Annotated in this window: 42 protein-coding genes and 1 tRNA gene (1 of these 43 running past the window's edge); 19 read left to right on the forward strand and 24 right to left on the reverse strand. The window is 43.6% G+C overall.

The window, feature by feature from the left end; all coding sequences use genetic code 11:
* Positions 1–33: 33 nt before the first annotated feature.
* On the reverse strand, positions 34–615 hold the full coding sequence (locus I3252_RS00005) for a siderophore-interacting protein (protein WP_238033761.1): 582 nt from the start codon (positions 613–615) through the stop codon (positions 34–36).
* A gap of 105 nt (positions 616–720) precedes the next feature.
* Positions 721–2910: a TonB-dependent siderophore receptor gene (locus tag I3252_RS00010; RefSeq protein ID WP_238033765.1), complete on the reverse strand. Its 2190-nt coding sequence runs from the start codon at positions 2908–2910 to the stop codon at positions 721–723.
* 353 nt (positions 2911–3263) lie between these two features.
* Here I3252_RS00010 and I3252_RS00015 point away from each other — a divergent pair, with 353 nt between their 5' ends.
* Positions 3264–4772 carry a PepSY domain-containing protein gene (locus I3252_RS00015; protein ID WP_238033767.1) on the forward strand — a complete coding sequence of 503 codons (1509 nt, stop codon included), beginning with the start codon at positions 3264–3266 and terminating at the stop codon, positions 4770–4772.
* 115 nt (positions 4773–4887) lie between these two features.
* Here I3252_RS00015 and I3252_RS00020 read toward each other — a convergent pair whose 3' ends face one another.
* The 5 genes from I3252_RS00020 to I3252_RS00040 form a co-directional block, all read right to left on the reverse strand.
* Complete coding sequence (locus I3252_RS00020) at positions 4888–6606, reverse strand: multidrug ABC transporter permease/ATP-binding protein (protein WP_238033777.1); 1719 nt, start codon at positions 6604–6606, stop codon at positions 4888–4890.
* A gap of 112 nt (positions 6607–6718) precedes the next feature.
* The gene (locus I3252_RS00025) at positions 6719–9007 is read right to left on the reverse strand and encodes a TonB-dependent receptor (protein ID WP_238033786.1); all 2289 of its coding nucleotides are present in this window, start codon (positions 9005–9007) and stop codon (positions 6719–6721) included.
* Between the two features lie 306 nt (positions 9008–9313).
* A complete protein-coding gene (locus I3252_RS00030; protein ID WP_238033788.1) occupies positions 9314–10453 on the reverse strand; it encodes a siderophore-interacting protein in 1140 nt (379 codons plus the stop codon).
* Positions 10454–10794: 341 nt separating this feature from the next.
* Positions 10795–12060: an HmuY family protein gene (locus tag I3252_RS00035; RefSeq protein WP_238033791.1), complete on the reverse strand. Its 1266-nt coding sequence runs from the start codon at positions 12058–12060 to the stop codon at positions 10795–10797.
* A gap of 77 nt (positions 12061–12137) precedes the next feature.
* A complete protein-coding gene (locus tag I3252_RS00040) occupies positions 12138–14318 on the reverse strand; it encodes a TonB-dependent receptor (protein WP_238033801.1) in 2181 nt (726 codons plus the stop codon).
* 477 nt (positions 14319–14795) lie between these two features.
* Between I3252_RS00040 and I3252_RS00045 the strand changes: the two genes are divergently transcribed.
* From I3252_RS00045 to I3252_RS00080, 8 genes are all read left to right on the forward strand, one after another.
* Positions 14796–15929, forward strand: a complete 1134-nt coding sequence (locus tag I3252_RS00045; protein ID WP_238033803.1) for a ChuX/HutX family heme-like substrate-binding protein — start codon at positions 14796–14798, stop codon at positions 15927–15929.
* Positions 15930–16079: 150 nt separating this feature from the next.
* The gene (locus tag I3252_RS00050) at positions 16080–16937 is read left to right on the forward strand and encodes an ABC transporter substrate-binding protein (protein WP_238033811.1); all 858 of its coding nucleotides are present in this window, start codon (positions 16080–16082) and stop codon (positions 16935–16937) included.
* 47 nt (positions 16938–16984) lie between these two features.
* Positions 16985–17971, forward strand: a complete 987-nt coding sequence (locus I3252_RS00055) for an iron ABC transporter permease (protein ID WP_238033813.1) — start codon at positions 16985–16987, stop codon at positions 17969–17971.
* Positions 17972–17986: 15 nt separating this feature from the next.
* The gene (locus tag I3252_RS00060) at positions 17987–18829 is read left to right on the forward strand and encodes an ABC transporter ATP-binding protein (RefSeq protein WP_179799700.1); all 843 of its coding nucleotides are present in this window, start codon (positions 17987–17989) and stop codon (positions 18827–18829) included.
* 333 nt (positions 18830–19162) lie between these two features.
* Positions 19163–20404, forward strand: coding sequence for an efflux RND transporter periplasmic adaptor subunit (locus I3252_RS00065; RefSeq protein ID WP_238033815.1), 1242 nt, complete (start codon positions 19163–19165; stop codon positions 20402–20404).
* Positions 20401–21675: an FtsX-like permease family protein gene (locus I3252_RS00070; protein ID WP_238033822.1), complete on the forward strand. Its 1275-nt coding sequence runs from the start codon at positions 20401–20403 to the stop codon at positions 21673–21675. Before I3252_RS00065 ends, I3252_RS00070 begins: the two co-directional genes overlap by 4 nt.
* A 40-nt stretch (positions 21676–21715) precedes the next feature.
* Positions 21716–22423, forward strand: a complete 708-nt coding sequence (locus tag I3252_RS00075) for an ABC transporter ATP-binding protein (protein ID WP_238033824.1) — start codon at positions 21716–21718, stop codon at positions 22421–22423.
* 465 nt (positions 22424–22888) lie between these two features.
* The gene (locus I3252_RS00080; protein WP_045446305.1) at positions 22889–24571 is read left to right on the forward strand and encodes an NAD-dependent malic enzyme; all 1683 of its coding nucleotides are present in this window, start codon (positions 22889–22891) and stop codon (positions 24569–24571) included.
* Positions 24572–24813: 242 nt separating this feature from the next.
* Here I3252_RS00080 and I3252_RS00085 read toward each other — a convergent pair.
* The 7 genes from I3252_RS00085 to I3252_RS00115 all read right to left on the reverse strand — a co-directional run bounded on the left by I3252_RS00085 (position 24814) and on the right by I3252_RS00115 (position 33386).
* A tRNA-Ile gene (locus I3252_RS00085) sits at positions 24814–24890 on the reverse strand.
* A 95-nt stretch (positions 24891–24985) separates the two neighbouring features.
* The gene (locus I3252_RS00090; protein ID WP_227694131.1) at positions 24986–25150 is read right to left on the reverse strand and encodes an SDR family oxidoreductase; all 165 of its coding nucleotides are present in this window, start codon (positions 25148–25150) and stop codon (positions 24986–24988) included.
* Between the two features lie 14 nt (positions 25151–25164).
* The gene (locus I3252_RS00095; protein ID WP_201554007.1) at positions 25165–26352 is read right to left on the reverse strand and encodes a tRNA nucleotidyltransferase; all 1188 of its coding nucleotides are present in this window, start codon (positions 26350–26352) and stop codon (positions 25165–25167) included.
* 206 nt (positions 26353–26558) lie between these two features.
* The gene (locus I3252_RS00100) at positions 26559–28880 is read right to left on the reverse strand and encodes an NADP-dependent malic enzyme (protein ID WP_060491229.1); all 2322 of its coding nucleotides are present in this window, start codon (positions 28878–28880) and stop codon (positions 26559–26561) included.
* A 359-nt stretch (positions 28881–29239) separates the two neighbouring features.
* Positions 29240–30706, reverse strand: a complete 1467-nt coding sequence (locus tag I3252_RS00105; protein ID WP_238033825.1) for a protein adenylyltransferase SelO family protein — start codon at positions 30704–30706, stop codon at positions 29240–29242.
* Positions 30707–31029: 323 nt separating this feature from the next.
* Positions 31030–32208 (reverse strand): fatty acid desaturase, encoded by a 1179-nt coding sequence (locus tag I3252_RS00110; RefSeq protein ID WP_201555084.1) that lies wholly within the window; start codon positions 32206–32208, stop codon positions 31030–31032.
* 449 nt (positions 32209–32657) lie between these two features.
* Positions 32658–33386, reverse strand: coding sequence for a glycerophosphodiester phosphodiesterase (locus I3252_RS00115; protein WP_201554003.1), 729 nt, complete (start codon positions 33384–33386; stop codon positions 32658–32660).
* Positions 33387–33824: 438 nt separating this feature from the next.
* Between I3252_RS00115 and I3252_RS00120 the strand changes: the two genes are divergently transcribed.
* Positions 33825–34760 (forward strand): hypothetical protein, encoded by a 936-nt coding sequence (locus I3252_RS00120; protein WP_238033827.1) that lies wholly within the window; start codon positions 33825–33827, stop codon positions 34758–34760.
* A 169-nt stretch (positions 34761–34929) separates the two neighbouring features.
* Here the strand turns inward: I3252_RS00120 and I3252_RS00125 are convergent, their stop codons facing one another.
* Complete coding sequence (locus I3252_RS00125; RefSeq protein ID WP_238033829.1) at positions 34930–35526, reverse strand: cob(I)yrinic acid a,c-diamide adenosyltransferase; 597 nt, start codon at positions 35524–35526, stop codon at positions 34930–34932.
* Between the two features lie 217 nt (positions 35527–35743).
* Between I3252_RS00125 and cysS the strand changes: the two genes are divergently transcribed.
* The 5 genes from cysS to pdxH all read left to right on the forward strand — a co-directional run bounded on the left by cysS (position 35744) and on the right by pdxH (position 43603).
* Positions 35744–37204, forward strand: coding sequence for a cysteine--tRNA ligase (gene cysS / locus I3252_RS00130; protein WP_238033830.1), 1461 nt, complete (start codon positions 35744–35746; stop codon positions 37202–37204).
* A 239-nt stretch (positions 37205–37443) separates the two neighbouring features.
* Positions 37444–39456: a mechanosensitive ion channel family protein gene (locus I3252_RS00135; protein ID WP_238033831.1), complete on the forward strand. Its 2013-nt coding sequence runs from the start codon at positions 37444–37446 to the stop codon at positions 39454–39456.
* A 402-nt stretch (positions 39457–39858) separates the two neighbouring features.
* Positions 39859–41331 carry an IMP dehydrogenase gene (guaB, locus tag I3252_RS00140; protein ID WP_045454296.1) on the forward strand — a complete coding sequence of 491 codons (1473 nt, stop codon included), beginning with the start codon at positions 39859–39861 and terminating at the stop codon, positions 41329–41331.
* A 213-nt stretch (positions 41332–41544) separates the two neighbouring features.
* Positions 41545–42915 (forward strand): phosphoglucosamine mutase, encoded by a 1371-nt coding sequence (gene glmM / locus I3252_RS00145; RefSeq protein ID WP_201553999.1) that lies wholly within the window; start codon positions 41545–41547, stop codon positions 42913–42915.
* Positions 42916–42958: 43 nt separating this feature from the next.
* Positions 42959–43603, forward strand: coding sequence for a pyridoxamine 5'-phosphate oxidase (pdxH, locus tag I3252_RS00150; protein WP_238033977.1), 645 nt, complete (start codon positions 42959–42961; stop codon positions 43601–43603).
* Positions 43604–43700: 97 nt separating this feature from the next.
* Here the strand turns inward: pdxH and I3252_RS00155 are convergent, their stop codons facing one another.
* From I3252_RS00155 to I3252_RS00190, 8 genes are all read right to left on the reverse strand, one after another.
* On the reverse strand, positions 43701–44135 hold the full coding sequence (locus I3252_RS00155; protein ID WP_238033832.1) for a hypothetical protein: 435 nt from the start codon (positions 44133–44135) through the stop codon (positions 43701–43703).
* Between the two features lie 91 nt (positions 44136–44226).
* Positions 44227–45522 carry an HlyD family secretion protein gene (locus tag I3252_RS00160; protein WP_238033833.1) on the reverse strand — a complete coding sequence of 432 codons (1296 nt, stop codon included), beginning with the start codon at positions 45520–45522 and terminating at the stop codon, positions 44227–44229.
* Between the two features lie 107 nt (positions 45523–45629).
* Entirely contained in the window at positions 45630–47246 is a 1617-nt protein-coding gene (locus tag I3252_RS00165; protein WP_238033834.1) for an MFS transporter, read from the reverse strand.
* A 518-nt stretch (positions 47247–47764) separates the two neighbouring features.
* The gene (locus tag I3252_RS00170) at positions 47765–48394 is read right to left on the reverse strand and encodes a glutathione S-transferase (RefSeq protein ID WP_238033835.1); all 630 of its coding nucleotides are present in this window, start codon (positions 48392–48394) and stop codon (positions 47765–47767) included.
* A 47-nt stretch (positions 48395–48441) separates the two neighbouring features.
* Positions 48442–49119 (reverse strand): type 1 glutamine amidotransferase domain-containing protein, encoded by a 678-nt coding sequence (locus tag I3252_RS00175; RefSeq protein WP_045446333.1) that lies wholly within the window; start codon positions 49117–49119, stop codon positions 48442–48444.
* Between the two features lie 219 nt (positions 49120–49338).
* On the reverse strand, positions 49339–50388 hold the full coding sequence (locus I3252_RS00180; protein ID WP_238033836.1) for an NADP-dependent oxidoreductase: 1050 nt from the start codon (positions 50386–50388) through the stop codon (positions 49339–49341).
* 156 nt (positions 50389–50544) lie between these two features.
* Entirely contained in the window at positions 50545–51765 is a 1221-nt protein-coding gene (locus I3252_RS00185; RefSeq protein ID WP_238033837.1) for an iron-containing alcohol dehydrogenase, read from the reverse strand.
* A 208-nt stretch (positions 51766–51973) separates the two neighbouring features.
* On the reverse strand, positions 51974–52576 hold the full coding sequence (locus I3252_RS00190; protein ID WP_238033838.1) for a TetR/AcrR family transcriptional regulator: 603 nt from the start codon (positions 52574–52576) through the stop codon (positions 51974–51976).
* Between the two features lie 419 nt (positions 52577–52995).
* Between I3252_RS00190 and I3252_RS00195 the strand changes: the two genes are divergently transcribed.
* Entirely contained in the window at positions 52996–54486 is a 1491-nt protein-coding gene (locus I3252_RS00195) for an aldehyde dehydrogenase family protein (protein WP_238033839.1), read from the forward strand.
* Positions 54487–54580: 94 nt separating this feature from the next.
* On the opposite strand, the gene I3252_RS00200 is transcribed toward I3252_RS00195, so the two are convergent.
* Complete coding sequence (locus I3252_RS00200; RefSeq protein WP_045446342.1) at positions 54581–54811, reverse strand: hypothetical protein; 231 nt, start codon at positions 54809–54811, stop codon at positions 54581–54583.
* A 200-nt stretch (positions 54812–55011) separates the two neighbouring features.
* Between I3252_RS00200 and I3252_RS00205 the strand changes: the two genes are divergently transcribed.
* The 3 genes from I3252_RS00205 to I3252_RS00215 form a co-directional block, all read left to right on the forward strand.
* Positions 55012–56181, forward strand: a complete 1170-nt coding sequence (locus I3252_RS00205; protein ID WP_238033840.1) for a deoxyribodipyrimidine photo-lyase — start codon at positions 55012–55014, stop codon at positions 56179–56181.
* Positions 56123–56407, forward strand: a complete 285-nt coding sequence (locus I3252_RS00210; RefSeq protein ID WP_238033841.1) for an FAD-binding domain-containing protein — start codon at positions 56123–56125, stop codon at positions 56405–56407. The genes I3252_RS00205 and I3252_RS00210 overlap by 59 nt, the downstream gene beginning before the upstream one ends.
* 199 nt (positions 56408–56606) lie before the next feature.
* Positions 56607–57671: the 5' portion of an NnrS family protein gene (locus I3252_RS00215; RefSeq protein WP_238033842.1), read on the forward strand. 177 nt of this gene lie beyond the right edge of the window; 1065 of the gene's 1242 nt are visible here — the first part of the coding sequence; it begins with the start codon at positions 56607–56609; its stop codon lies off the right edge, out of view.

The raw sequence follows: 57671 nt of genomic DNA on the forward strand, positions 1-57671 counted from the left end.
CGCTATTTTAATAAAAACCTCTTATCAGTTGTCCTAAATTAGTTGACCACTACATAGCCACGTAAGCGTTTTAATGCGATCAAGTAATGGGCTGCTTTGTTCATTTGGATGTGCGTTTATCACCCAATGAATGTCAACGTTGTCTGGCTTCTTGAGTAGTTGCTTATCTGCTTCAGTGGTAATCTCAAGGACTGCATAGCCGTGTGCGTCAGCAGGTAGCTGGGCAAGATTGACGGTAATTGCCGGCAGCGCTGTCATATCACCGATCAATAAAAACCAATCAGCCTCATTGTTAATCAGCTTCTTTGGTCCAGGGCCGCCTACCAATATTTGCTCGCCCACTTGGGCGTTACGTGCCCATGCTGAAGCAGGGCCTTCTGTCTCGTGCAACGCAAAATCGACATCTATTTCGTCATCACGTTGAAGGCTGACGGTATAGGTGCGCATCAATGGTCGAGTGTCATCGCCTTGAGGGAATATCAGCTTAATGTACGCGCTTTCTTGATCTGCCGGAAAATCAGTCAGTCCAGCACCGCCAAGCGTGACACGGCACATATGTGGGGTGAGGTATTTACTGCCAATTACATCTAGCATTCTTGGGGTAGGTTTTGCCATATTAATACTTTCCTTCATTTAACTATTCGATAGTTTAGGTCATCATTTGAGATGAGACCACTCTATAAGATTGATATTCTCTAGTAATGGTAAGTTCTACATTGCCTAAAAATTGGCTTTTAGGCTGACGGACATTTGGCGCTCAGGTCCCATCCAGCAATTGTTAATATCATAACAAGCGCCGACATAGGTCTTATCAAAGAGATTGTTGATACTCGCGCCGACAGTGAGCATCGGATTGATTTGATAATTACCGCCAATATCTACCAAAGTCACGCTTGGTAATTCGTCTGAGTTTTGCTTATCAAGTTGCATACCGCCTTCATAGCGCACGCCAGCGTTGAGACTGAGCTTGTCAGTAGCGTAATAATCTGCCCACAATGTTGCCTTGTGCTTAGCCGTTTGCGCAGGGGTATTGCCAACCAAATCAGGGTTGAATTCATCTTCTGTAATTTCAGCATCGGTATAGCTATAACTGGCGGCAATATCTACCCAGTCGTTAAGCATGTGGCTGCCTGAGACTTCAAAGCCTTTGGAGGTAATTTCACCCGTTTGTGTTTGACTTCTATAGTTAATTTCGTCAGCCACCACGACGTTTTTTTGAGTGATATCAAATACTGCTAATGTTCCTTGCGTGGCGCGATTGGCAGAGAGATATTTGACACCAGCCTCTAGCTGATCGGCAGTCGTTGGCTTAAATGGCGCATTGGTAATAAAGTTACTACCGACCACTGGCTGAAACGACTGAGAATAACTAGCATAAGGAGATAGCCCATTATCAAAGTCATAGATAGCTGCGAGACGACCACTGGTTTTCGAGGCATCATTGTCAATGGTTCTATCACTATAGATGGCACCTTCAGAAGCCTTGGTTTGCTTAGTGATACTATCAAAGTTATCATGACGTAAGCCTGCTACTACTATCAAATCTTGCCATTTCATTTCATCTTGTATATAAAAACCAAGCTGGCTTTGTTCAATGTTTTCATTTTGACGATAAGCCTCTAAAGGCAACGTATCGGCATTTATTTGTGAGTAATCTGGATTGGATAAGTCAAGATTTGGCGTGCCATTTGCGCCAGCATCATAATAAGTGGCGGTACTGTCTGTCTCTTGATACTCAATACCAAATAATAAATTGTGCGAGGTACTGGTAGTATCTAACTGATAAGCAAGCTGGTTGTCCGTGGTCCAGTTGTTCATACTTTCATCGGTGGTGTAGGCCACGCGATTTAGTATCTTATCACTACCGCTTACAAACCCGCTGTTGTACATATTACGCTGCTGCGCGTCGGCGTCGGTATAGCGCAGAATGTGTTTAAAGGTGAGCGTATCATTGATGTTCCAGTTCACCGTGACACTTGGCATGAGTACTTCTTTGCTAAAGCGATTCCACTCATCGCCGGCATAGGCATCACTGCCCAGTTTGCCATAGCTGGCATAGTAGACAGTGCCAACGGCAGGCAATGGGGTGGAAGGCACCATCTCTGGATCATCCTGATAAAACAGATTGGCAAGAACGGACACATCTTCTGTCGGTTGCCATTGCAGTGACGGATTGATCAGTGTGCGTTCTTCTTCTGTGGTCTGCATCTGCCCATCTTTTTGTCGTTTTAACGCCACCAGTCGATAATTGAGCGTGTCTGAGATAGGTCCTGTCGTATCGACCGCCACTTCTTTTAGGTTTTGATTGCCGAGTCGCAACTGTACCTCAGTTGCTTGAGTGCTTTTTGGGGTTTTGGCGACTTGATTGACCATGCCACCTGGAGATGCATAGCCATAGAGTGAGGATGCGGGCCCTTTGACTATTTCGACTGCTTCTGTTGCGTAGATATCGACTTGCGGCATCAGATTCCAAGCCCCATCGTAGGGTAGTCTTAATCCATCGTAAAAATTGGAGTAAGTTTTAAAACCGCGAATATTGTATTCATCAAAGATGGACACCGTACCGCGACTCTCAGTACTTACCCCTGGCTCATAACGTAATGCTGCATTGACACTGTCTGCTTGACGTTTTTGTAACAGCGCTTGATCGATTCTCGTATAGCTCATGGGCGCATCATTAGGATCTAACGCTGTTTTGGTGCCCGTACTACGATAGTTGTCGGCATAGACAGTAATGGTATCCAAGGTGGTTGATGGTGTCACGGTCTCATTATTAACACTATTTTCGATGTTATTCGGCATCGTCTCAGCATAAGCTGCGTGGCTCAAACCCATTGCCAATCCCAATTGCACCGCGAGAGTTAAACGTTTTTGACGAATGGATGTAGACGTTGAGATAAGACGCATCATATTTCCTTGTAAGTTATCAAATGCCGGAAGCGAAAGAAAAGGAATAATAACATTAATGATTATCATTATCATTAAAAATTTACAAACAAAGCGTTCTTAGTAAGATGTCGAGTGAAGCAGCCTCATTTTTAGCCCATCAAGATGACTATGATGCAAACATGAAGATTGAGGAAACGCTCTAATATGACGATAATTTTTGACTATAAGCAATGGTGTTTACAGGGCTTTTCTCGTATGATGCAGCCGTCTATTTGGAATCAACTTTTAGATCAACCGGCAGACAGGATTTATTACTACTATTAATAGGTCTAGGTCGTTCATTGAGCAACCAAAGATTGTTAAAGGTCATATTTATGAACAGACATACAAGTCAATCAACCAATACTCAACGCTATTTTACGGTATGGCGTTGGCATTTTTATGCGGGAATGTTTATAGCACCTTTCCTAATTATCCTAGCTTGCAGCGCACTTGGCATGCTGTTGATGTCTGACATCGCAGGTCGTGATGATGACCGCCTCACCATTACCTCCCCAGATTCAGCGATGACAGCACCTATTTCTACGCAAGCTAAAAACGCGTTGAACACTTTACCTAACAGCACACTGGTGAAATATATCGCGCCTCGTGATACGGACACCGTTGCCTTGTTTCAAGTTAAGTCAGACAGTCATGAGAATATGGTGGCGGTGAATCCTTATACGGCTGATATCGTCAAAAGCACACCGACTAATAGTGGTCTGTACTATACCTTTAATGATATTCATGCCGATTTACTATTGGGCAAAGTCGGTGATTATATCCAAGAAACCACTGCCTCATTGACGATTTTAATGATTCTAACGGGTTGGTATTTGTGGTGGCAAAAACGCAAATCACTCAAAGCCATGCTTATACCCAATGATGCTGTAAATAATAAGAAAAAACGCTCATTCATACGTACCATTCATGCGACATTGGGCAGTTGGATATCTGTGTTGCTAATGTTTTTCTGTATTTCAGGAATGGCATGGGCAGGCATCTGGGGCGAGCGTATGGTACAGGCATGGAGTCAGTTTCCTGCGGGCAAATGGGGCGTTGCGCCAATGCCGCTTTCTATTGATCACAGTCAACATCATGTTGGTATGGATATGAATAACGCTGAAGCCACGCCGCACGTTCATGGAGCAACACCAGCCACAGCACCCACGCATGGTGATGCACTAAATACGGGTAGTACCAAAGATGTGCCTTGGGTGCTTGAATTGACACCAATGCCAGCATCTGGCGCTGTTGGCGGCAAGGATGGTATCGCGTCCAATATACCGATTATGATCGATACTGTAGATCGATTTGCCCGTGAGATTGGTGTTGTCGGACGTTACCAATTAAATCTGCCACAGGGTAGTACGGGCGTCTGGACGATTAGCCAAGACTCAATGAGCTATGATATGAAAAATCCAATGGCTGATCGTACGGTACATATCGATCGTTATTCGGGCAATATTTTGGCAGATATCCGCTTTGATGATTACAATGCTTTTGGTAAATTTATGGCGGCAGGCATTGCGATTCATATGGGGACGCTTGGATGGTGGAGCGTATTGGTCAATGTCCTCTTTTGCTTAGCGGTTATTGCTATTTGTGTGAGCGGTTACATCATGTGGTGGCAACGCCGTCCCCGTCATACCAGTGAAAAGCTTGGACTGAATCCACCAGCGCGTGGTCTCAGTTTTTCTATATGGTGGCCGTTTGCCATTCCTTTGTTAGCAGTGGCAATCATATTCCCGACCGCCATCATAGCGATTGTCGCTATCGGATTACTGGACTTTTTAGTCATTTCACGGGTTGGGTTTTTACAGAAATTATTATTTAGAAATTAAATAAAATAAGAGAGCCATTCAAAAAGTCATTTTTATCTAAATAAAATCGGGGCAACTTTCTAAAAGATGCCTCGATTTTTTATTGTTCGCCATTAACCTTTTACTAAGCCAGTATTTACGCCAACATAGCAATGGCATCGGCACTGGCACGTTGCCGCTCTTCAGCATTTAACTCAATCAATCGGCCTTCTTTCATCAGTAATAATCGATCTGCATGTTCAAAGTAACCGTCATCATGACTGATGATAAACAGTGTTTTACCCAAGGCTTTGAGTTCAGGTATCAGTGTTTGATAAAACACGCGGCGAAAGGCAGGATCTTGGTCAGCCGCCCATTCATCGAGTAGCAGTATGTCTTTTTGTTCAGCCACGGCAATGAGCATGGCCAAGCGCTTGCGTTGTCCTTGTGATAGCTTGTCTGTCGATAATTGGTTGTCAGTCACGCTGACTTTATCTTGCAAATTGAGCTTGTGTAGCCATGTATTTACGAGCGCTTCATCGGGTTGCTGTCCCTCTCTACCAATCAGCTGTTTAAAAAGATGCTGATCGCTAAAAATGGCAGAAAAAAGCTGTCGGTAATCGGCGTTGTTTTCTGAGTCAACGAGCTGGCTGTCTATTTTTACAGCACCGATGCTAGGGGTGAAAATGCCTGTAATAATCTTTGCAAGCGTAGACTTGCCGCTACCATTTGCCCCGATTAAAAACACCACATCGCCACGTTTCAAAATCAGATTAACCGATTTTAGGATATCGGTAGAATTTTCATTTTCATTTTCTTTGACCATTACCTCGTTTGCATCGGTATCAATACTTGCATAACGATAGCTAATATCATTGAATGATATGGACTGCCAGTTGTTGACCACAATATCCGTTATAAAGGTTGATTGGCACTCCGCCAATTCTAACGATTGTATTTTGTCCAAGGCAACTTGCGCTGTTTGCATGGTTGGATAAGCACCAACCGCATGGAGCAGAGGTGACTGCATAAATAGAATGGTTAAAGAAAAAGTGGTCGCTACGCCCATGGGTATATCAAGATAGTTGGATACGGCAAACACCACACCAATCGCTGCAAACATCATGATGTTCGACCAGTTCACTGCCGATAAATGATACGTATCCGCTTTAATAATTCGCTCTTGATAAGACTGGGCATGATTTAAAAAATCATGTTTGTAGAGTTTTTCGGCGCGGTGATGGTTCAACGCGAGCTCTTTACGGCCCTCTATTATAGATTGATAATCTGCATATAACTCATCATTGATCTCTCTGATGGCGGTGAGATGGTGATAGACATGTTTGACCAGAATAGTACTTATCCAAATGGTCATCACAATCCAAACCATGATAATCAGTAATAGTGGCAATGACAGCCAGCCCAAATAAAGAGCGACCCCAGTAGATAAAATCACCCCTTGTACCAATTCTGGCATGCGGACAAAGGCAACGGTAATTGATTGAATGTCTGAGGACAGGCTGGCGAGTAATCGTGCGCTACCCAAATGGTCTATTTGTGGGACGTTGGTATCGATGATTTGTTTGACCAGCTTGGTTCTGAGCTCATAGACAAACTTGTGACCGAGACGGGTTAAGGCATATTGTGATAAAAAAGTAGTGACCAATAGCAGGACAACCAAGGCTGAGAATTGACCCAAACTTGCCCACGATAAGGTATTAAAAACAGGCTGACTGATGAAGGTGTGATTGATGAAAGCGATGATGCCCACACTGACAGCCGCATTAACCAAATTAAGAAAGATAACTTTAAGAAAGGGCAGGCGATAGTGTGCCCAAATCATATGGTATAAAGAAACGGTGGTGCGAGAGGACATAATGGCTCAATAATAAAATGGTTTTTTGCGTATTTTTGATAGTATAAAAGGGAGTAGGTTGTGCCTAATCCCTTTTATCTAAGTCTTATAAACATGGTTTAATGGGCAGGTCTTAAAAGTCGAAAGCCGCTGACACTTTTAGGGCAGTAGGCTCACTGGCATTTAAATACCCAGCACCCGCATAACCACCCACTGATTGCCAATAGTCCTCTCCTGTCACGTTAGTAACCACGCCTTTTAGCGTCACGTCTTGTCCAGCAAGCATGGTTTTGTAGCGAGCACCTAGATCTAGCGTGGTATAACCGTCGACTTTTAAGCTATTGGCGGCATCGGCATAACGTGCGCCTGTGTGAATGATATCACCGGTCACCGTCAATCCTTCAACTGCTGCTAAATCATATTCTAGGTTGACGTTGCTTTGTAGCGTGGGCAGTCCGATGACTCGGTTGCCGTCGAACGTCGCATCGCCCGTGTCTTTTTGCTCAGCATTTAAGTAAGTAACACCAGCATTGAAGCGCATGTTTTCGCTTGTGCTACCAAATACAGTCAATTCCACCCCTTGATGTCGATTTTCTCCAGCAGCGGTAAACGTATTGGCGTCATTGAAATAAGCACGCGGCTCATTAGTGCGGAATATTGCCAAACTACTGCCAATCAAACCATTGTCATACTTAACGCCAACTTCAGTTTGCTCACTCACATAAGGGTCTAAATTTTGACCACCATTGGTGACAGCACCACCATTATTAGTCAGAGGTGCCCTTGCACCTGGCGCTAGGCTTTCGATATAGTTACCATAAACAGACCAGTCCATGCTCGGTTGATAGACAATACCAATACTTGGTGTCCACTCGCTTTTATCGTAATCAGCAGTTTGTACTTGAGTATTAGGATTATAGCTGGTGGTTTTTAGATTCTGATGACGCACACCTAAAGTAGTTTTTAACTTGTCATCGAACAATGATATGGTGTCGGCTAGCGCAAAGCTCTGGAATTGCTTCTCATTGGTCAATTTTGGATTGTCTAAGTTGCCACCAAAGGTTGTTGTGCTTGTAAAAGGTACCTCAGCGTAGTCGGTGGGATGGTACAAATTGGTCACGGGTTGATTACCAAAATCATAGGCGAAGGCCCCTTTTTCTTCTTGGTCATAGAGATCCGCTGCTAGTACCCAATTATGAGCCACTTCACCTGTTTGCCATTTACCACGCAGACCGAGCTCAGCACTTTGTACCAAATCTTTTCTAGAGTTATCAAAGCGATAAAACGTACCTGCACCATCAACATTGTTGACGGTTAGATTGGCCAGTGAGTTTTCTTCCTCACCACTTCGCACACCGTAAGCACCATAAGCGGTAATATTATCAGTAAAATCATATTCTCCTCGAATGGTACCAAAGACATCTTCTTCATCTGAATACGTCCAAGGCTGCGCCCAATTCTTTGAGCCGTCTGGTGCTTTTGGTACTCTAGAAACACCAGCAAGTGTGACACTAGGACGGGTCTCTTTGAGTTTGTTGTCTTGCCAGCCCAAATCAGCTGATAGTCGATACTGATCGCCTCTATAATCTAATCCTAACGCTGCCAGACTCAGTGTTGAAGATTCATCATCAATCGCGCTGTCGCCATCTTGATAAGCGGCATTAAAGCGAACGCCAAACGCATCATCAGTACCAAAGCGATCACTGACGTCTACGGCAACTTTGCCTTGATCGCCCTGACCATAACCGAGTGTCACCTTACGTAGCGGGTCATTGCCAGCTCGTTTGGGCAGCAGGTTAATCGTACCACCGGCGTTACCACCACTGGGTGCTGCGCCATTGAGCATGGCGGATGCCCCGCGCTGAACCTCAACACGCTCGAACAATTCCGTTGCGATATACTGCCTTGGCAGTATGCCGTATAGACCGTTATACATGGTGTCATCAGAGGTTGTGACAAAGCCACGCATAAAGTACGCTTCTTGAAAGTTGCCAAAGCCTCTAGCGACACGAACAGTTGGGTCTTTTTTGAGCAGGTCGCCCACACTTTGGGCTTGTTGATTGCCGATATACTCATTGGTATATGAGGTAGTGGAGAACGGCGTGTCCATGATGTCTTGATTGCCCAAGATTCCGACACGGCTTCCTGTCGCTACTTGACCACCTTCATAGGCATCTGGCAGTCCATCGGCTGACGCGTCGGCGCTACTGGTCACGACAATCTCATCGAGTACCACGCTTGGGGTATCGGATTGAGCGTCAGCACTTAAATCTGTTTGTGCCCACGCGGCTTGGCTTGCACCCAGTAGTATTACCGATGTGGACAGACAAGATGAGCACAGTGATTTTAATGACAAGGGATGGCGAGACATATTCAATAGAGTAGGGCGAAATAAAGCAGAGTATAAGCGAGACAGTTGCATGAATATTTCCAGCACATAGATTAAATGCTTATTATAATGATAATCATTTTCATTACAATATATTACTGGATTAAATCTCAATATATTTTTATCGTGTTAAGTGTACGTTTTTGTTAGGCAAAGTAGTAAGTCGTCTAAAGTTGATTAGTTACGCTATGACAGCAGCAAAGATTGCTAATCGCTCAATTTAGCAGTCAGCACAAGTGGTTGGTAAGTGTCTAAATGCTTTCTGCTTATAACTAAATGTTTGCTACTTATTAAATGCTTGCTGTTTGTAAAAAATGCCACTTATGAAAAACATAATGCTTATTGCGCACGCCAATAGACTTTAATGACCATATCCTGACGTGATAACCCAAGGGTTGCCTTTAGTTGCTGTCGTAATGATTTGATATCCGCTGCTTCCAGCGCGCCCCATACCTTGTCAATATTGACAGGCAGTCGCGCAAATTGTGTATTTAATAATGCCATTATTTGCTCAGTAATATCAGTTGTTGGGGTATTAACCAGCTGGCACACATTATCTTGCAAAAAATGCGCATTATGGCGTAGTGGATTACTGAGCGTTAGGGTGTGTAGATAACTGATATCCTCTGGATCATTAGTGATGGCAATGACGAGGGGCGGCAATGGATTCTGCCAGTTTTCCAATAGATTGGCCACCGTAGGCAAGGAGGTTTCATCACAGATGAGTAAGCACTGACCAGTGCTGAGATGTTCTATTTTCTCTGGATATTCACGTACTGTTTTGATTTGACTGTCACAGTTAAGTGCGCGCGCCCAATTGCCTCCTGCCGTGTCGCCGTGAATGTAGACATCTATCCACGCTTGGACGGACGAGCTGCTCGAATCTCGCCATGCTTTTCGCAAGGTATAGTAGCGCTGTAAAGGTTTGTCACTATCTCTTGAATGGTCTTTTGACTGGTGCTTCATAGCAGATAGACCGTCCGAATTCAGCTCAAACAAATACGCGTAGCCCGGATGAGAGAGTGGCGTACTATCGGGTGCGGTTACCAGCAGTCGATACATATTGGGGCTGGCATAATAGCCATTAATGACCGTAAAACGCTGTTCTTGAAGCTTGATCGTGCGCTTGCCAAGCTTATTGGCAGAGGTTTGCAATAGCGTTATATATTGCTCCTGTAGCGTCATAGAGTCACTAATAGGAACTGTAAAATCGATAAAATATTGACGGCTGAGCTTGCTGCTGTTTGTCAAGGTATCGTTGTCATGATGGGCGGTTGTGACATCCATTAATATCCCATCAGTATACAGCTCTGTTATCGAGGCGATCTCGTGCTCACTCACTGCCGTGGTAGTAAAGGCATTGATAAACATCGCGAGTTCATCTTGATGCTCTTCATTGACATGACTCATAAACTGGGCTTTGTCAGCCATGTCGAGCGGTGTTTTATCGAAATCGTACTGAGTAAGTGGTTGAGCCATAAAATGTCGTCCAAGCCAAAATTCAAATAATTATTCAGCAAAATTTTTTTTAAAAATGATTGGCTGCTGGTTAAGGGCAAGATGGAAATGTAATAATTCTAAAACATTCAAATGTTAATGATTATTAATGTCATCTATATTTTTATTACGATAATATACCATAGGTTAATTTATTTACAATCATAAAAGGACTGGTGTTATCGAATGATTAATAGCTTTCTTGTAATGATTGGCAGTGGTGACTCTTAAACTGTGTATAAACGTGATCGCCCAACCTATTTTTGCAAGGTTTAATAGCTTACAAAAATGAGTTGGGCGAGCTAAAGTCGAACAGTAGAGTGTTAAGGAGCAGGTTGAATGTCTATTTTAAATTCCCATGAGGTCGCGGTCGTCGCTGAGCTATCAGGGTAATTGATTTTATCCAAACGCACTCGGGCATAGCTATTGCCTTCAGCGGATCTAATGAGCGCGCCTTGAGCGCTGTCAACCGCTTTGGCATTTAGTTGATGGGTCATGCCATTGTAGGTATACCAGCCAAAGTCTAGGTTCGGGAAATTACCCGTATAAGCAGGATTGAGATCCGAGCCTTTACTATCAATGACCCAGCTTCTGGCACTCATCGGTTTATCGTACACAGCGGTGTTGGTAAGGTCGGTTAAAGTCGCCGCACTACCATCGGTTATAAACTTGCTGACAATGGGCTCACCTTTATCATCATAATACCCTATTGGTGTTTTTGATAAGAAGCCACCAACTTTGCTTTTATTAGTGCCAATCGCAGAATCGCCACCATTTAAAATGACGCTATTACGCTTAAAGCCAATCTGCCAAGAGCTGTTTTTATCGGCGCTACTTTGTCCTGTGGTTAGATCAAAATAGACCCAGTTATCATTGTTTGAGGCATCGATGGTTTTCGTCTGTACCTTGTTCGGTAGCGCCGTATCAATCCAGCGCAGAGTAGGGTAGCCCGAGGTTCCAGCATTATTATAGTAGTTGGTAATCTGCATGGCATAAATAGGCTGCTGTACGCTGCTGTCTGTCATGGCACTGCTATTATCTGTGGTGACAAGGTAGACACGATTGTTCGGGTAGAGTTGATGGTTGTCTTTTAAATTGTATTCAAACCAAGGCTCTGCATCAAAAATACCGCCACTACGGTCTTCATTGTAGTGCATGGTAATATCACGACTGGTATCAGGATCTTGAGTTGCATTGCTATAACGGCTCAAATCTGACCAATCGATTAAACCAAAAACGCCGCCTTTACCTGCGCCAGAATCACCGCTATTTGACCAAAGCTTGACCGAACGCGCTTGATTATCAAACTTGATATCCCACTTATCCTCAGCACACGAGCTTTCAGCTTTGGCATCAAAGTCATAACAGGTCGCAGTATTAGGCGCTAGATTGGTGACTTGCCAAGTGGCCGTTTCGCTAAAGCTGGCACTGCTCACAGGCGGGGTAGTGCCGCCATTTCCGGTATTACCACTACTCGAGCCATCACTGCCGCCACCGCAGCCAGTCATGCTGAGTACTAAAATACTGCTACTAAACAGTAATGTTAATTTGGTCGGCTTGGTGTGAATTGCTGGGGAAATGGGGGTCATATCAGCTTCCTTGATGGTTGTGGTTTCAGATAGAGGGTACAAATACACTTGCTTTAGAATGATTGTGAATCAAAGGCTTACCAATGGTAGCTGGCGCCAAGTAACCACTCGCGATTATCAATGGGACGGTAGTCACTGGTATCGGTAACATCACGCTGCACATCAAAGATATTATTAATCGCTGCATACAAGCTCAAGTTTGCAGTGGCGTCATAATTGAGTTTGCTATCGAGCGTCCACCAAGACGGTGAATACGCCTGCTCGCTGGTACTAATCAGCTGTTTGGATTCATAATTGAGGCGCGGGATTAGCTGTAATTTGTCATTAAGCTGATAATCTAGTGCTAGCATCGCTTTGTGATTGGGTTTATAAGTCAGCTCGGTATCCGTCACATTGTTATGCGTCTTGAGGTAAGCGTAGCTGGCTTGTAGTTTGGCGCGCTCGTCCACTTGCCAGTCAAGGCCAATATCGCCGCCATAAGTTTTGGCGCTATCAACGTTCATATATTTATAAATGGCGATGTTACCGTCGAAGGTAGCGTTGTCTTCATCGGTTTGGATCAGGTCATCTATCTCGTTATAAAAACCATTGACCGTCAAATTCACGGTGTCGCTCAGTTGACCTTGATAGCCGATCTGGTAACTGGTTGAGGTTTCAGGCTGCAAGTCAGGATTGCCCATGACTTTATAACCTAAATTGCTATGGTCAAAGACGTAGTAGCGTTCTTTTAGATTGGGCACGCGATAACCACCGCCAATACTGCTACGAAAGACATGGTCACGACCGCTGGCATCCAAATGGTTGTATTTGAGTGATACTTTTGGCGCCGTATGACCACCAAAGTCTTCATCGTTTTGATAGCGAATACCGCTCAATACTTCCCAGTTATCGCCGATCAGCCAATCATCTTGTAGATACAGCTCACCGACATCACGGCTGACGTCATCGCTGATAAGCTCGCTGACTTGGTTTTTCGTTTGGCTTAACTTGTCTTGCTGAACCTGACCGCCGACTTGGATAAGATGAAGGTGCTTATCGGATAGCAATAGCTCAGGTAAGTCGAGCTGGGCTTGCGCCAACGTCGTACTAATCTCTGTATCACGGGCACTAGTGATGGCTTGCTGTGTTTTAGTATTGGATTCGCTTTGATATTCCTCATGCAGCGCTTGAGCGGACAATCGATAAGTCCTGCTGCGATCATCGACATGCGGCGCGATATCAGCGCGCGCCCCGATACTAAAGCGCTGCTTGGTGATTTGCTCATCTCTTTGCTGGGCCAAATAGCGCGGCGCGACATAGTAATTAAAGCGACTAATATCGTCTTCTTTATAGTGACTGGCTTCTAGCCAATATTGAGAATTTTTGACCAGTCGGTTATCGTTGCGGTCATTGTTATTACCTGATGTGTCGTTACCGTCAGGGCGGTAGCTGAGGCGGGCACTGACTTGTGATTGCTCGCTGGCATCTTTTAATCTGGGCCATGCTTCATGGTCTAAGCTTAAGCCATCATTGTCCAGATACGAGCCTGATAGACGAGCGTGAAAGCGCTGGTTTTTATCCAATGCCCCTTCCACGCTGGCTTCTACATAGCGCTTATTGGCATCTAGCTTTTTACCAGATGGATTTTGCTGCCCATTGCTGGCAATCTCGGTGGTGATATGTCCTGTTGCCGCGCCAATGGGTTTGGTGATGATATTAATGACGCCGCCCATCGCCGCGCTACCAAACTGCGCTGACGCCGCTCCTTGCACCACCTCTATCTGTTCAATATCCATATTCATATATTGATTCAAATTTACTGTCGAGCCAGTGCTGGCTGTGATCGGTAAACCATCAATCAACACCAATACTTGATCACCTGTGAAGCCTTGCATGCTGACTTCGTAACCTGTCTTGCCGTGGACTTCACGTAAGTAGACATTGGGCAACAAGGCCAGCGCGTCTTTTAAAGTATGAGCATGGTTGTCATCGAGCTGCTGGCGACTGAGTACTTGCAGGGCAACTGGCGAATCACTTAAAGCGCGCTCAGAGCGAGTCGCCGTTACCACGATAGGGTCTAAACGTGTGCTCGGCATGGCTGCATCGTCGGGCATATCACCATTCGTCTCTGCGAAAATTGGCGCTGCTTGGACTGAAACTGACGTGAATGCAAACAATGCTAATGCCACACTTATGGCTAGTGGGCTACGACGCAGCGGTGAGGGATGGGTGTTTAGTCCCGTATGAGTCAACGATAAATCAAACGCTAAAATTGACATAAATAAAACAGCCATCGTAAAAAGAGAAAGTAAGAAAGTCGCGTTGCTTAAAGACCTTTTGCTACAAAAAGAGTGATCTAAAGCGACCGTTTCATAGTATTAATTATTAAAGGTTTGGTTACTTGATTCACTAGATTAAGTAACAAAGCCCAGACATAGTATTTCAAAAGATAATAATTATCAAGATGTAAATGATAATTATTATTATTTACAAAGTGAAAAAATGTTGCCATAATGATCTCGCCCGAAGCCTAGAGACAAAATTATAAATGATGAATTGGAAGCGGTAATTGATAAAAATCTGTTTGATAAATACACCCTTGCTGCATCATTGCAAGTCCTGTAGTACAGCAGGCATTGGTCTTATCAAACATCAATCATCATCGTCGCTGCTATTTTCTAAAGATATTCATATCCCAATACTATATAGCCAAGATCATTGGCTTTTTTACTGCTATTCATTTTATGGAGACCATCATGAGTCAACCGTTATCGTTAACCCAAAAAAATACTGAGCTGTGGCAACAGTACCAAGCATTAAAAGCAAAAACGCCGATGCTATTTCCCACAGAAGGCGCGGCTGCATTAGGTATCAGCGAGTTTGAACTGATGTTAGCCTCGCCTTATAGCCAGTATATTGGTGATCAGTGCAAAACTGTATTAAAGCAATTTGAGAACTTTGGTGAAATGGAAAGTATTGTTAGAAACGAGCTAGCCGTGCATGAAAAAACAGCGCCATATCACAATCTTAAGCTTGGCGAAAAGATGGGATTGGCACTCAATGTGGGTGGTCTGGATTTGCGATTCTTTATGTGGCAATGGCAGCATATGCTGGCGGTAACGGATACCAGCCGCGCGGATAAGCCCTCTTATAGTATTCAGTTCTATAACGCCCAAGGTGCTGCTATCGACAAAGTGTATCTACGAGAGTTGAGTGATGAGAATATCAGCCGTTGGCAAGCGATGATTCAGGAGCAGCTGCAAACGGTAAATAAGGAGACGCTGACATTAGAAGCACAAGAGCCGCTAAATGACTGGCGTTACAAGGCATTAAGTGAAGAGGAGCGCGCGCAGTTACAACAAGGCTGGCAGTCAATGACAGACGTGCATCAATTTCACTCATTATTAAAAAGTCTCGGTATCGATCGTGCTAGCAGCTACCGTCAAGCACCAGAGCAGATGACGCAGCAGCTTGATATTAGCGCTGTCGAAGCGGTATTTGCGCAAGCGCGTGATGCCAAATGCCCAATCATGATATTTGTTGGTAATAGCGGACTCGTGCAGATTCAGACAGGCACCGTACAGACTCTCAAGCGCATAGGGGATTGGTTTAATATTTTAGACAAAGACCATAATGACTTTACGTTGCATTTAAAAGACACAGCATTGGCGCAAGTATGGAGCGTTAAGCGTCCAACCAAAGACGGTATCGTGACTTGTATCGAAGGTTTTGATGATCACGGCGTCAGTATCTTTAGTGTGTTTGGTCAGCGTATTGAAGGCACGCCTGAGCTTGAAGCATGGCAGCAAATTGTCTCGACGGTCATCGAAGCGCATCCATATGCAGAAGCCTTAGCACCAGTGGTTATGGCTGAAGAAGAGAGCGTGTAAACCCGTCATAAAAAATCAGCAAATTTTGCGATATTGACACTCACATAACGGATAAGTCATAGCTGTTGTGTGAGTTATTTGGGATGCTTAGTACACGTTAATGGTTCTGTTAATAGTGTCATTTTTTACGTTAGCAAATTAGGAATGCTTATGTCTTCTGCATTATCAAAATCACTAATAACTCATGCAGTGATAAATAAAAAATTGATGAGTCGTGCTATCAGCACTGCGGCCATTATTGGCGCATTTGCCGTGCCCTCACTTTCTGCCCAAGCTTATGATCGTATTGTCGCGATGAGCCCCGATGTTGCAGACGTCGTGGTGGCACTAGGAGCGACCGATAAATTGGTTGGTAAAGATGCGACCAATCATAATCCAGCGTTAAAGAATGTACCAGCCGTGGGTATGCATCGTAATATCACTGCCGAGTCAGTGTTGGCGGTCAAGCCAGATTTGGTCCTCGGTAGTTATATGGTGCAGCCTGCGAGTATTTATCAGCGCTTAAACGGCTTAAAAGTTAAAGCCGTTAATGTCGCGCCTAAAGAAGAGGTAAGCACCTTTGCCAACAGTATTAAATCTATCGGCAGTTACGTTGATAAAAAAGCTGAAGGGTCGCAGCTTGCGAAGCGTTGGAATACAGGGATGAGTCCAATGGCAAAAACTGGTAAGCGCTATTTATTAAGTTACGATGGTCGTATCGTTGCAGGCAAAGGCACGGTAGGGAATGAGTTGATTCGCCGAGCTGGTGGAATTAATGCCGCAAACGTATCGGGTTTAAAGCCTATGTCACGTGAAGGCTGGCTGGCCGCCAAGCCCGATGTGATTATTATTGCCGATCATAATCAGGCAGTGGTTGGCGGGGTCAGTAAATTTAGTAAACGTCCAGAGATTGCAGCAAGTGCCGCAGGCAAGAAGGGCGGCGTACATTTTTGGCCAGCAGATGATTTTCTGCGCTATGGCTTGCATTCGCCTGACGTCTTAAAAAAGCTGAACGCTGTAGCAAAATAGCCTAAGCAAAAATACTTTATCTCATATTCAAAAAAACGACATCTGACATGGCAAATACGATTTCTGCTTCTATTCCTACACAAACTGGAAAACATAGACCTAGCATCTACTATATTGCTGCCGCTGTCATATCTGTGCTACTAATTTGGTTGGCGCTTGGTATTGGCTTTGGCGAATGGTCAAGTCCCAATCATCTTGATGACACCATCTGGCAGCTGCGTTATCCGCGTGTGGTGACGGCATTACTGGTTGGGATGGCGTTGTCGGTTAGTGGTGCAGCATTACAAGCTTTATTTGAGAATCCTTTAGCTGACCCAAGCCTAATCGGTACGTCAGGTGGCGCGGCGCTTGGTGTTGTTTTGGTTTTGGCATTGGGGTTTGGGGGCATTGGGATACCGCTTGCTGCGTTTACTGGAAGCGTATTGGTATGCTTGTTTATTCTCGCTTGTCATCGGTTTTTGGGCGGTGGGCAGATGGGCTTGCTGATATTGGGATTTGTCATTAGTGCTTTTTGTGCCGCTGTCGTCAGCCTGATTTTATTCATGTCTGATGACATGGTGCTGCGCTCCGCTACCAATTGGCTGTCAGGTAGTATGGCGGAAGCGGGCTTTGTACCGCTGAGATATTCGATTATTTCTATGGTTTTAGGCTTAGCGATTTTATTACCGTTAGGTCGTCAGTTGGATGGACTGATGCTTGGTGAAGCCGCTGCTAAATCTTTGGGTATCAAAGTGGGTGTGGTTCGTTGTTTGGTCGTGATTGCCTCGGCATTATTAACAGGGGCAGCGGTGTCTTTAGCAGGCGTCATTGGTTTTATTGGCATGATGGTACCAAACCTGCTGGCTATTCTGTTTGGCGGCGGACGTATGCGTCTCATGATTTGGTCTGGCTGGCTTGGGGCGATATTATTACTCGTCATTGATGGCGCGGCGCGGTATGTTGCTTATCCAGTGGATGTGCCCGTTGGCATCGTTTTAGCGTTGCTTGGCGGTCCATTCTTTATTTGGCTGTTTGTGCGTAGTAGCCGCCGCTAATTGGAGAGAGTGTTTATGTTTCATTCATTTTTTACGGCTATATCAAAGACATCATTAGCGAGTCGAGACAGTCGTATAAATAGTAGTGATGAAGGCGAGCTGTTGTCGATGCAAGATATTCATATCTCGCACGGTCATAAAACATTGTTAAGAATAGACAAGCTAACCGTGCCAAGCCAAAAGCTGGTCGCCTTTATCGGACCAAATGGCGCGGGTAAAAGTACGTTGCTGCATACGGTTTTAGGTCAACACACAGGAACCGCGCTTAAAACGGATGGTCACATTACGATTTACGGTCAGCCGATCAACGAAGTCATGAATGATGGTCATATCGCTTGGGTTGGACAACATGAGCGTTTTGAGCTGCCGTTAACGGTATTGGATTATGCGCTGTTAGGGGTCTCGCCAAATCTTGCATGGTATAAGCGCCCAAATAGCCATCATGTTGAGCGCGCGCAACGTTTGTTACAAGATTTTGAGTTATCAAGTTTGGTCAGTGCCCGTGTGCAAACCTTATCAGGCGGTGAAAAGCAGCGCTTGGCTATCGTAAGGGCGCTAATGCAAGACACTAAAATCATGATGTTTGATGAGCCGACCAATCATCTTGATATTCGCCATCAGCGTTTTTTACTTCATTATTTGCATAATTTGGTACGACAGCAACGCAAAAGTATCTTGGTTGTGTTGCATGATTTGACCCATGCGCATCGCTATACTGATGAAGTGGTGCTATTAAGCGGTGGACAAGTTGTTGCACAAGGAACGCCTAGTGAAGTGATGACACGCTCGCAATTAAGCGATGTTTATGATGTTGATATTAAGGTGCATCAAACTGAAGATGGTTTGGTGTTTATATGATTCTGAGCACTTGAGCCATTATTTTGACTTTAAGATAGGCATTTGATGATCAACTTGGCTTTTTAATCTGTAGATATCGCACGGATTTATTCGGCAATAAAAAACCCTTCATGCTATATGAATAATAGCAAGAAGGGTTTTTTTTGCATCTTAACTATTGTAGCGAAGCAAATGCTCTTAATATAACCATGCAAAATATAACCATACCAACAGGATGATTTTCAGTTAATAAATAATTTTAAACCTAAAAAATGTTGCAGTAAACTCGCATAACGATCGGATTTAGTAGAAACTGTAAACCACTAGGTATTTGTTCTGAACGGGAGAAACTCATTGCGCGCTATTCCTTATAAACTGATTGTTAGCGCACTACTGCTCATCATTGTTGCGGGCTTTTTTGCCTTTCGCTGGTGGCAAGGACCACTATTACCAAGCTATAGAATATCTTCGATGCCTTTGGTGCAGACGGTCGTAGCGACTGGACGGGTCGTTGCCGTATCGAATACTGACATTGGTAGCGAGATATCAGGTGTTGTATTAGAGCGACGAGTAGCAGAAGGCGAACAAGTCGCTGCAGGAGATTTATTATTAGTACTAAGCTCCGATGACGTTGCAGCCCAAGTGCGACAAGCAGAAGCCGAGCTGGCGGAATTGATTAGTAGCACTCGTCCACAAGCAGTGGTGGACTTGACCAATGCCGAAGTAGCGTTGGCGCAAGCTGACCGTAATGTCGAGCGTAGGCGCGAATTGGCTGCTATCTCGGCCATCTCTGATGAGGAAATGGAGCAGGCGATTCAAGCCCAAGCTCAAGCACGCAATAACCTTGAAAATGCACGCCTGAGAGCGAATGCACTCTCCTCTGGTGGTGTTGAAGAAGATTTATTACGTGCTCGTATCGCCGCATTGGAGGCTCAGCTCAACAAAGCGCAAGTACGTAGCAAAGTATCAGGCACTATTCTGACCCGTAATGTCGAGGTAGGCGATTTGGTACAGCCAGGTCAGAGCTTGTTTACTATTGCCCTCGATGGTAAGACTGAAATACGAGTACCGCTTGATGAACGTAATTTATCTCGGTTGGCTTTGCAGCAACCGGCTGTTGCTATTGCTGATGCCTATCCGGATAAACCGTTCCCCGTACGTATTAGTTTCATTGCACCAAGTATAGATCCGCAACGCGGTACGGTAGAGGTGAGATTATCCGTCGATCCTGTACCTGATTTTTTGCGTCAAGATATGACGGTATCAGTGAATATCGAAACGGATCAACGCGCAAAAGCCTTAGTCATTCCTAATGATGCACTAGCCAATGTTAAAGAAGACAGCGCCGAAGTATTATTATTGCGTGATGGTAAAACACAACGTCAAGTAGTGAAATTAGGGTTACGCGGTCTATCAGCATCAGAGGTGCTCTCAGGACTGAGCGCAGGTGATGAGATATTGGTTGATGCAACAGTCTCACTGGCTGATGGAAAAAGAGTGAGAACCGCGCTTCAAGCAGCACCTTTTACCTCTCCTGATGCTGACAAGATGAAGACTATAAGTGATAAGAGCCAAGCAGCGGAGACAGTCAATTGACGGCTTTTTTCGGTAGACTATGGATTGATGCCACTATTGCCATCAGTTTTTTGCGCGAGGGACGCATACAGTCGTTGATGATTACTCTGGGAGTAGCGATAGGTGTTGCCGTTATTATATTTATCACCGCACTCATTCAAGGATTACAGACCAACCTTATTGAAAGCACCCTCGGCAGTCAGGCACATATTCGCTTAGTAGCGCCAGACGAAGTCAACCTAATAGCGCCATCTGCTGATGATACGCTGCAACTGATACAAGAAGACAAGCGTCCACAGCGGCTACGTTCTATTAATAATTGGCAGCAAATCACTGATACGCTAGATCAACTGCCCTTGTTAACTGCCGTATCGCCAAACGTGTCTGGGCCTGGGTTCGTCCGGCGTGGTGAGGCATTAGAGTCGGTAATACTAGTAGGTACTGACTTGGCGCGCTATCAGAATATAATCCCACTTGATGAATACTTAATCAGTGGTGAGCTGCGAGTGGGCGCAGATAATGTATTGATTGGTAGCGAACTGGCTAAAGATTTGGGTGTAGAAGTCGGCAGCAAATTACGTTTAGATACGGGTCAAGACAGCAGTAGCAGCAATAATCTGAGTAACAACATTAGTAGCAACCTTAATAACAACAGTGCTGTAGTCAATATCGCTGGTATATTTGAGCTCGGCGTACGAGAGCTTGATGCGCGCTACGTCTATCTAGACCTAAAACAAGCACAGTCATTACTTGGCTTGCCGGGCGGTATCACAGTCATTGATTTGACGGTTGAAGATATCTTTGAGGCGGAGGAAATCGCTGCACAAGTGGGTCGTTTGACCTCACTGCAAGCAGAAAGCTGGATTGAAACCAACGCCCAACTGCTGAGTGGTCTCACGGCTCAAAGTTTATCTAGCAATATGATTGTTGTTTTTGTGGCGATCTCGGTGGCTTTTGGTATTGCCAGTGTGCTGTCGGTCAGTGTGGTTCAGCGTACGCGCGAGATTGGTATCTTACGAGCCATGGGTGCAACTCGTCAGCAGATTCTGCGAATATTCTTAATTCAAGGGGCTATATTTGGCTTGCTAGGCTCGATTGTCGGTAGTGGTGTCAGCTATGTATTGGTCTGGTCTTTTAATACTTTTGGGCCCGATATATTTACCATTCCCATATCGATAAACCTGATCTTAGTGACTATGTCATTAGCCACGCTAACTGGTGTGATAGCAGCTGCTATTCCAGCGCGGCGCGCAGCAGCACTTGATCCAGTGGTGGCTATTCGTTATGTCTAATCATGATTCCAGTGTTACTTTTAATAAGACGTCAACTCCTATGTCCAGTCAATCTCACGAAGTTCTGCGTTTAGAGGCACTAAAAAAGTCTTATAACATCGGTCAACCTAATGAGATTGAGGTACTGCACGGTATTGACTTAACCATCAGCACTAACGACTTTGCCGCCCTGATTGGTCCTTCTGGTTCAGGTAAAAGCACTTTGCTAAATGTACTAGGGTTACTAGATCAGCCAACCAGCGGTGAGTTGTATCTATTGGGTCAAGCGACCAGTGCTATGAATGATGCCGGTCGCACTGCTTTACGTGGCAGTAGTATTGGCTTTGTCTTTCAGTTTCATCATCTGATTCAAGCGTTTAGCGCCTTAGATAATATCTTAATGCCTCTAACGTTGACGCAGGGTCGTCCGGATAAGCTTGCTATTCAAAAAGCGCGAGAGCTACTAGCAGCTGTTGGTCTGGAGCAGTTCGCTGATAGTAAACCTAATGAGCTCTCAGGTGGCCAGCAACAGCGTGTGGCAATCGCACGAGCCTTGATAACTGAACCGGCATTGCTATTGGCTGATGAACCTACAGGTAATCTGGATACCGTGACGGCTGGAGAAGTGTTTGAGCTGTTCCGAAAAGTCAATCAGGAACGTGATTGCGCGGTATTGTTGGTTACCCATGATCCACGTTTGTCAGCATCTTGTGATCGAACGATTAATTTGGTTGATGGTCGTATTGATAGTGATACGTTGAATAATTGAAAAATATCGTAGTGATAATAAAAGTCATATTGGCGGATTACTTATCTGCTTAACAAGAATTCCTATAAATACCGCCGTCAATATAGTCATTCCACTATAAAAGCATTACAGCGTTAGCCTCGCTTGAAGTATTTAATATACATCTACACTCGGTTGCCTTGTACTACTTTTAAATTGAATCGACTATAGTGACATCAATAAAGGTAGCGGCTTTGATTGTATGAAATCTCATAGAAAACACCCAATAATAAAAAACCCTTTTTTATAAAAATTTAAGGTAAAAGCTAAATATATCTATATTTCTAGGTCAATGTATTCGTGTCATCACCTTTAGAGCCATGCTCATTCAAAATGATTTTGTTATCTATTGTTAAATACCAGTAGATGCTATGTATAATGCAGCACTAGCATAGCTTTCACTCAGTATGGCTTTCACTCATATGCCTTTAATAAGAAGATTACATTATGTCAAACAAGCGTCCTTTATATATTCCCGTTGCAGGCCCCGCTCTTTTAGAGACTCCTTTACTAAATAAAGGCAGTGCTTTTTCATCAGAAGAGCGTGATAGCTTTAATTTAACTGGGCTATTACCTCATAACATTGAGACAATTGAAGAGCAATCACTACGCGCTTATCATCAACTGCGCTCATTCACTAATGATATGGATAAGCATATTTACTTGCGTAACATCCAAGATACCAATGAAACTTTATTTCACCATCTAATTGAGCAGCACATTGAGGAAGTCATGCCGCTCATTTATACCCCAACTGTGGGTCAAGCATGTGAAAAATTCTCGCAAATTTATCGCCGTAAACGGGGTTTGTTTATCTCATATCCTGAGCGCCATAAAATTGATGACATGCTGCAAAATGCCACCAAGCAAAACGTGAAGGTAATCGTTGTCACTGACGGCGAACGTATATTAGGTCTAGGGGATCAAGGTATTGGTGGTATGGGAATTCCCATTGGTAAATTGGCTTTGTATACCGCTTGTGGTGGTATTAGCCCTGCGTACTGCTTACCGATCTTATTGGATGTTGGTACCAATAATCAACAGCTACTTGATGACCCTATGTACATGGGTTGGAGAAACCCACGCATTTCTGGTGACGAGTACAATGAGTTTGTCGACTTATTCATTCAAGCCGTTAAACGTCGTTGGCCAGAGGCATTATTACAATTTGAAGATTTTGCCCAAGAGAATGCGACACCATTATTGAATAAATATCGTGACCAATTATGCTGCTTCAATGATGACATTCAGGGTACTGCTGCGGTTTCAGTCGGTACCTTGATTGCCGCGTGCTTAAATAAAGGTCAGAAGCTTAGCCAACAAAAAATAGCATTTTTAGGCGCAGGGTCTGCTGGTTGCGGTATTGCTGAACATATCATTCGCCAAATGCAGCGTGAAGGGTTAACGGAGGCGCAGGCTCGCAGCCAAGTATTTATGGTTGACCGCTATGGCCTGCTTACTGATAACATGACGGAGCTACAAAAATTCCAAGAACCGTTAGTACAAAAAGAATCCGCTATTGAAAGCTGGGATAAAAGTAAGAAACTCGGTTTAGCGCAAGTGGTTAAACAAGCAAAAATAACCGTATTGTTTGGTGTCAGTGGACAAAAAGGTCTGTTCACCCAAGAGGTGATCGAATCCTTGTGTGTTAATACTGAGCATCCTATTGTATTACCACTTTCAAACCCCACGTCTCGTGTGGAAGCGACACCGCAAGAAGTGACTAATTGGAGCAAGGGTAAGGCAATTGTTGCAACAGGTAGCCCTTTCCCTCATACCACTTTTGAAGGTCAGTCTTTCGAGGTTTCTCAGTGTAATAACAGCTATATTTTCCCCGGGATTGGTCTGGGTGTTTTAGCAGCACGGGCCACGGGTATCAGCGATAATATGCTCATGGCGGCAAGCCAAGCCCTTGCAGATATATCAATGGAATACGAAAAAGCCCCTGGTGCCATCCTACCGCCTATTAAGGTGATCAGAGAGATCAGTGAAAAAATAGCGTATGCAGTGGCATTGCAAGCGGCTCAAGATAAGCTAGCACTACCTATCACAGCGGAGAATTTACAACGTCGATTAAAAGCGAATTTTTGGTTACCTGAATATCGTAATTATCGCCGTACTTCTTTCTAATGTTAGAAATTAGATATAACAAATTCTAATATTAGGCACATTATCTAAGTAAAAAACTAAATGAAAAAAGGTTGCTAACGCTATATTACATATAGTATTGGCAACCTTTTTTACTGCTATCCAATCCATTAGTTTACCAAGTTTACTTTTACCGATTCTTCAGCACAGTTCAATGATTGTTTTCTATTAAATTCTAGACAATAAAAAACCCTTACAAGCCAATGCTTATAAGGGTTTAAATATGGTGGGCCCAGTAGGACTTGAACCTACGACCAAAGGATTATGAGTCCTCTGCTCTAACCAACTGAGCTATGGGCCCTAACGCTAGACGGACAATGATACCTGAATTTTTTAATTTTTCAAGTAAAAGATAGATAGTAATCAAGATATTTTTTATGATGCTCTACTTTTCTATCAAATATGACCATCAGCCAATGTCAGGCTGCGACCACCATCAACAGTAATAATCTCAGCAGTAATATAATTGGCCTGTATTAGGTACAACACATGATGGGCAATCTCGTCAGGTCGACCTATACGCTGCATAGGAATTGAGTCAATGATATCGCGTTGCTGCATCTTTTTAAATTTTCTTAACATTGGTTTCGTACTTGCAAGTGCTCAATTCTGGCTTGTCGTAATGCCGCACCAATCGCAGGGCCTGTTAGCGCTGAGTCAATATCCTGCATACTAATGGCATGAAAGCTATTCAGCGCTAGCATCATCTGACGGTGCTGTATTGCCAATTGCAACACGTGGCTGGTCACTAATAGCTGCGATAACTTATCAGGCTCTTTATGAGCGCCGCAAGTTTGTATGAGGTCAATTTTGTCAGCCGCGCTTAAATGGTTTATTGTGCTTAGCTTTGTGGCTTGCTGAGCGAAGAGAGTCGAAAATTGAGTGTGTGCCTTTGGTACCTTAGCGGCGTTGCCTATATCATTGATACCTTTTATATTGACTGCTTTATTCACGTTTTCATTTGTATGTTCTGAGGTAAATAAAAATGAATTAAGGCTACTCATTAATAGCGTCCAACGTTGTGACAAGTTCAATTTCATTTGCCCTGCGAAATATAGCGCAGTCTGTACCGTTTCACGTATCTGAGTATTAGCCCAAGCTTGATGTAGTGGAGCAAAATATTCTGTGAGCGCACCAATCTCAAACAGTTGTTGCCAGTATACCTGCGGCGATAGCTGCATCGTTGCACGGCTAGATTCCTGCCAAATGCGCTCTGCACTTAAATGCGCAAGCTCTCCAGAGTCAACCAATTGGCGCATCAAAATCAAAGTTTCATCAGCAATGACAAAACCTAGATCATAATAACGGCTATAGAAGCGAGCGGTTCGAAGCACTCGTAGAGGGTCTTCGCTAAATGCACCTGATACATGACGCAAGGTTTTGCTTTCTATATCAGCCATGCCACCATAATAGTCAATGACGTCACCGTTGATTGGCGTATCATCAGTTAAGCTAGTGACTTCTATCGCCATGGCATTAATCGTCAAGTCTCGACGTTGTAGATCCTCTTTTAAGCTGACATCAGGACTGGCATGTACGCTAAAGCCTTTATACCCCAAGCCTTCTTTGCGTTCAGTGCGTGCCAGTGCGTATTCTTCATGGCTATTAGGATGCAAAAATACAGGGAAATCTGCACCCACTTGTTGGAACCCTGCATCAAGCATTTCTGCAACAGTTGCACCAACGACGACAAAATCTTTATCTTTAATAGGACGTGCTAACAGTTGATCGCGTACCGCGCCGCCGACAAGGTAAATTTGCATGAATGCCTCTATTTTTTATTTTTATTGAGCAAGTGATGACTGATATTGAATAAGGCTACGTTGCGTCTTAGCTAATGTATAACAAGCAAAAAAACCAGCCAACGCTATTTAATAGCATTGACTGGTTTTAGTATAGCAGACGGTCTCTATAAATGAATAATAGAGACCATCTTGATAACACATACTACTAGGTAGCGCAGGATGAATTACTGATTTTCGCTCGCCAAATCTTGAGCTTCAGTAACGGAAAGAGCAGTCATATTGACGATACCACGTGCAGTTGCTGATGGTGTGAGAATATGTACCGGTTTGCTAGTACCTAATAAAATAGGACCAATAGAGGCGCTACCAGTTGCTGTCTTGAGTAAATTAAAGGCAATATTTGAGGCGTCAAGTGTTGGTAAGATGAGCAGATTTGCAGCACCTTTTAACGGACTTGATGGCATGTTGTTTAAACGAATGTGTTCGTTCAGCGCGGCGTCACCTTGCATCTCGCCGTCAAATTCAAAGTCTACATTCATATCTGTCAGCAGTTCATATACCTTGCGCATCTTGACAGCACTGGTGCGATTTGAAGCGCCAAAGTTAGAATGAGAAACTAGTGCGACACGTGGTGTAATACCAAAGCGACGTAATTGATCAACTGCCAAGACAGTCATTTCAGCCAATTGTTCAGCCGTTGGATCTTCGTGGATATAAGTATCAGCGATGAAAATATTACGATCTTGCATGAGTACTGCATTCATAGCATAGAAGTCGTTCACACCTTCTTTTTTGCCAATAACGCTTTGTACATATTTTAAGTGCAACTGATAATGGCTAAACGTACCACATACCATGCCATCTGCAGCGCCATTTTCGACCAATAGTGAGCCGATCAATGTGGTCTTACGACGAACATCACGGCGAGCAAGTTCAATACTTACACCAAGACGTTTGTTCTTCTCGTAGTAACCCTGCCAGTAGTCTTTATAACGAGGATCGTCATCGATATTGACGATAGAGATGTTCACACCATCTTTTAGACGTAACCCTAGTTTTTCGATATTGGCTTCGATGACTGAAGGACGACCAATTAAAATAGGTTGGGCTAGCTTTTCATCAACGACCACTTGCACAGCAAGTAAGATATTATTGTCTTCACCTTCACAGTAAACGATACGTTTTGGATCGGCTTTAGCGCGAGCAAAGATTGGTTTCATCACGAATGCAGAGTTATAGACAAACTCAGACAGACGCTGACGATAAGCTTGCATATCAGCGATAGGTAAGGTTGCAACGCCTGAGTCCATCGCAGCTTGAGCGACCGCAGACGCGATCTCGATGATTAGGTTTGGCTCTAAAGGTCCTGGAATCAGGTAATCACGACCGAAACTTTGCATTTTTTCAATGTTTCTAGCGCTGGTGGTTGGCGTTGCTTCAACGTGTGCCATCGCAGCGATAGCTCTTACACAAGCGACTTTCATCTCTTCGTTAACAGTCGTGGCACCAACATCTAATGCGCCGCGGAAGATGTAAGGGAAGCATAAAGCGTTGTTTACTTGGTTTGGATAGTCTGAGCGACCCGTTGCCATGATGACATCTGGACGTACGGCGTGCGCCAATTCTGGCATGATCTCAGGTGTTGGGTTGGCAAGGGCAAAGACGATAGGGTCTTTTGCCATACGGCGAACCATATCTTCAGATAACGTACCAGGCATCGATAGACCAAGGAACATATCGACATCATCCATCACTTCGTCGATAGTGGTCGCAGTCGTCTCACGCGCATAGCGCTGTTTGGTTTCGTCAAGATTTTCACGGATAGTCGTAATGATACCGCGTGAATCTGAAACGAAGATATTGTTTTTGTTTACACCAAGTGCGCAAATAATATCTAAACAAGAAATGGCGGCGGCACCAGCACCTGAACAGACGATTTTGATCTCTTCGATTTTTTTGCCAGTAATCAATAGCGCGTTGAGCATTGCTGCTGCAACAATGATTGACGTACCATGTTGGTCATCATGAAAGACTGGAATGTTCATACGCTTACGTAATTCACGCTCAATTTTGAAACATTCTGGTGCTTTGATGTCTTCTAGATTGATACCACCGAAAGTAGGCTCAAGAGAGGCAACGGCTTCGATGAATTTGTCTGGATCATTTTGTGCAATTTCAATATCAAAAACGTCGATACCTGCGAATTTTTTGAATAGAACCCCTTTACCTTCCATCACAGGCTTCGATGCCAATGGCCCGATATTACCTAGACCCAGTACCGCAGTACCGTTGGTGATAACACCAACCAAGTTGCTACGGGCGGTATATTTAGCCGCTAACGTCGGATCTCTTTGAATCTCAAGACAAGGAACTGCCACACCTGGTGAATAGGCAAGTGCTAAGTCACGTTGGTTTGCCAACTGCTTAATAGGGGTGACAGAGATTTTGCCTGGACGTGGGAACTCATGATAATGTAAGGCAGCTTGTTCAAACTGCTCTTTTTCTGTACTAAGGTTATCCGTATTCAAAGTGGTATCGTCATTCATAATAATTGCCATGGTTAGAATAAATTGGAATAAAGTAAATGGAGATAAAAATAACGTTTTACCCTCAAAAAATCATGGAATAATAATCCTCTAAGGGCAACGTGACGCTAAACAGTTAATAATTCAAAGTGTCAGGATTAGCGATTAAGCATTGAGCCAAAAAAGTAATCTAGTGGAATAGTTATTCTAGCACTATTGCCAATTCACTGCCTAGTCAGCTGCCGTGAACGGCGAGAATAATATAGTAAAATGATATTCATTATTTAGCCAATTAATAATGCCAAAAAATAGGGTTAAATATCAACCTTAATCTCATAATGTTTCAAAATATTACAGAATAGCAGTTTAATAACATATCATTAAGACGAGCAACTAATCGGCATTTGCGGCGCATGTGGGGTAGGCGGCATCGTGTCGAGAAGGGTAGCGATTGCTTGTACCTGATAAGGGTTAGCCAGTAAATCGAATACTCGACTCACTTCTTCGAACTGTCCTTGTTCTGCTGCCGTAATGGCACGCTGCGCCATACTATTACGCAGTACATAAACAGGATTATTGTGCTGCATATCATCGATAACTTGCTCAAGTGGCAGCTGCTGTATTTGAGCCATATAACGAGTCGACCAATCTTGCCAGACTTGCTGGGCATCATCGCTAAGCTCATTCGTCATGATTGACAATAGGTGCTCTTCATAATGGTGCTCATTCGGCGCGACCAAACCGAGTAGCGCACGGAAGCTATTGGTATAGTCCAGCAAGTTGTCTTCTAACAAGGTTAGCCATTCGAAAGCCAAGGTTAGACTCTCTTTTGCATGCGGCAGCCCAAGCCTACGGCACAATCCTTGCTGATAATGCTGCATAAAGGTAGCCTCATAAGGCGCTAGACAGTCCGCTAACGCCTCACGCGTTACGCCCTCTAAGCGCATAAAATGTGGCAGCCAAGCATTGAGATTCCAGTGACCAATAGCAGGTTGATTCTGATAAGCGTAGCGACCAGTATGATCAGAGTGGTTGTTGATCCAAGCAGGATTAAAACGCTCCATAAAACCAAATGGACCAAAGTCTAAGGTGCTACCAGTGATAGAGAGGTTGTCAGTATTCATCACGCCATGCGCAAAGCCAATCAGTTGCCAGTCAGCAATCATTCGTGCGGTTCGCTCAACCACCGTGGTTAAAAATGTCAGTATGGGAGCGTCACTATCACGGCACTCTGGATAATAAGTATCAATCATATAATCGGTAAATTCAGCAAGTAAGTCAGGGGCAAAACTGGCGATCCACTCGATATGACCTAAGCGAATATGACTATCAGCCACGCGCATCAATGCCGCACCTGCTTCCATGCGCTCACGGCGCACCCTCGTATCGGAGACAACAAATCCCAAAGCATTAGAGGAAGGAACACCTAATTGTGTAAGGGCATGACCACATAAATACTCGCGAATAGTGCTGCGCAAGACAGCACGCCCATCACCCATCCGCGAGTAAGGCGTCAGACCAATGCCCTTAAGGTGCAAGTCTTGCAATTGATTATTTTTATCGAGCACTTGTGCCATCAGTAAGCCGCGCCCATCACCCAATTGACCTGCCCATTGTCCAAACTGGTGACCCGCATAAACCATGGCCAATGGCTTAAAATCCGCTGGCACGTATTGACCACTGAGTATCTCTACCCAATGTGTCATCAGATCTTCATCATCTGTCCAGCCTAACTGCTGCGCAAAGTGCATGTTGAAGTGTCCAGCACGTGGATTGTCCAGCGGCGTCGGCGGTTGCTCATGATAAAGGCGTGTGTCTAGATTGATATAGGTATTTTGATAGCGCATACAAGCCGTTCCTGCTTTTGAAGTGTAAGTAAAGTGTAGGGGTGATAAAAACACTATAGCATAGCCTTGATATTACATCGTTTCACTCTGTCCATCTCTTGTAATAGCGCACCCAAAAACCATGAGTACTATTGAATGCATTTAGCCTATCAAACAAAGATATTGCTTCCACTTGTCCTTTTGATTTCTATAAAACAATGTTCGACACGATCTATAAAGGATGAGCAAAAAAATCCCTCTATCTGTAACAGATAGAGGGAAGGAGAAGCTTTACAATTATCGTTCATCACAAAGATAATAAAATACAGTTTAATAATCAGCGATTATGCCGCTTTTTTACTGATGCCGATAGAGCGAAACGCAGTTTTCAAATTGCTATTATGCTCAAGAATTTTTTGTTCAATTTTGGCATAGTCGTGCTTTAGCTCATCTTCCATTTCATGCAAGCGATCGGCATATTCTGTTTTTTTCAGCTCAATCGTTTTGGCTTTGAGTGCTTGCCATTCTTCAACAGTCTGCATAAAGGCATCATATTCAAACTTAATACGGTCTTGGAAGCTTTTCATGGCATGAGGAAGATCAAGACCGCCCACTGCTGCCGTATCAATCTGCTGCTGTGCCGCTTTAAATTGCATTTGTACTTCTGCATGCTTGATAGTGGTGTCATCAACGGTACGTAGCTCACTGGTTAAGCCCAGCTTCGATAGGCCAGCAATCAACCATTTAGTAGGATCATACTGCCACCATTTTACCCCGTTACGATAGTCGTATTGGAAGAAGTGATGGTAGTTATGGTAACCCTCACCCCACGTAAAGATAGCTAAGAAGAAGTTATCACGGGCAGTATTGGTATCCGTATAAGGACGCGTGCCAAACATATGACATAGCGAATTAATAAAGAAGGTAAAGTGATGCGTCAGTACCAGACGTAGTAAGCCTACGATGACCAAAGTACCCCAAACATCACCCAATAACCAACCGATCGCAGCGACTGCACCGATGTTCAATGCCGCAACCCAGAGACCATAATATTTATGCTGAATCTGTAAGGTTCTATCTTTGGTTAGGTCAGGGATATTTTTATAGTCAAATTTACCGCTAGGATAATTGCGTAGCATCCAGCCCATATGACTAAAGAAAAAGCCACGCTTTGCTGAGTACGGGTCTTCTAAGCGGTCATCGACATGACGATGATGCGTACGGTGACCAGAAACCCAATCAAACGCTGAACCTTGTACGGCAAAGGTAGAACCTAGCAATAAAAAGTTTTTGACGATTGGATGCGCTTTATAAGCACGATGCGATAGCAGGCGATGATAACCAGCGGTAATACTAATGCCTGTCCATACCATAAAGGCACCAAATACGCCCCAAACTGGCGCGCTAACATCATGAGTAAACAAATACCATGGTGTAATGATCGCAGCAGCAATAGGTGTGGCTACTAGAATAGTCGCTGGAATCCAGTTGATCGGCGCTTTGGTAAACTCAAACTCGCGCATATCAATGCTGTCTTCTTTAGTAGAGACATCTTGCTCTCCCGCAGCATGGGCGTAGTTGCGTTTGGCAACAGGCTGCTCATTAAGCGAGCTTGCAGTTTTACTCTCGTCAAAACGTGTCTTAAAACGTGTGGCTTGAGTGCTGGCGGCTTTGATAAGCGTATCACCAGATTTGATAGCGAAACGTAAGCCTTTAAGCGGTAAGCCAAGTGCTTTTTTTGCAATCATATAATATCCCTAGCGGTATTAATTTAAGCCTATATGATACCTTAAAAAATCAATAAAGTGAACAGTTATACACTGTAAAAATATTGCTAAATAACAATAACTTGTATTGATTATGGAATGTATTAACGAAAATAATGGATGACTTATCAGGCATTGAGGAGAAGTGTAAGTAACACCGTAGATATGTAGATGATTTTAAATAAATCAAATAAAGGCGATGCTTATTAACCCAGCAGTAAATGACTTGGATAATCAGTGATGATGACGTCAGCTTGCCATGCGATCAGCTGTTTAATCGTGTCAATATCATTGACCGTCCACGCACTCACTGGCAAGCCATAACGGTGGCTATGTTCAATGACTGCTCGACTAATAAGCGGATAGTGGATACCTAGCTGAATACAGCCAAGTTGCAAGGCGGTATCCGGCGCAGTCATTGAGACTTCAGGTGTGCGAATGAGCAAGCCGCGAGAGATATGCTTTAGTAATGGATGACGTTGTAAGCGAACATGTAGCTCTACATCAAAGCTGGTCAGCACAATGGGTAGTTTGGCAAGTGGGCTATCGATGAGGTTGCGTGTCAATGCTTTTACCAATTTAGCATAATCAGTACGGTCATGCGTTTTAATCTCCAGTTCAATATCAGTAAAGCCCTTTAGCAACGGTGCTACCTGCCCTAATGTCATAATCTGATGACCAAACTGCGAATGGCGTTGAATCTCAGTAAGATTTAACTGATCAACACGTGCTTGCTGACCACACATGCGTTGCAGCGTGTCATCATGAAACACGATTAAATGACCATCCGCGCTCAGTTGTACATCAAACTCAACCCCTGCTAGACCCTGAGTGTTGAGACGTTGAGCGTACTCAAAGCCTGAAAAGGTATTTTCTAATGCTTCGCCGCGCGCACCGCGATGACCCAATAAAAGCGTGTTTTCGAAATTTATCATAATTTATATGGTTGGTTAGTGATACGCGCAATCATATAGTGCTAAAACAACAGCGTCTAATAAAATTTGCTCGATAGAGCAATATTACTATGTGGTTCCTTTTATCCAAAAACCTTATAGATATGAGCTGCGCGAAATCTTAGAATAGGTTTACTGTCTGTCAAACATTCAACAGACCCTAGTTGATCGCGGTAGTCTAAAAGCGTATTTATAACGAATTCATAAGTATGTATTTGTTATGTTTTTGCAACTAAGTACAGGTTTTACCTATAATGAGGGGCGTTATTTGTATATCCATGGGCTACACTAATGAACATTTTATTTAAACACCGTATAATAATCTGGTTTTCAAACCTAGGGCAGCTAGGGTTGCGGTTTGAACATCAATCACTGTCCATCAGTGGCGGTACGTATTAGTAAATTGGGAGCAAAAGAAATATGAGCGTAGCAAATAAAAACGTGAGCAAGTGGTATAAAGTGGCTGGTATTGGCATGGTATGTGGTTTAGCGCTTGCTGGCTGTGATCGCTCAGAGAAGGAAGATACCACCGAGACGGCAGAGCTCACAGAGCAAGAGTCTGCGTCTACTGAAAACACCGCAGCTACTGCGGTGAGCTGTGATGACCCAATGGTACAAGATCGTCTCAAAACGGCTCTAAAAAACACGCTTAATCAACAAGCACAAACGCTGGCTGCCAACTACGCAAATGATGCAGAGATCAGTCTCGCTAGCGGCGCTATCACTAATAAAACCAACGGCATTGTGATTGATGTACAAAATGCTGCAGTCTTACAAGCAGCCAATGACAATGGTATGACGACTTGTCAGGCAAGCGTGAGCATGACGTTACCAAGCGAAGATTTGTATCAAGCCAGTCAAGTACAAGCAGCCAACAATCTGCCGAGCCTACAATCACGTTTAGCGCAAAATAACATTCGTATCAATAATAACATGTTGGTTGATGATGCCTTTACTTATGTCGTTGGTACTCAAGGCGGCCAAGTACGCACACGTATTGCTGGGCAGCCAGCATTGATTACTGTGGTCGCCGATGTGATGGCAGGTTCTGTATTTAAATCAGCGATGGATGAGCAGCGCGCCCAACGTAGCACTGAGCGCCGTGCAGCACAAAACGATGACAGTCAGTCAGCACCCGTTCGTCAGCCTCAAGTAGTCAAGCCAGTTGAGCCAATTCGTCCTACTCAGCCTGCCACGCCGCCGACTATTAACAATCCAAGCAGTAGTAATACGGATAGCAGCGCGTCAGCCACTCCTGAGGTTAAAACCCCATCCACACCAGCCGTACCGAAATCAGTACCTAAAGATGAAAGTATCGATATGGTCATTATTGAAGATGACAGCGCTACTTACTAATTAGTAAGATTTAAGCTGTTCTCGAACCATATTTTCGTTACTGAATAGTATCGCTTAGTCAATAAAAAGCCCGCAGTGTTAAGGTTGCGGGCTTTTTTATATTTTATGCTAGGGCTTGATTCTAAGATGTTATTTTAGCGTTTTAGTCCACTGAAGTAGTCCTGCGCAATTATTTTTTATCAGCGAATTTTTGTAATACCTGACTGTCCCATAAGACTTCAGAGACTTTGTTGGGATCTGTACAAAAGCGAGCAGCGACAAACAACCAATCCGATAAGCGATTGATAAAGCTCACGGCCGTACTGCGAATCGCTTGTGGACGCTCTTGCTGTAATAGCACTGCTTGGCGCTCAGCACGGCGACAGACCGTACGCGCAACGTGCAGTTGGCTGACCAATACCGAACCTGTGGGCAAGATAAAATCTTTTAGCGGCGGCAAGGTCGTATTCATCGAATCAATTTGCTGTTCTAACCATGTAATGTGAGTGGCATTGACGCCTTCATATTCTGGCATAGCCAGCTCACCACCGATATTAAACAATAAATGCTGAATGATGACTAACGCTTGAGAAAACTCTTTCTCTATAGATTGCCCTTTATTATGCTGTAATTGAGCGCGTACCAGACCAATGTGTGAGTTAAGCTCGTCGATATCACCCATTACGCTAAATAGATTGTCTGCTTTGCTGACGCGGCTGCCGTCTGCCATGCCAGTGCTACCGTCATCTCCAGTACGCGTATATATTTTGCTTAAACGATTGCCCATATCTAAATCCTTAACAGTTTTTATGATTGAATGATGTTAGTTGCGGGCTCATTGTAGTATTTTATGGCTGTTTTCGCTAAGATAATGGGTTAGGTTTTATGTTGCCGCTATTTTTACAGTTATAGCGACCATAGTCAGTACTGTTTAATACCCAAACATTGATTATATTTTTGTTTTTATTTTATCTATTTCATTTATATTAAAAGGCTTTTTAACCATGACCACACCACTTGCCGATGCGATGTCTCAGCTTGCTATTTATGACTCACTGACTGGCGGAAAACGTCAGTTTGTACCACTCAAATCAGGGCAAGTGGGCATGTATGTGTGCGGTATGACCGTTTATGATTATTGTCATATTGGGCATGCGCGGGTGATGGTTGGTTTTGACATGGTAGTGCGCTGGTTGGCTCAGTTAGGCTATGACGTTAATTATGTGCGCAATATCACCGATATTGATGACAAGATCATCGCTCGTGCCACCGAGAACGGCGAAGAGATTGGTACGTTAACGCAGCGTTTTATTGAAGCCATGCACGAGGATGCAACCGCTCTTGGCTGCGAGATGCCAGACGCTGAGCCGCGTGCGACTGATCATATCGATGATATGCAGCAAATGATTGAGACCTTGGTTACAGGTAATTATGCGTACGCAGGCGACAATGGTGATGTCTACTATGCCGTCGATAATTTTGCAGATTATGGTAAATTGTCTAAGCGTAATCTCGACGAGATGCAAGCAGGTTCACGTGTCGATGTCGAAAATGACAAACGCAATCCGTTTGATTTTGTCTTATGGAAGGCGGCAAAACCTAATGAGCCACAATGGGCGTCGCCATGGGGCCAAGGGCGTCCAGGTTGGCATATCGAATGCTCAGCGATGTCGACTAAGTGCTTAGGTAATACCTTTGATATTCATGGCGGTGGTCATGACTTGCAATTTCCGCATCACGAAAACGAGATAGCGCAGTCTGAAGCCGCGACTGGCTGTGAATACGCGCGTAACTGGATGCATGTTGGTTTCATTAATGTCGATGGCGAAAAAATGTCCAAGTCGTTGGGTAACTTTTTTACCATTCGTGACGTGATGGCAAAATATCTGCCTGAAACGGTGCGCTTTTTCTTATTATCAAGCCATTATCGCAGCCAAGTCAATTTTTCTGACAACGCATTGGATGAAGCACATAATAGCCTAAGCAGATTATATAATGCATTAAAATTGGCCGAACAACAAAAAGGGCAGACGCTCGTAGTCAGTGATACGCTGATAAAGGATGCTTATAGTAGCAGTGCTGGACAAGACTTTATCAAAGCCATGAACGATGATTTTAATAGTTCAACGGCGATCAGTGTATTGTTTGGGCTGGCGCGTGATATTAATAAAGCCATTAAAGCCGAAGAGGTAGACACTGCATGGCAATTAGCAGAGCAGCTCAAAGCGTTGGCACAGGTACTCAATATTTTACAGCAGCCAGTTCAACAGTTTTTGCAAGCAGTGATTGGTGAACTGGCGGATGATGGTTTAACCGATGACACTATCGATGGTTTAATCATTGAGCGTGCGGATGCCAAAACCAATAAAAACTTTGCGCGTGCTGATGAGATACGTGAGCAGCTAAAAGATGCTGGTATTGAGCTTGAAGACAGCCGTGCTGGCACGACATGGCGCCGCGCTTAAGGCAATCATGTTACAGAACACTCATATAGATAGTCATAAACTAAGTCAGCTTTGAGCTGGCTTTTTTTATAGGCTAAACTAGGGTATATCATCATTCTAAAAATGGTGCTAAGAACAAGATAAATTGCAGTCAAACCATAAAGATGAAGCTAAATTGGCTATGTAATCTATGTAAGAATAAGCTTTGTAGGCAAACTTCAAGAGATGCAAACATCAAGTGAATTAATGGCTTTTAAAATATGAATATTCTCAAAAAGAGCATTGTTGGCGGTCATTGTATAGCAACTGATACCGACGGTGACTACTATCCTAACGGCCAACGTTGGAATGTGCGCGCCAGTACTTTGTCATTACTATTAGTTTTTTTTATAGTCAGCATGAGTGCTGTGTTTGCATGCGCTAATGCCGCAAGCACTAGTGATATGCAAAGCGATAGCGAACAAGTTGATGATGAGCAGTCCAGCTCGTCATCGACTTCAGTCAGCAAGCCCGATAATCTGGCTGAATATGCCACTCAGAAAATCAATACAATTAAAGACGAAAGCCTCAGTATCTCTGGCGTTGCAGAAGAAATATTTGATCCTACCGAGCGTAATGCAGTAGAGCAAGCGGGTAATTTGCAGGGCGATTCTGGACTGACGGGTGAATACAATGAAAGTTATTATTTGCTAGACAAGCTCAATGTAGGCTTGCCGCCATTGTCTGAACTGCCAAATTTAACCACGCCACTAGCGACTTTAGAGTTTTTTCAGTCAGCGGTCATGAAGCAACAATACGACTTGGCTGCTTATGCACTCAACATGAATTTAATCGATCAGAAAATTCAGCGTAACCACGCGCTTGAGTTATCAAAACGGTTGGATTTTTTGTTAACGGAAAAAGAGCTTTACGTCTTTGATGATCTGCCAGATCGCCCAGATGGTTTAATCGAGCCGCCACTTGGCAATACCAGTAGTATCATGGGTATCCCTAGACGTTCGATTCAGCTAGGCTATATCGACTATCGTGAGCGCCGTGTTCCCATCTATTTGCAACGAGTACGGGTTGGTGAAGCTGCGCCTATTTGGGTGTTTTCTGCACAGACCGTTGATAATATTGACAATCTCTATGAGCAATATCATCCAGCGGAATTTGAGCGTTATTTACCTGGGTGGTTAAAACTTAAGATTTTTAGTATCGCACTATGGGAGTTTTTGGCATTAGCACTGTTTTTCTTAGTGACCATGGGAGTAGGGTGGTTACTCAGTAAAGGCACGGAAAAAATCATCAGCCGTTATATCGACGATGAAAAATACAGCAATTATGTTGGTAGTACGAATGGCGTGGCAGATTTGGTTAATAAGCTGACCGTGCCGTTGACTTTTACCATCAGTTTTTTGCTCGTCTTTACTTTGGTGTCAGGCGGCTTTCCTTATTTGGATGCGGTAGCTTCATCGACTCGTCCGCTTATCTGGATTGGGCTAGTGTTTAGTACCTTATGGCTTGGCATCCGCGTGATTAACTTTTTTGCTAATCGCTATCAAAGCCTACAAATTGAAAATCTGGCTGAAGAGCACTTTGATAAAGAGCGCCGTCGCCGTACTTATGTATCGATATTTCGCCGCGTCTTTATTTTTGTCATGATTTTGGGCAGTATTTGGATTGGTCTCAGTGAATTTGCCAACATGGAAGGCCTTGGTAAGACGCTATTGACCTCGGCTGGTATCGCAGGCGTGGTCATTGGAATTGCCGCGCAGCCGATACTGGGTAACATTATTGCTGGGGTACAGGTGGCCGTGACCCAGCCGGTACGAATTGGCGACAGTGTGATAATGGATGGCAACTTTAGTACCGTTGAAGACCTGCGTTATACGTATGCGGTACTCAAAACATGGGATGAACGTCGATTAATCGTGCCGATGCGTGAACTGATCACCGAAATGGTAGAAAACTGGTCACATACCGAAGTACATCAGACCTGTCCTGTGTTTTTATATGTCGATTATGGTGCAGATATTGATGCCATTCGCCAGCAATTTATATCGGCGGTTAAAGACAATAAGCTTTGGGACAACAAAACTGAGCCTGAAATGTTTGTCGTTGAGGTGACTGCCAACATTATTCACCTGCGCGGCGCTGTTTCAGCGGTAGGTCCTATAGAAGCATGGACACTGGCCTGTGAGATACGTGAGCAGATGTTGAATTACTTATATAGCAAACAAAAAGCTTATCTGCCTGCTGAACGTTTGATATTGAAGGGTCAAGACCAGTAACCAACGATTGAGTGTATTTTCTATGCTTTTAAATAGCTGGGCTTTACAGATGTCGATATTGATAGACAAGCGCTAGCAAAATAAGCTGACAAATATAGCATGCGATTTGTCTGATTATTTGTTATAATATGGCGTTATTTTTAAGGGATAAATGAGCGATTAAGAGTAGGGGCGCGCTATATTTGTGCAAACTTATTAGCATCAATCAATGGCAATTTTCGAGTGTCTCTGTTTGTTTAATCACAAACACCGGCTGGTTCATTGCTGATTATCTAAAACTTTGTGATACGAGCTCTTTAATTTTAAGACTTTAGCTTCATAAAGTCATATCGGTGATTTTGGTTGATTGTCTTAATGCCAAAAATATCCCACCCATCAAAATAACCACCACTAGGGGTCTGTATGTTGCGAATTGTCGATGAAGCCTTAACCTTTGATGACGTTTTATTGTTGCCAGCTTATTCTGAAGTCTTGCCAAAAACTGCCGATCTGACTACCCGTTTGACCAAAAATATCACGCTGAATCTACCGCTGATTTCTGCCGCGATGGATACCGTGACCGAATCTGAAATGGCCATTACGATGGCACAGTTAGGCGGTATGGGTATCTTGCACAAGAGCATGGATATCGCCAAGCAAGCCACACAAGTACGTCGCGTCAAAAAATTTGAAGCAGGTACGGTCGTAGATCCGATCACTGTGCATCCAGAGATGACGATTGGTGATCTGCTACAGCTGACGCAAGATAATAATATCTCAGGCGTACCTGTGGTAGAAAGAGGTACTGATAATGTCGTGGGTATTGTGACTCACAGAGATTGGCGCTTTGAAACCAATCTGTCTTTGCCAGTCAGCAAAATCATGACGCCAAAAGATCAGTTGGTCACAGTACATGAAGGTGAAAGCAATGAAAACATCAAGCGTCTGCTACATGAACACCGCATTGAAAAAGTCATTGTTATCGACGATCATTTCCGCTTACGTGGTTTGATTACGGTTAATGATTTTGCAAAAGCTGAAAACAATCCAAATGCTTGTAAAGATGAGCAAGGTCGTCTACGTGTTGGTGCTGCTGTTGGTACTGGTGCAGATACCCAAGCGCGTGTTGAAGCGTTAATCGCTGCTGACGTCGATATCATCGTGGTTGATACCGCACATGGTCATTCAAAAGGCGTGATTGATAAGGTGTCTTGGATTAAAAAGCACTATCCACACGTACAAGTCATCGGTGGCAATATCGCAACAGGTGATGCTGCACTTGCACTACGTGATGCAGGCGCTGATGCGGTAAAAGTCGGTATTGGCCCTGGTTCTATCTGTACGACGCGTATCATCGCTGGTATCGGTGTGCCGCAAATCTCAGCCATCGATAACGTCGCTAGCGCATTAAAAGACAGTATTCCACTGATTGCTGATGGCGGTATTCGCTATTCAGGTGATATGGCAAAAGCCATCGCCGCTGGTGCTTCGTGCATCATGGTAGGCTCATTGATGGCTGGTACTGAAGAAGCGCCGGGTGAAGTTGAGCTGTTCCAAGGTCGTTACTACAAAGCTTACCGCGGTATGGGTAGCCTTGGTGCGATGTCAGGCTCAAATGGCTCATCAGATCGTTACTTCCAAGATGCTAAAGATGGCGTAGAGAAATTAGTACCAGAAGGTATCGAAGGCCGAGTTCCTTATAAAGGTCCAGTTGCTGGTATTGTTAATCAGTTGGTTGGCGGTTTGCGCTCATCAATGGGTTATACTGGCTCTGCGACCATCGAAGATATGCGTACCAATCCGCAATTCATTAAGGTGACATCGGCGGGTATGAAAGAGTCGCATGTCCATGATGTTCAAATCACTAAAGAAGCACCGAACTATCGTGTGAATTAAAAGGTCTTTTATAATCCTGCATTACGTCAACGATAGCTATTTTGCAGGGCTGCAGTGACCTTAAGATACAAACAGCCAACAATGCCTTGTTATTGTTGGCTGTTTTTTTTGTAAAATACACAAGCGGATTATAATAATAACTACTTAGACTGTTTATACGTTATTGTTTGCGTATTCGTCTGGTTTTCACTCTTAGATTTGGGAGCATACATAATGAGCTACTTTGGCACCGATGGTATTCGCGGAAAATTCGGTGAGTCGCCGATCACACCAGACTTTATTTTAAAGTTGGGCTATGTGACGGGATGTGTGCTGATAGAGAATAATGACAATCCTGCTCGCAAGCCAAGCGTGGTCATTGGTAAGGATACGCGGCTGTCAGGCTATGTTATCGAAGGGGCATTGCAAGCGGGGTTTAATGCGGCTGGTGTTGATGTGCATATGCTTGGACCATTACCCACACCAGCGATTGCGCATTTGACCCGTAGTTTTAATGCAGATGCTGGGGTGGTTATTTCAGCGTCGCACAACCCTTACTATGATAACGGTATCAAGCTGTTTTCAGGTGATGGCAAAAAGCTGACTGATGAGATGCAAAACTCTATTAATGACAAGCTAAAAGCGATTATGAGTGCCTCTGAGGCGGACAATAACGTGATCATGCCTATTCTTGATCCTGCACAATTGGGGAAAAACAATCGAATTAATGATGCCAAAGGTCGCTATATCGAATTCTGTAAAGGCAGTTTTCCCTATCAGTACGACTTGAGTCATCTGACTGTCGTTGTAGATTGTGCCAATGGTGCAGGCTATAGCGTGGCACCGAGAGTCATGCGTGAGTTGGGTGCCAATGTGATTGCTATTAACAATACGCCTGATGGCATCAATATCAATGCCGACTGCGGCTCTACCCACCCTGAAGGCTTACAGAAAGCAGTGATTGAGCACGAGGCAGATGTCGGTATCGCACTAGACGGTGATGGTGATCGTATTGTGATGGTTGATGAGGCTGGTAATCTGGTCGACGGCGATGGCATTTTATACGTACTTGCTACCCAAGGTCAGACTAAGGCGAAAGGTGTGGTTGGTACGCTGATGAGTAACATGGGCTTAGAGCTGGCGCTCAAAGCGGCAGATATTAAATTTACGCGTGCAAAAGTAGGCGATCGTTATGTGATGCATGAGCTTGAAGCGAATGGCTGGATACTGGGCGGCGAACCATCGGGTCATATTCTATGTTTAGATAAGAGTCGTACGGGTGATGCCATTATCGCCGGCTTGCAAGTGCTTGCGGTGATGGAAGCACGTGGTAAAGCGCTAAGTGATTTGACCGAAGGCTTTGAAAAATTGCCACAAAAACTGGTCAATGTGCGCTTAAGTAAAATGCAAGATCCGTTTGAGCATGAAGAGCTGGTTGCTGCTTTTGCAAAAGCACAGGCCACTTTAGAGGGTCGTGGTCGTCTGCTCATTCGCCAATCAGGTACAGAACCTATGATACGTGTGATGGTTGAGTCGGATGATGAAATAGAATGTGATGTATTGGCAAATGATTTGGCTGACCATATCAAAGCAGTATTGGGTTAAAGTGATAATGTAGTTATATTAAAATAAGGAATATTTTATGAGCATGGATTTTACCGATCAGCGTTTGTCATACGAAAAAGGTGAGCTTGATCAACAGTCCGTCCCAGACTCTCCATTTGAGCTACTAAAAGAATGGATGAATGAGGCAATAGCACAAAAGGTGCAAGAGCCTTATGCGATGAGTCTGGCGACGTGCGGTGCTGATAATAAACCTAGCGTGCGCATCGTACTTATGCGTGAGATTACTGAAAATGGTGTGGTGTTTTATACCAACTATGAAAGCGCTAAAGGTCAAGATATTGCCGAAAACCCGAATGTCGAAGCGCTATTCTTTTGGCACGAGCTGGAGCGTCAAGTACGTATTAGTGGCAGCATTGCTAAAATCGATGCTAATAAGTCAGCTGCTTACTTTCAAAAGCGCCCTCACGACAGTCAAGTGGGTGCATGGGTCAGTCAACCGCAAAGTGGCGAGGTTGCTGATCGTGAAGTGATGCAAGCCAAGTTTGATGAGCTGCAAAACCAGTATCCAGAAAGTAGCCAAGTGCCAACACCAGAGTTTTGGGGTGGTTACGAGATTAGCATTCATGAGATTGAGTTTTGGCAAGGTCGTGCCAATCGTATGCATGACCGTATTGTCTATACTAAAGACAATGGTGAAAGCTGGACTACCAAGCGCCTTTTGCCTTAAACATATTTGCTGTTTATATTTAGATATAAGCAGAGAGTGATTTCTTAGGTGCTGTTGCTGCTCTAAACAGCAACAGCACCTAATTTTATTAAAAGCTTTATGGTATAAGCTCGAGTACTTGCGACTTTTTTAGCTTTCCTGGGAAGTTTCCTGTAAATATACGGCAATATAAAGTTTTGTCGTTCTCTAAGTATGTTGAAGAATCAAGTTTGATGCTATAGATGTATTGATCTGAAAGTGTGTCAGCAGTAAGTTTGGTGTTTTTAGGAATATTGCCGCTCAAATAATTATTCGAAGAGTAGTCAGGAATGTATTTATCATCATAGATTCGTTTATCGTTGATACAATGTATATAACTCCCTGTATTTCTAGTTGATTCACGTATTGAAAAATTAGCTTCTGATAAAAAAGTTATTTCATAATATGATGATGTCCGTTTAAACTCGACCAATTGAACTTCCGTATTTTTATGATTTTTTATGCACCCTGATAAAATGAGTAAAGCACTTAACCCTATTATCTTATTCCGCATTATCATTCCTTTCATATAGTCAATTTATCATAAACTGACTATAAACATACGCAGCATCAAAAATGATGAATAGTAGCAAGCAAATATCCTTTTACCTTTCGTTTCTTTGAGTATCGACATCGACCGACACCGACATACCGGGGCGCAACTGAGCAAGCTCAGGTTGTCCTTGCTCCAAATCTATTCGTACCGGAATACGCTGAGCGATTTTAATATAGTTGCCAGTCGCAGGGTTTGATGCGCCTGCGCTAAATTCACTGCCAGTCGCTGGTGAAATATTACTGACATGACCACGAAATTTAACGCCGCTCAGCGCATCGACATGAATAGTCGCAGGCTCACCGACAGTCATATTTGCCACTTGGGTTTCTTTAAAATTGGCGATAATCCACACGCCTTTTGGTACCACATACATGAGCTGTGTGCCCGCGCTGACATATTGCCCCGCTTTGACGCTGACTTGACTCAGTTGTCCTGATTCAGGGGCAGTAATAATCGTATTGTCTAAATTAATCTGTGCTTGCTTAGCAACTGCTTCTGCATTTTTAATATTGGCATCGAGTGATGAGCGGCTACCACTAGTTTTTTTGCTAGCCTCAAGGGCGACTTGTAAATTGGCTTCTGCTTGCTGCACGCTCGCTTGTGCTTGAGCGAGCTGAGCTTGGGCATGAGCAACTTCTGCTTTGGATACTGCGCCAATCGCATCAAGTCCTTGATAGCGCTTTACATCTTCGCGTGCACTATCAACGCTGACTTTGGCACTATATAAGTCCGCTTTACGTGCTTCGATTTGTGCCTGACTGGTGCCCGTATCTTGCGCATTGCTTGAGCGGTCGGTCATAGCGACTTCGATATTGGCTTGTGCTTGTTCGAGCTGCTGCAAAAAGGCACGGTCGTCTATCTTGACCAATAAATCACCTGCTTGTACATTTTTAAAATCTTGCACTGCCACTTCTGTGACATAGCCAGAAACTTGCGGGCTGATAATCGTTGTTTGACCTTTTACAAAGGCATTATTAGTCTGCTGAACCGTAGGCGTAAAGGGCGGTAGCTTCCATGCATAAAGAATCAAAAGGACGCCAATAATGATTAGTGCAATCAATAAGCCTAGATTAAAGTAAGATTTCTTTTTAGGCGACCAACCTGTAGCGTCAGGAATAGGCTCTTTTGGCGGCATTGGCGTTTCATCAGCATCAGCAACGGACGTTATTACCGAGTCCTCTGTTTTCGGTACGGTCACAGTATCATCATTTTTCGATTGGTTTAGAGGCGTCTCTATTGCTGCTGCCTTGGATGATGTCTGATTTTTTTTAGCAGTATTTTGGGTGGCATCTTGAGCAGTGTCTTGATTATGGCCATCAAGATCATTTAATTTGTCTTCGCTCATGATGCGCTCCTAATGAGATTAGTAAACATAGTGGATAACTTTTTAAAATATAGTAATTAGCATAAGAAGAAAAGGTAACAGCAACAAATCGATATGATTATCACCTGTTATTTTTTGCCCATCATTTCTGCCAATGTGGCAAGTTCTTTACCAAGTGGATTGCGTTTATGATAAAGGTAATAAAAATAAACCATCAATAAATATAGCGCGGTGATGGTGGCGCTCACCGCCATCAAAAAGAATAAATCGTCATAAGCGGCGACCGTTGCTTGACGTTGCACACCCTGTAGCATCTGGGTCATCGTAGCAGGATCAGTGGTATTCATTGAACTGACCATATCGGCATAATGCATCTGAGTACGAATGGTGGTAAATGCTTGAATACCTGCCGCGCCTGCCAAACCGCCGATCGTTTGTGAAATACCAAAAATCACCGAAAAGCTAATAATATAGGCAGGTCCGTTAGCAATGGCGCGAAACATACCTTCAAATACCATTGGTCCCATAAAGTAAACGGCAGCAAAAGCGATTATAAACTGACTGAAATAGAACATATAAGGGGCAGAGTTCAGCGACACACCCGTATCTATCCATGCACCAATCGCAATCAATGCAACCGCAAAAATCACTGGTCGGCGCAGATCCGTCGCTTTGGTGGTAAAAATGCTAATCACTAATGCCAGTATGCTAGCCACTAAGATGATGGCATAAAAAACAATCAGCTGGTCATTACCATAACCAAGGTTTGCTAATAATCCTGCGGCGCCCACACTTTGCTCAGACAGCAAAATACGCATAACGGCACCAGTAATCATAAAGGCAATAATGGTGCGGCTACGCATCCAGCGCACTTGTAACATAGGGTTTTTGCGGTGCGTCTCAATCCATAAAGCAATCGAGATAGTCACGACGGCAATGATCAATGGATAGCTAAGCCAAGGCATTGTCCACCATTGAATTCTACCTTGTACTAAAAATACCGATAGGGCGGCAAGACCACTGGCAAAAAAGCCAAAACTCACCAAATCAAGTTTTTCAAAGACCTTTTCAGTGTTGCCCGGTGGTAGCTCAAGAATGTTAATAAGCCCAAAGCAAATCAGCGATAATCCCACTTGAAATAAAAATAAACCTTCAAGCTGACCATCAACGGCTAAATAAGGCGAGATAATCCGTGACAGTGGAATGCCAAACTGCACCAAGCCGAACCCCAATATCAGTCCGCTGATACGCCGAGCAGTTGGCATGCCTTGTAGACAATAAAAAATAGACAATACCGTCATTGCACTAGCCACCACACCACTAAAGCCACGGGCGAGCAGTTCTAAATAATAAGGCTCAATGCTAACCCCAATCGTCGTACTGAGTAGATTGCTACTGACCAACCACTGCATACTGGTGGCTGCCAATAAAAAGAACAAAGTGATTTTGCTAAATAACGACATGCCAAATTGCTGGCGAATTTTGTACAGCAGCACCGTGACACAAGCATTGGTCATATTGTAAGCGACTGATATCCAGCCACCTTCTACTGGTGTTAAGCCCATTTCACCTTGGATTTGAGTGAGATTCGCGACCAATAGACCATTCTGAAAGCTGGCAGTTAAGCCAATAAATATTCCAATCAGTAAATAAAATACTTTACGGTGCACAGGGTGATCAGGGGTGGCAGGCGAGCCAAGCATGAATGGTCGTTCATGGGGCTTAAACTGGTATTCAGTACTCATGGATGGATAATCTGCGTAGAGGGATAAAATGGTGTATAGCCGTTGTTAAACAAGCATCGCGCTCGTCGGATAGTCATGAAGCTCAAGACGTTCAAAGTCATTTAATAAAAAGCCATTTAATAAAAAGCCATTTAATAAAAAGCCATTTAGTAGACTGATAAAACCAAAAAAGTATTCTAAACCCTGTTTTGAATATTTTATCATAATTTTTGTTGAGCATTTATCACGCATAACTAACGCATTGAAAATCAAGTTAAAAGATAGATGCTGCTGTCTGTCAATGATAGACGATAAGAAACACAGTGCTATAGTCAGAGCACTTTTAAACCGCTACGGTGTTACCCACCCTAGATGTACTCAGTGTACTATCTGCGGTCGGTCGCCTTGTAGCGATTCTAAAATTCCTTGACTATATGTCACATAGCTACGACTCAGGTCATTTTTGCCCATAAAAAACAGCTCTATAAAGAGCTGTTTTTTTATACATTAAATAGTCGATAAACAGTTAGACCATGGTACTAAATAGAGTGATCATGATTCGCCTCTAAACGCATGCTGCGCTGATAGCTATCAAGACTGGCAAGTTGTAAAGCATACTGCTTGATATGCGGATAATCATCTAACGCTTCGCGCTTAGCCAGCATGATTAAGTCAAAAGACAGCATAAAATCAGCACCGCTTAGCTTATGACCAACGATAAATGGCTTATCTGCAACTTCCTCGTTTAGATAGCTCAACAGTCTGTGTTTTTCTTGACTGATATAACCATCTAAAAACTCGTTATCGACGATACCGGCTTTTTTGGTAAATAGCTCCAGTAATAACGGCAACATGAGCGAGCTTTCAGCAAAGTTAATCCATTGCAGATAATGTCCATAGTCTAAGCTATCAGTTGCAGGACGTAAGCGCTCTGGCGCAAATCGCTCAATCAATAACTCAGTGATTGCACCCGACTCGGCATAAAGTTGACCATCCATCTCGATAACCGGAGATTTACCGAGTGGATGTACCGCCTTTAAACTGTCTGGTGCCAAATGAGTATTAGGATCGCGTTGATGACTAATGATCTCATAAGGCACGCCCAGCTCTTCTAAAAGCCATAAAATACGTAATGAGCGAGACTGGTTGAGATGATGTAAGCGAATCATGATAGTGGCCTTTTTGCATGGTCTATTATATTAACGTTAGAAAGATATTAACCTTTCAGCTTAGTGATTAAGCGCTTGGCAGCTTCTTCTGATGAAGCTGGGTTTTGCCCAGTAATCAGCAAGCCATCTTCGACCACAAATGATTCCCAATCAGCGGCTTTTTCATAGTTACCACCATTGGCTTTTAGTGCATCTTCTACTAAGAATGGCACGACATCTGTGAGACCAACGGCGTCTTCTTCTGAATTGGTAAAGCCAGTCACTGTTTTGCCTTTGACTAAATACTCACCGTCAATTTTGACATTTTTAAGAGCGGCTGGAGAATGACAAACAAAGGCGACAGGTTTGTCTTGTTTGACGAAAGTCTCAATCAAATTGATCGAATTTTTATCAACTGCCAAGTCCCATAGTGGACCATGACCGCCTGGATAAAAGACTGAATCAAAATCTTCAGCGTTCATATCAGCGAGTTTTTCAGTATTGGCAAGATGCTTTTGAGCATCGCTGTCTTCTTTAAAGCGCTTGGTATCTTTCGTTTGCGTGTCTTCAGTATCGCTGCTCGGATCAAGCGGCGGTTGCCCGCCAGCAGGAGAAGCAAGTGTCACATTGACACCCGCATCGATAAAAGCGTAATAAGGCGCGGCAAATTCTTCTAGCCAAAAGCCCGTTTTTTTACCAGTATCGCCTAACTTATCATGTGAGGTTAGTACCATTAAAATATTCATAGTCGTCCTTATTTATTATTAATGTTGTCTTTAAATCATGGATTGTTAGCAGTCATGCTTAATTAATCATCTGTAATCAATATGAGTATTTGCAATGACTGCTAGCTGTATTCATAGAACAGTATTCATGGTTGAGAGGTCATTTTCAGTGGTTGTCTTAGCAAGTTATGTTGTTAAGTCGTTATTTGCGATTCAACCAACTGATAACCATTGGCTCTGTTATTCAATATCAGAAACTTTAACCACTGTTTTACCAAAGTTATCGCCATTTAACATGCGCACAAAGGCATTTGGTGCATCGTCTAAGCCTTCAGCGATATATTCTTTGGTTTTAACATCGCCTGACTCGACCCATTTACTCATGGTTTTTAAGAACTCTGGGAAGTGATCGCCATATTCTTCAAAAATAATGAATCCTTTGATGGTGAGACGACGGCTTAGAATGTTGCCCATTAATACGCCTAGACGATCTTTACCATCAGGCAGCTCGGTGGCGTTGTATTGCGAGACCAAACCACAGACTGGGATACGTGCATGAGCATTTAATAATGGCATAACGGCATCAAACACTTTGCCACCGACGTTTTCGTAATAGATATCGATGCCATCTGGGCACGCCGCTTTTAATTGCTCGGCAAAGTCATCCGCTTTATGGTCAATACAGACATCAAAGCCTAGCTCATTGACAGCAAAGTCACATTTTTCTTTGCCACCAGCCACACCAACGGTACGTAAGCCATATTGGTTGCCAACTTGACCTACTGTTGCACCAACGGGACCCGTTGCGGCAGCGACGACCAAAGTTTCCCCTTTTTGCGGCTTACCGATGTCGGTCAAACCCATGTAACCGGTAAAGCCTGGCATACCTAGTACGCCTAAACCATAAGAGGGATTTGACATGTTTTTGTCAAGCTTTAAGACGCCTTCGCCATCACTGACGCTATAGTCTTGCCAGCCTGAGTTTGAGACCACTAAGTCACCCACAGCAAATTTGTCGATATTGGATTCAACGACTTGGGCAACCGTTCCACCCATCATGACATCACCCACTTCTAGCGGATCAGCATAGCTTTTCGCATCGCTCATACGTCCACGCATGTATGGATCTAAGGATAAGTAAACGGTACGCAGCAGCATTTCATTGTTATTTGGCGATGGGATATCGCTGGTTACCATATCAAAGTTTTCAGCTTTTGGTTCACCTGTTGGACGGCTTGCCAATTTAATTTGACGGTTTGTTTTTTGATTTTGTTGTTTATCAAAGCTCATTATCAGATTCCTTTTCTATTTATTGATTTTAAGATTCTATTGATTTTAATATTTACTGGTTTTGATATTTAATGGTGAATGGAGTAGTTACTCAGTGCTGAGCAACTACTATAAATAGCATAACAATATGTGTTTCTTATTACGGTGGTGTTTTTATTAAGCAGCTTTGCTACTAATAGCACGTTGTAGAATACGGCGTGACACTTCTAAATCATTGTTGCTATGCTCGCCTAACTGAACCATGTTGTGCGTTTCAAGCTGCTTGATAATTGGGTCAATAGCTGACTCATCAAGTTCTGCATCTTCTAAACTGACGGGCAAGCCAAGGTCGCGGAAGAAGTTTTCAGTGTAAACAATGGCAGTTTCAATGACAGCGTCTTCGTCTTGATGAGTATCATCGAGCGTAATATTCCATACGTTACGTGAATACTGAAGCAATTTTTCTTTTTTACTTTCTTTTAGCTCACGCATCACTGATGGCAATAAGATAGTTAATGTACGTGCATGATCGATGCTGTGTAACGAGGTTAGCTCATGACCGATCATATGTGTCGTCCAGTCTTGCGGTACTCCTGCACCGATTAGACCATTGAGTGCCATTGTCGCTGTCCACATAATATTCTTACGAGTTTCTAAGTTCTCTGGATCTTGTTTAACGATACGACCTTCATCAATGAGGATTTTCAGCAAGCTCTCAGCAAAGGCATCTTGCACTTTGGCATTGACTGGATACGTTAGGTACTGTTCCATGACATGGACAAAGGCATCCGCAACACCATTCATCACTTGACGCTCAGGTAATGTCAGTGTTTTGATTGGATCTAATATTGAGAACTTAGGGAAGGCAAGTGCGTTGCCAAATGGTAGCTTAGCTTGACGTTCACTATAATTGATGACGCCGCCTGAGTTCATCTCAGAGCCAGTGGCTGGAATGGTCAAAACAGCACCCAAATCGATGGCAGAATCAATGTCTCTGCAATAGCTGGTTAGTGCGTTCCATGCTTGTTCGCGTGAGACAGTCGTGCCATCTTCTTCAGTAAGTGACGATACCAATGCCACAAATTTACTACCATCAATGACTGAGCCACCACCGATCGCTAGCAAAAAGTCAATATTGTGTTCATTGACCATGTCTGCTGCTTTTAAAAGCGTCGTGAATTCTGGATTGGCTTCAATACCACCAAATTCGAATACGGTACGTGTACCGCTTGCAGCCAAGGCTTCTTTTACTTCGTCTAGCGTACCTGTGCGCTGTGCCGAACCGCCACCATAAGTGATAAGCACACGGGCATCAGTCGGTACCAATTCTGATAGTTGTTTGATTTGACCTTTACCAAAGACGATACGTACTGGATTGTAATATTGGAAGTTATTCATAGTATTCCTAAAATTATTAAATATTTGTGTTGGGCGTATGGGGTGCAAAAATCTCAGTGGCAAATTAGCCATTCGTTTTTGCAACTGTGGGCATTGTACATTAAATAGACCAGTCGTCTAGTAATTTTTACAAAACTCTCTTATAACTCAATTTTTTGCTTTAGATATAGGGAAGTATAAATGGCTAAAAAGCGTTTAACGCACGGGATTAGCGTCCCAATTGAGAAGTGGTCATCTGCCATACTTCTGCAAGCGGTGTATTGGTTTGGCTAATCTTGGCGATTAAACTGGCACCAAGCCAAGCAAAATACCAACGTTTTGCCATGCTCTCGGCCGCGATATTGTCAGGTTGTGGTACAGAGTCATCCGCCCAGCCTGCTTTGATTTGTTCGGCAAGCCAGCTGATGGTCTGCTGGTAACCAGCATTCAGTGTGATGCGCATAGGTTCAGACAGATCTGCAACCTCAGCGCTGAGCTTAACCACCAAGCACTTCTCATGATCACAGCCATTTTGCTGGGTGTCATACCAGCTTTGAAAGTAATCATAAATCTTTTGCTGAGCATTAACTTTTTGACGACTAATGGTGTCTAAGCGTATCTTATAGTCAGTAAAATAATGACTGATGATAGCTTCACCGAACGCTTCCTTTGAGGCAAAATAATGGTAAAAAGAGCCTTTAGGAATACCGGCTGTGTCTAGTATTTGTTTGATACCGACGGCAGTAAAACCTTTTTTGGAAATCAGTTGATAGCCTGTTTCTAACAGATGCGTTTTGGTATCTGGTGGGATTGTGGTTGAGGCCGCAGACATAATGGTAATGTCCTCCTATATTTTTTATGAATGTATTTCAGAGATAAGGTATGGCGAATAATGCTACTTAGCGCGCTATTAACAATTATTCATGATACTTTCTATGGGTCGATGCAGATTTTTATTGTTGCTTATAATTGTTGCTTATAATGAGTGCTTATTGTCAGGGTTGATATGGTCACGTTACGTTTTTTCAACAATACTTGCTGACAAAATACGCTTATTTGTATGAGGTCTATGGTAGCATTAGACCAGTCGTCTAGCAAGTTTCGTTTTGATGTGCTTAATCAAATGTCGCGAGCGCAGGCTATTTAATATAAATAACTGTGTTAAGGGTTATTTTTTATCTGCCTCAATTTGCTAGCCATACTGTTTTATTGACAACCAACATAACATCCATAAAATAAATGAGAAAAATTATGTCACCTGATACCGATAATACCAAAGCCAATGCCTATAATGATTTCCACCTACAGTACATTGCAGGGGAATGGCAAATTGGTCAAGACGATAGCGTCAATACCAATACCAACCCCTACAATGGCGATACACTTGTAAAGATTCAGCAGGCGACAGAAGCGCAGCTTAATGAAGCTTATCAAGCAGCAAGTGCGGCACAAAAAGAGTGGGCACAGCAAACGCCAGCGACACGAGCAGGTGTACTATATAAAGTGGTTGAGATTTTAGATCAGCGCCAAGATGAAATCGTCGATTGGCTCATTAAAGAGTCGGGCAGTACCCGTGTTAAAGCCATGGTTGAGTTTGCTGCTACCCGCGCCATTACCCTTGAGGCTGCGACTTTCCCCAGTCGTGTACACGGCGAGATTCGTCCCTCTAATACCCCTGGCAAAGAAAACTTTGTTTACCGTGAGCCCATCGGTGTCGTCGCTGTCATTAGTCCGTGGAACTTTCCATTACATTTGACCCAACGTTCTATTGCACCAGCCTTAGCACTTGGTAACGCTGTGGTACTCAAGCCTGCGAGTGATACCCCAGTGACTGGTGGTTTGCTGCTAGCAAAAGTATTTGAAGAAGCAGGTTTACCAAAAGGCTTGCTCAATGTGGTTGTTGGCTCAGGCAAAGAGATAGGAGATGCGATCGTTGAACACAAAACCCCAAGCTTTGTATCATTTACTGGCTCTACTTCAGTCGGTAAGCGCATTGGCGAGTTGGCCAATGGCGGCGACTACATTAAACAAGTAGCGCTTGAGTTGGGTGGTAACAGTCCATTTGTGGTACTAAAAGACGCTGATATTGAGCAAGCGGTCAAAGCAGCAGCCTTTGGCAAATTCTTACATCAAGGTCAAATCTGTATTGCTATTAATCGTATTATCGTTGAAGACGAGATTTATGATGACTTTGTTGAGCGTTTCTTGGCACACGTTAAAACGTTAAATGTCGGCGATCCGAGCAAACAAGACACGGCGGTTGGTCCGATTATTAATAAAAAACAAGTCGAATCGTTGAAAGAGAAAATCGCTAATGCGCAGCAAGAAGGCGCAAAAATGATATTAAGTGGTGAGATTAAAGGACAAGTTGTACCGCCGCACATCTTTACTGAAGTGACGCGCGAGATGGATTTGTCACGTAATGAGGTATTTGGACCATTGGTCGGTATCATCCGTGCCAAAGATGAAGATGATGCGTTATCGATCGCCAATGACTCAATGTTTGGTCTGTCGAGTGCGGTATTTACAAAAGATATGGCAAAAGGCATGCGCTTTGCTCGCGGTATCAGAGCAGGCATGACACATATTAATGATATTTCAGTCAATGATGAAAGTAACTTGCCATTCGGTGGCGAGAAAAACTCAGGTATTGGTCGTTTTAACGGTGAGTGGGTGCTAGAAGAGTTCACTAGAACGCACTGGATATCTATGCAACATGAGCCACGTGAGTATCCATTTTAAGCGATGTATATTTTCAATGCTCTAAATTAAAGTTTTAATAATAAAAAAGCCTGCAAATAAGCGGGCTTTTTTTATGGGAACGTTGAAAGTGTGATTATTTAAGGTGAAAGCCTAGCAAACCTTGTATCTCCTCGACGGTCATATGTCTAACGAGCGCCTGATCTTCTACCGACAAGCGATTGGTGTGCTCTTTTATCATAGTATGGATGCTACGAGCGACCTCAGAGGTGCTAGCATAATACATTTGCGGCTCTTCTTTGGTGAGTTTCATCAAAAACTTATCGATGATTTTGCGCTTTTCATGGGAAGCGTGTTCTTGAGTCATGACATTCTCCTAATTATAAACCATCTAAGCAGTCAGCTCAGTGATAGTCAATGCTTATGGCTATTATAACGCAGATAACAACGAGGATAGCGACTTAAGTTGAACGGGTAACACGCTCTATACTGTGTGTCACATTCTAAAATATTATAGTTTAGACTCAGCTTCAAGTGAGCGCGTTTAACTACTTGGGAATCGAGAGTATGTCAAATCACCAATCAGACAACGCATCAAATAAGTCAGTCAAAAAAGCGGTATTGGTCTTATTTCATAACGATTTGCGCATAGAGGACAATGAAACGTTAGTCAAAGCGGCGACATTGGCTAAAAGTAATCAAGGCAACCTGATGCTTATCTATGCTGATTTTTTGGCTGATTGCATTCAATCGAGAGAGAGCCGTCAAGCTTACCACTTTAATGAGAGGGGCGCTGCTCGTCAGCAGTTCTTGTCTGAGAGCTTGGCTGATTTGGATCGATCGCTTCAGCGCCTTGGTAATCGATTGCTGTATCTGTCGCCAAGCTATTCATCAAAGAGTCAGCTGTCACCAGATAAGGTGGAGTCTGCCTTAAACGCCTTTACTCAGTTATGCCAGCTCATTGAGCAGCAACAAGTCACCGATATCTGTGTCAGCCACACGGCAGATTATAATCAAAATAAAGGCTATGCTGCCTTGCAGAGCAAATATCCGCAGATAATATGGCACAGGCAATCAACCCATACGCTATTTGCTGATTTACCGACACAAGACCTGCCCAAAAGCTTTACCCAGTTTCGTAAAAAGGTTGAAGCAAGTCATGATTTATTGAATGCTGACGACGACGTGGCTGTTTCTCCTACGCCAAAGTCGCTACCGCCAATGCCTGATGCGTTGATAGGTCATAGTAAATACCTTTTTAAAACACAACCATCTGATGAGCAAGCGCTTAGTTTTAAAGGTGGTGAAACAAATGCAATGCTTCATTTAACTCACTATTTTGATTCTGCTGCGCCGCGCACTTATAAAACCACACGTAATGCACTGGATGACTGGACGCATTCCACTAAATTCTCGCCTTGGCTGGCAAATGGTTGTTTGTCTGTGAAAATACTATTGAATCGCTTACGTCATTATGAGCGTGAGATTATCGCCAATGAGTCAACGTATTGGATATGGTTTGAGCTGCTGTGGCGCGAGTATTTTTATTGGTATGCGATTGAGCATGGTAGCAATCTGTTTTTGTTTAAGGGGATTGGTCATCAATTACCAGCTACTTATTTTGACGATCAGCGTTTGCAGCAATGGCAGCACACCATATCCTATCGTCAATGCCTGCATGAATCAGCTAAAGCAAACAGGGTATATGTCCAATCGTGGCAGACAAATCGTTGCTAGCTGCTTTATCCATGAGCTGGGTTTAGACTGGCGTCACGGTGCAACCTATTTTGAGCAGCATCTTATCGATTATGATGTCGCAAGTAATTGGGGGAATTGGCAATATCTAGCGGGCGTAGGCGCTGATCCAAGAGGATGTCGGCAATTTAATCTTCGCAAGCAAACCCAGCAATACGATCCCAATGGTGAGTTCATTGATAAATGGCAAGGCGGTCATGTAAGTTAAAGCAGTTTGTGGATTTTAGATCATAAATGCTGAATAGCACGTTTTAAACCGCTTAATAGTCTTATCAGCGGTTGTTTTTTATGCTAATAGCAAACCGTTATAATGAGTTATAAAATTATCACTATTGTATAACTTATAACATTCATCTAAAATGAATCTTTAGGTTAAACTCTATTCACATGCTTCTAAGAAGACTGCCATGCAATCGATCAACTTACCCAGCAAGCCGCCCAGCTCTCCGCATCCTATTCTGAATTTGAGCTTTCGAATATTTTTTAGTGCTGCCGCGCTATTTGCTGTGATAACGATGCTGCTATGGTCTTTTGTATTTACTGGTCATACAGATATTGACGCACAAGCACTGAACCCATTGTATTGGCACGGTCATGAGATGGTCTATGGTTATGCCTTGGCGGTCATTGCAGGATTTCTCCTCACGGCAGTGAAGACGTGGACAGGGGTAATGATGCCGCATGGTTATAAGCTGCTGGCTATATTTGGCTGTTGGCTGCTGGCACGTTTGAGCTGGGCAGGTTTTGGGCTTGGTATGACGGTTGCGGGTAGCAGTATATCGTTGTTATATATCGCCGCAGTATTTGACTTATTGTTTATCGCTTCGATGGCATTTGTGATATGTCGAGCGGTATTACAGGTCAAGCAGTATAAGCAAATGGGTATCTTAGCGAAACTGGCATTATTGACCGTTGGCAATGGAATCTGCTACTGGGGTATTATCAATGCCGATATGAGTATGACTAAAATAGGTATTTATCTAGGGTTTTATTTAATTATCGGTTTGGTGCTGACCATTGGTCGCCGCGTGGTGCCATTCTTTATTGAACGTGGTCTGAGTCTTGGAACGACGGAAGTCATCAAGTTGCGCAATAGTAAAGTACAGGATATTGCGAGTTTATTGTTTTTCTTAGCGTTTTTTATCAGTGACTTGTTTTATCCTAATAAGTATCTGCTGACTATTACGGCACTTGGCGTAGCAGTGGTTAATATCGTCCGTTTGGTAGGCTGGTATCATCGCGGTATCTGGCAAAAGCCATTGCTTTGGTCATTATATGTTGCATTTTTGGGCATGTGTTTGAGTTTTCTGCTGTATGCGCTGCAACCATGGTTGGGCTATACTCATAGTATTGCGATGCATGGGCTTGCCATTGCAGGCGTTGGTATGATGACCGTAGCGATGATGACGCGGGTATCGCTTGGTCATACGGGACGCAGCATTCATCAGCCGCCCAAGACGGTGAATATTATG

The sequence above is a fragment of the Psychrobacter sp. Ps4 genome (genome assembly GCF_022129285.1).
Taxonomy (GTDB): domain Bacteria; phylum Pseudomonadota; class Gammaproteobacteria; order Pseudomonadales; family Moraxellaceae; genus Psychrobacter; species Psychrobacter immobilis_A.

Excerpts from the sequence above, each read along its gene's own strand:
- I3252_RS00005 (WP_238033761.1), bottom strand. The coding sequence starts at position 615 with ATGGCAAAACCTACCCCAAGAATGCTAGATGTAATTGGCAGTAAATAC.
- I3252_RS00010 (WP_238033765.1), bottom strand. The coding sequence starts at position 2,910 with ATGATGCGTCTTATCTCAACGTCTACATCCATTCGTCAAAAACGTTTA.
- I3252_RS00015 (WP_238033767.1), top strand. The coding sequence starts at position 3,264 with ATGAACAGACATACAAGTCAATCAACCAATACTCAACGCTATTTTACG.
- I3252_RS00020 (WP_238033777.1), bottom strand. The coding sequence starts at position 6,606 with ATGTCCTCTCGCACCACCGTTTCTTTATACCATATGATTTGGGCACAC.
- I3252_RS00025 (WP_238033786.1), bottom strand. The coding sequence starts at position 9,007 with ATGCAACTGTCTCGCTTATACTCTGCTTTATTTCGCCCTACTCTATTG.
- I3252_RS00030 (WP_238033788.1), bottom strand. The coding sequence starts at position 10,453 with ATGGCTCAACCACTTACTCAGTACGATTTCGATAAAACACCGCTCGAC.
- I3252_RS00035 (WP_238033791.1), bottom strand. The coding sequence starts at position 12,060 with ATGACCCCCATTTCCCCAGCAATTCACACCAAGCCGACCAAATTAACA.
- I3252_RS00040 (WP_238033801.1), bottom strand. The coding sequence starts at position 14,318 with ATGTCAATTTTAGCGTTTGATTTATCGTTGACTCATACGGGACTAAAC.
- I3252_RS00045 (WP_238033803.1), top strand. The coding sequence starts at position 14,796 with ATGAGTCAACCGTTATCGTTAACCCAAAAAAATACTGAGCTGTGGCAA.
- I3252_RS00050 (WP_238033811.1), top strand. The coding sequence starts at position 16,080 with ATGTCTTCTGCATTATCAAAATCACTAATAACTCATGCAGTGATAAAT.
- I3252_RS00055 (WP_238033813.1), top strand. The coding sequence starts at position 16,985 with ATGGCAAATACGATTTCTGCTTCTATTCCTACACAAACTGGAAAACAT.
- I3252_RS00060 (WP_179799700.1), top strand. The coding sequence starts at position 17,987 with ATGTTTCATTCATTTTTTACGGCTATATCAAAGACATCATTAGCGAGT.
- I3252_RS00075 (WP_238033824.1), top strand. The coding sequence starts at position 21,716 with ATGTCCAGTCAATCTCACGAAGTTCTGCGTTTAGAGGCACTAAAAAAG.
- I3252_RS00080 (WP_045446305.1), top strand. The coding sequence starts at position 22,889 with ATGTCAAACAAGCGTCCTTTATATATTCCCGTTGCAGGCCCCGCTCTT.
- I3252_RS00090 (WP_227694131.1), bottom strand. The coding sequence starts at position 25,150 with ATGCAGCAACGCGATATCATTGACTCAATTCCTATGCAGCGTATAGGT.
- I3252_RS00095 (WP_201554007.1), bottom strand. The coding sequence starts at position 26,352 with ATGCAAATTTACCTTGTCGGCGGCGCGGTACGCGATCAACTGTTAGCA.
- I3252_RS00100 (WP_060491229.1), bottom strand. The coding sequence starts at position 28,880 with ATGAATGACGATACCACTTTGAATACGGATAACCTTAGTACAGAAAAA.
- I3252_RS00105 (WP_238033825.1), bottom strand. The coding sequence starts at position 30,706 with ATGCGCTATCAAAATACCTATATCAATCTAGACACACGCCTTTATCAT.
- I3252_RS00110 (WP_201555084.1), bottom strand. The coding sequence starts at position 32,208 with ATGCGCGAGTTTGAGTTTACCAAAGCGCCGATCAACTGGATTCCAGCG.
- I3252_RS00115 (WP_201554003.1), bottom strand. The coding sequence starts at position 33,386 with ATGATAAATTTCGAAAACACGCTTTTATTGGGTCATCGCGGTGCGCGC.
- I3252_RS00120 (WP_238033827.1), top strand. The coding sequence starts at position 33,825 with ATGAGCGTAGCAAATAAAAACGTGAGCAAGTGGTATAAAGTGGCTGGT.
- I3252_RS00125 (WP_238033829.1), bottom strand. The coding sequence starts at position 35,526 with ATGGGCAATCGTTTAAGCAAAATATATACGCGTACTGGAGATGACGGT.
- cysS (WP_238033830.1), top strand. The coding sequence starts at position 35,744 with ATGACCACACCACTTGCCGATGCGATGTCTCAGCTTGCTATTTATGAC.
- I3252_RS00135 (WP_238033831.1), top strand. The coding sequence starts at position 37,444 with ATGAATATTCTCAAAAAGAGCATTGTTGGCGGTCATTGTATAGCAACT.
- guaB (WP_045454296.1), top strand. The coding sequence starts at position 39,859 with ATGTTGCGAATTGTCGATGAAGCCTTAACCTTTGATGACGTTTTATTG.
- glmM (WP_201553999.1), top strand. The coding sequence starts at position 41,545 with ATGAGCTACTTTGGCACCGATGGTATTCGCGGAAAATTCGGTGAGTCG.
- pdxH (WP_238033977.1), top strand. The coding sequence starts at position 42,959 with ATGGATTTTACCGATCAGCGTTTGTCATACGAAAAAGGTGAGCTTGAT.
- I3252_RS00155 (WP_238033832.1), bottom strand. The coding sequence starts at position 44,135 with ATGCGGAATAAGATAATAGGGTTAAGTGCTTTACTCATTTTATCAGGG.
- I3252_RS00160 (WP_238033833.1), bottom strand. The coding sequence starts at position 45,522 with ATGAGCGAAGACAAATTAAATGATCTTGATGGCCATAATCAAGACACT.
- I3252_RS00165 (WP_238033834.1), bottom strand. The coding sequence starts at position 47,246 with ATGAGTACTGAATACCAGTTTAAGCCCCATGAACGACCATTCATGCTT.
- I3252_RS00170 (WP_238033835.1), bottom strand. The coding sequence starts at position 48,394 with ATGATTCGCTTACATCATCTCAACCAGTCTCGCTCATTACGTATTTTA.
- I3252_RS00175 (WP_045446333.1), bottom strand. The coding sequence starts at position 49,119 with ATGAATATTTTAATGGTACTAACCTCACATGATAAGTTAGGCGATACT.
- I3252_RS00180 (WP_238033836.1), bottom strand. The coding sequence starts at position 50,388 with ATGAGCTTTGATAAACAACAAAATCAAAAAACAAACCGTCAAATTAAA.
- I3252_RS00185 (WP_238033837.1), bottom strand. The coding sequence starts at position 51,765 with ATGAATAACTTCCAATATTACAATCCAGTACGTATCGTCTTTGGTAAA.
- I3252_RS00190 (WP_238033838.1), bottom strand. The coding sequence starts at position 52,576 with ATGTCTGCGGCCTCAACCACAATCCCACCAGATACCAAAACGCATCTG.
- I3252_RS00195 (WP_238033839.1), top strand. The coding sequence starts at position 52,996 with ATGTCACCTGATACCGATAATACCAAAGCCAATGCCTATAATGATTTC.
- I3252_RS00200 (WP_045446342.1), bottom strand. The coding sequence starts at position 54,811 with ATGACTCAAGAACACGCTTCCCATGAAAAGCGCAAAATCATCGATAAG.
- I3252_RS00205 (WP_238033840.1), top strand. The coding sequence starts at position 55,012 with ATGTCAAATCACCAATCAGACAACGCATCAAATAAGTCAGTCAAAAAA.
- I3252_RS00210 (WP_238033841.1), top strand. The coding sequence starts at position 56,123 with ATGAATCAGCTAAAGCAAACAGGGTATATGTCCAATCGTGGCAGACAA.